The sequence below is a fragment of the Geodermatophilus sp. SYSU D01186 genome (assembly GCF_054050215.1).
In genome coordinates this window covers 1-57,114 of the sequence record NZ_JBJGYW010000020.1, presented here as the reverse complement: position 1 = coordinate 57,114, position 57,114 = coordinate 1, and the positions used below count along the sequence as shown (strand labels likewise).

Here is a 57,114-nt window from a genome sequence, read left to right as displayed (position 1 = left end):
GAGCTCGTGGGCAACCAGCTCGCCTCCGGTCTGCTCAACGCCGGCAGCTACGAGGCCGAGCGCAGCCGGGCGGAGTCGCTGGCCGAGCTCGACCGCGCCAAGACCGACTTCTTCAGCAACGTCAGCCACGAGTTCCGCACCCCGCTGACGCTCATCGCCGGGCCGGTCGCCGAGCTGCGGGGCAACCCGGCGGCCCAGGCCGACCCCCGCATCCGCGAGGAGCTCGAGGTCATCGAGCGCAACGCGCTGCGGCTGGGCCGGCTGGTCAACACCCTGCTGGACTTCTCCCGCATCCAGGCCGGGCGCATCGACGCCCGCTTCGAGCCGGTCGACCTCGCCGTCGCGACCGCCGAGCTGGCCAGCGTGTTCCGCTCGGCGGTCACCCGCGCCGGGCTGGAGTTCACCGTCGACTGCCCGCCCCTGCAGGAACCGGTGCACGTCGACCGGGACATGTGGGAGAAGGTCGTCCTCAACCTCCTCTCCAACGCGCTGAAGTTCACCTTCACCGGCGGCATCGCCGTGCGGGTCCGGCGCGACGGCGGGGCGGTGCGGCTCACCGTGAGCGACACCGGCACCGGCATCCCGCCCGAGGAGCTGCCCCGGCTCTTCGAGCGTTTCCACCGCGTCGCGGACGCCCGCGGCCGCTCGGGTGAGGGCAGCGGCATCGGCCTGGCCATGGTCCGCGAGCTGGTGGCGCTGCACGGCGGCAGCATCGACGTCGACAGCACCCCGGGCGTCGGGACGACGTTCACCGTGACGATGCCGTTCGGCACCGCGCACCTGCCCACCGACCGCCTGGCCGACCCGGCGCCCGAGGCCCCCGCGGGGTCGCCGGCCGCCGCACCGTTCGTCACCGAGGCCCTGCGCTGGCTGCCCGACGAGGACGACGAGACGGCGCCGGAGCCGGCCCGGACCGCGGCCGGCCGCGTGCTGGTCGCCGACGACAACGCCGACATGCGCGCCTACGTGGTGCGGCTGCTGGCCCCGCGCTACGCCGTCCGGGCGGTCGGCGACGGCCGTCAGGCGCTGGAGGCGGCCCTCGCCGACCCGCCGGACCTCGTCGTCAGCGACGTGATGATGCCGGAGCTGGACGGCGTCGGGCTGCTGGCCGCCCTGCGCGCCGACCCCCGGACGGCGCGGGTGCCGGTGGTCCTGCTGTCCGCACGGGCCGGGGAGGAGGCGGCGGTCGAGGGGCTGGCCGCCGGCGCCGACGACTACCTGGTCAAGCCGTTCTCCGCGCAGGAGCTGGTCGCCCGCGTCGACGCCCACCTGCACCTGGGTCAGGCCCGCCGGGCCGCCGAGGAGCGGTTCACCGCGATGGCCGACCTCGCCCCGGCCCTGATCTGGCTGGCCGACGCGGAGGGACGGCGGACGTTCGTCAACCGCGGCTGGACGCAGTTCACCGGCCGGCCGGCGCGGGAGGAGCTGGGCGAGGGCTGGACCGACCGGCTGCACCCGGAGGACCGCGACCGGTACGCCGCCGCCGTGGCCGAGGCCCGCGAGCGCCGGGAGGGCTGGGAGGTGGAGTTCCGGCTCCGGCGGGCCGACGGCGCCTACCACTGGCTGCTGGAGCGGGCGGCGCCGATCGGCACCGGCGACACCCCCGCGGGCCACGTCGGCAGCTGCACCGACGTCAACGCGCGCATCCGGGAGACCGAGCGCCAGACGCTGCTGGCCGACGTCGGGGCCGCCATGGACCGGGAGACCACGGTCGACGGGCAGGTCGCCGCGCTGGCCCGGCTGGTCGTGACCAGCCGGCTGGCCGACCTGTGCACCGTGCGGCTGGTCGGCGAGGACGGCCGGCTGCGCTGGGCCGGCATCGCCGGCTTGGACGCCACCACCGAGGCCGCGCTGGCCGAGCTGGACCCCGACGTCGGCGTCGGGCCGGAGGTCGCGCGGCTCGGGCGGTCGGTCGTGCACGCGGCCCTGGCCGGCGCCACCGACCTGGGCGAGGACCACCCGGCGGTCGCGCCGCCGCTCGCGGTCGCCTCGGTGCTCGCGCTCCCCCTCACGGTGCGCGGCCGCGTCCTCGCCGTCCTCGCGCTGGGCCGGCGGGGCGACGCGCCGGCCTACACCGAGGACGACCGGGCGCTGCTGGAGGAGATCGCCGCCCGCGCCGCCCTCGCCGTGGACAACGCCATGCTGCTGGCCGACGAGCGCGCCGCCGCGCACCGGCTGGCGCTGCTGCACCGGGCCACCGCGGAGCTGTCGGCGGCGACCACGCCCGTCGAGGTCGCCACGGCCGCCGCCGGCCACGTGCGGGCCCTCACCGGCCCGGACAGCCGGGTCGCCGTCTACGAGCTCGACGGTTCCCACCGCGGGCTGTCGGCGCTGGCGATCAGCGGCGGCAGCGAGGAGGGGCGCCGCCGGTGGAGCAGCCTGCCGCTGTCGGCCCCGCTGGTCGCCACCGCCGCGGTCACCGAGCGCCGCTCCATCTGGATCGAGGACGTCGCCGTCCTGCCCGCGGCGGGCCGCGCGCTGCCGCCGGAGCTCGCGGAGTCGTTGCAGGCCTACGGGCTGGCCGCGAACGTGGGCATCCCGCTGGTCGTCGCCGGCCGGGTGGTCGGCGTCCTCGCCGTCGCCTGGCCCACCGTGCAGCGCTTCTCCCCGGTCGACCGCGCCATGCTGCTGGCCGTCGCCGAGCAGTGCGCCCAGGCGCTGGACCGCGCCCGGCTGTTCCGTGCCGAGCGGGGCATCGCCGAGACGCTGCAGCTGAGCCTCCTGCCGGCCGAGCTGCCGCGGCTGGACCGGCTGGCGCTGGCGGCGCACTACCTCCCCGGCGCCGAGGGGGCCCAGGCCGGCGGCGACTGGTACGACGTCGTCGAGCTGCCGGACGGGCGCGTGGCGATCGCGGTCGGCGACGTCGTCGGCCAGGGGCCGGCCGCGGCGGCCGTCATGGGACAGCTGCGCAGCGCGCTGTCGACCGCCCTGCTCCAGGGCTGCACGCCGGCCGAGGCGCTGGAGCTGCTGGACCGCTTCGCCGCCCGCCTGCCGGGCGCGCTGGCCTCGACCGCGGCCTGCCTGGTCGTCGACCCCGCCGCCGGCACGGTCCGGTGGGCCCGGGCCGGCCACCTGCCGCCCCTGCTGCTGACCCCCGGCGGCAGCCGGTTCCTGGACGGCGCCGGGTCCGGCGCGGTGCTCGGCGCCCCGGGCCGCCCGCCCTACCGCGAGGGCACCACGGAGGTCCCGCCCGGCGCGACGCTGCTGCTCTACACCGACGGGCTGGTGGAGCGGCGGGGCGAGGTGCTGGACGAGGGCCTGGACCGGGTCCGCGCCGCCGCCGCCCGGCACGCCGCGGCGGACCCGGTGCGGCTGACCACCCGGCTGCTGGACGACGTCCTGGCCGACACCGACCAGCCCGACGACGTCGCCGTGATCGCCGCCCGCGTGCTGCCCCCGCCGTTGGCGGCGCGGCTGCCGGCCGACCCGGCGCGGCTGGCGGGCGTCCGGCGGGCCGTCGCGGCGTGGACGGCGACCGCGGGGGTGCCCGAGGAGATCGCCGAGGACCTGCAGCTGGCGCTGGGCGAGGCCCTGGCCAACGCCGTCGAGCACGCGTACACGACGGCCGGCGACGGGGCGGGGGAGTGCTCCTACCGGCTCGCCCGGGACGCTGACGGCGGTATCCGGGTGGAGGTCCACGACTCCGGCGCGTGGCGGCCGCCGCCGGCGGACAAGGGCTACCGCGGGCGCGGGTTGGACCTCATCCACGCCCTCGGCACCGACGTCGAGATCGGCCACGGCCCCTCCGGCACCACCGTCCGGTTCCGGGTCGCCTCCGCCGGCGTGGGCGGGTTCGTCCCCCGCCAGCGGTCCCACCCGCCCGAGGACGGCGGCGTCGCGCAGCTGCGGGTCCACGACGGCGCGGCCGAGGTGCGCCTGGAGGTGCTGGGCGAGCTCGACCTCGCCACCACCGGTCCGGTGCGCGAGGAGCTGCTGCGCTGCGTCGACCGGCTGCCACCCGGCTCCTCGGCGGTCCTCGACCTGGGGCCCACCACCTACCTCGCCAGCGCGGGGGTGGGCATGGTGCTGGAGGCCCTCGCCCGTGCGGGTGATGCGGGCGTCGGGCTCCGCGTCCGGACGAGCGAGGGCACCGCCCCGGCCCGCATACTCGAGCTGGCCGGGGTGGGGGTACAGACCACCGGAACAGCCGTGCCGCCGTCCTCGTGACGGCGCGCACAGCCCTCCCCGGTGGCGGGGACCCGGCCCGCGTGTACCAGGATGTCGGAGCTGTCGGCCGGAGTTCCCCGGCCAGGGAGAGGTCGGGGACCGTGCACCGAGGGGTAGACGAGGGGGCCGCGCTGCCCGCGGCCGACGTCGCCCCCGCCACCGGTCTCCGCCACGCGGCCGCGATCGTGGACGGCCCGGCCGACCTGCTCGCCACCGCGCTGCCCTTCCTGGACGACGGGCTGCGCGCCGGTGACCTGGTCGGGCTGGCCTGCCCACCGGAGACGGCGGCCCTGGTCTGCGGGGCGCTGGGGGAGCGCGGGCTGGCCCTGGACAACGACCCCGGGCTGACCCTGCTCGGCGCGCGCGCTCCCGATGCCATCAGCCTGCTCCGCAGCCAGGCGGCGCGGGCGGCGGCACACCGGACGGGCCGGCTGCGGGTGCTCTCGGAGGTCGACTTCGGGGAGGATCCGGCCGGCTGGCGCGAGGGGCAGCGGTTCGAGTCGGCGGCCAACCGGATCCTGGCCGACAGCGCGCTCACCTCGGTGTGCCTGTACGACCGGCGACGGCTGCCGCCCCAGGTGGTCGACAGCGCCACGGCCACCCACGACACGCTCGTCCGTGGGGGGACCTGGGCACCCAACCCCGCCTTCCAGGACCCGGCGGCCTACATCGCGGGCCTCCCCGCGCCGCACGAGCCTGTCGAGGACACCCCGCCGCTGCTCGTCGTCGACGACGCCCCCACCCTCGCCGGGTTGCGCCACCGGATCGGCGACGTGCTGGCCGTCGCGGTCCCCGACGTCGAGCAGCGGGAGGACCTCCACCTGGCCACCAGCGAGGTCGCCGCCAACGCGTTCCGCCACGGCCGGCGGCCGGTGTCCGCGCGGATCTGGAGCGACGGCCGCCGCATCGTGTGCGCCATCACCGACGCCGGGAAGACCTTCGACGACCCGCTGGCCGGCTTCCAGCCCGCCCACGGGGACGACCTCGGCCGCGGCGGCATGGGGCTGTGGCTGGCGCGCAAGCTGTGGGACGGCGTCGACCTGCTGCCCGGTCCCACCGGCTTCACCGTCCGCCTCAGCACCCGGCTGCACTGAGGGTGCACCGGTCTTGACGCCGCGATACCTCACTGCTGAGGTACCGGTGTGATCGTGGTGACGGCGGCGGGCGGGCAGACCGGCACCGCCGTGGTCCGCGCCCTCCGCGAGCGCGGCGAGCAGGTGCGCGCGGTCGTCTCCGGGCCCCGCCCCCGCCCCGAACTCGACGCCCTCGGGGCCGAGGTGGTCGTCGCCGAGCTCACCCAGCCGCTGCCGTGGGCCGACGTCCTGGCCGGGGCCGACGCGTTCTACCTGATCTGGCCCAACTTCGACCCCGACGAGGCCGAGGGGGCCCGGGCGCTGTTCGGCGAGGCGCGGCGGGCCGGCGTCCCCCGCGTGGTCTACCACTCGGTGCTGCGGCCGCAGGCGCGCACGATGCCCCACCACGCCGCCAAGGACCGCGCCGAGCAGGCCCTCGACACCGCCGGCCTGGCCTGGCGGGTGCTGCAGCCGTGCGCCTACGCGCAGAACCTCGACGAGCAGGTGGCCGAGGCGGCCCGCACCGGCCGGCTGCGCAGCACCTGGGGCCTGCGCACCGGGCAGTCGCTGGTCGACCTCGCCGACGTCGCCCAGGCCGCCGCCGTGCTGCTCACCGAGGACGGCCTGGACGGCGGCACCTTCGAGGCGGCCGGGCCCGAGCCCCTCACCGCGCCCCGGATTGCCGAGCTCGTGGGGGAGTGGCTCGGCCGCGAGGTGGTCGCCGACGACGTCGTCCCCCGGGGCGAGGTGCCGGAGGCCTACGCCGGGCGTTGCCGGCGCCTGATGTTCGACCACTACCGGGCGCACGGCTTCGCCGGCAGCCCCCGGGTGCTGACCGCGCTGCTGGGCCGCCCGCCACGCGGCTACGCCGACCACCTGGCCGACGTGGCGCTGCCGGCATGAGCGGCGGCGCGCGCCCGGCGCAGGACGCCGTCGACCTGATCCTCACCCAGTGGGCCCGCGAGCGCCCCGACCTCGACTGCGCGCCGATGGGCGTGATCGGCCGGATCACCCAGCTGCAGCGGGAGGTGTTCCTCGCGCAGCGGGCCACCTTCGCCCGCCACGGCCTCGACGCGCCGTCCTTCGACGTGCTGGCCGCCCTGCGCCGCGCCGGCGAGCCGTACCAGCTGACGCCGACCGCGCTGATGCGCACGGCCCTGGTCACCTCCGGGGCGATCACGCAGCGGCTGGACCGGCTGGAGGAGAAGGGGCTGATCACCCGGGAGCGCAGCGAGGCCGACGGGCGGGCCGTCGTCGTCACGCTGACCGAAGCCGGCCGCGCCGCGCTGGACGCCGCCCTGCCCGACCACCTGGAGACCGAGCGCCGGCTGCTCGAGGGGCTCTCCGGCGCCGACCGCGAGCTGCTGGCCGACCTGCTGCGCCGCCTCCTGGTGGCGCTGGGCCGCACGCCCCAGCAGCCCTGAGGCGGGTCAGATCCCGGGGACGTCCCCGGGCAGCAGGTCCGCGCGGACCCGCACGTAGCGCAGCGGGTGGCGGAAGACGCCGGCCTGCAGCGCGGCGTCCGCGCTGACCTCCACGACGACGTCGGGCTCCACCCGGGTGAGTGGCACCGACAGCCGGCCGCCGCCGAAGCGGCCGGTGCCGATCCGGTCCGGCCAGGGGTGGTCGTCGCCGGCGGGGCGCAGGACGGCGGCCAGCTCGGCTGCGTGCGCGGGGGACAGCGGGCTGGTGCGCCCCACCACGACCAGCTCGCCGTCGCGGTAGCGGCCGGCCACGAGCTGGCTGGGCCGCTCGAGGGGGCCGATGACGCCACCGGCCAGCACCTCGGTCGTCTCCCAGGACTTGACCTTGACCCACTCGCGGCGGCCGGGCGCGTACCGGGTGCCGGCGCCCTTGGCGACCAGCCCCTCGACGCCGGCCGGGCGCCAGTCGGTGGACCACTGCCGGGCCTCGGCGGGGTCGGTGGTGACGGGGGAGAGCTGCATCGGCGGCGCCCAGCGCGCCGCGAGCTCCTCCAGCGCGGCCCGCCGCTCGCGCAGGCGGCGCGCCCGCAGGTCCGCGCCGCCGAGGGCGAGCAGGTCGAAGGCGACGTAGGAGGCGGGAGCGGTCGCGACGAGGGCGCCGATGCGGCCCGGTGGGGTGACCAGGCGGCGTTGCAGCAGCCCGAAGTCCAGCCGGGTGCCGTTCCAGACGACGACCTCGCCGTCGACGACCGTGCCCGGCGGCACCTGGGCGACGGCGGCGGACACGACGTCGGGAAAGCGGTCGGTGAGGTCTCGGCCCTGCTTCGACCACACCCGGGTGGTGCCGCCCGTGCGGACGACGACCAGCCGGTAGCCGTCCCACTTGGGCTCGTAGAGGACGCCGCCGGGAAGCGCGTCGGGCCGCGGGAGGTCCCGGACGGGCTTGGCCAGCTCCACCGCGACCGGGCCGGCGAGCTCGGGTGGCACGTCGGGCAACCCGGGCACGGACAGCGGCACGTCGGCCAGCCTGGGGCGTCCGGGGCCGTCCCGCAGCGCGCTGAGCTGCCGCTTCACCCCTTCGTGGCAGGTCGCCACCCTCCGCGAGGGACCGGGCAGGACGCACGATCCCGGCCGCGGGGTCAAGTCACGATCGGGTCACCGCCGGCCAGCACGCAGGCGTCCTCGCCCTGTCGCTCGGCGGTGTACATCGTCGTGCCGGCGCGGTGCAGCGGTGCATCGAGGACGAGGTGACCGGTCGTTCCGCCCGGGTGGACCATGGGGGCGATGACCGAGCGCAAGCCGACCGGGATGTCGTTCGAGTCCTGGGTGGAGTCGCAGATCAGCCGCGGCCTGGCCCGCGGTGACTTCGAGGGCCTCGCCGGTGCCGGCAAGCCGCTGCCCCGCCGGGACCGCGAGGAGACCGCCTACGACTGGGCGGTGGCCAAGGCCCGCCGTGAGGGCGTGGACACCGGCGCGATGCTGCCGCCGGGGCTGGCGCTGCGCCGGGAGCGGGACGAGCTGCCGGCCCGGGCGCGAGGCCTGGAGTCGGAGAGCGCCGTCCGGGCCCTGGCCGAGGACTACAACGCCCGGGTCGAGGCCTTCTGGCGCCGTCCGCAGGAGAGCCGGTGGGCGCCGGTCCCGGGGCTCGCCGACGTCGACGCGCTGGTCGAGCACTGGCGGGCCACCCGCCCCCCGCCCGCGCCGCCGCCGGAGCCGGCACCCTCGCCGGAGCGCCGGCGCCGCTGGTGGCGGCGACGCGGGGCCGCCTGACCGGCCAGGACCTCTACGACAGCGCCCACACCGCGGTGGGCAGCTCCCGGGGTGGAGCCTCGACGAGATCGGCGATCTCGTGGCTTCCCGGGGTGGGAACCCGACGAGACCGCCGATCTCGGGGGGCGGTCAACCGATGGTCGGCCGACTGGTGGGTGGTCAGACCGCGACCGGTCAGACCGCGGCGGGGACCCGGTCGAGGAAGCCCAGCACCGTCGCGATCCGGCCGTCGCCGTCGGTCACCGCGACGTCGAACCCGGCGATCGGGGCGTCCTGCCCCTCGGGCCCGAGGATCCACGTGAAACGCAGCTGGTCGTGGTGGGCGTCGACCGGGCCGGCGAGGCGGAACTCGAAGCCGGGGAACTGCTGCTGGACGGCGGCGATGGTCGCCTCGATGGCGTCCCGCCCGGTGACGTCGGCCAGCGGGTCGGTGTAGCGGGCGTCCTCGGTGAACACCTCGGCGACCGCGGCGCGGCGGGCGGCGGGGTCGGTGGTGTTCCAGGCGGCGAGGTAGCGCTCGGCGAGCTGCGGGGTGGCGGTCATGGTCGTCGTCCTCTCGATCGGTCGGTTGCGGAACGACGTCCACGCTGGCCCCGGTCGCGCGGCCGGTCGATTACCTGCGAGGTAAGCGACGCGGAGGGGCTCGGTCGCTAGCGTCGGGACCGTGACCGCCGTCGAGACCCGGGCTCCCGTGGGGGCGCTGCTGCGCGACTGGCGGCAGCGGCGCCGGCTCAGCCAGCTGGATCTGGCCAGTGACGCCGGGGTCTCCACCCGGCACCTGAGCTTCGTCGAGACCGGCCGGGCGCGGCCGAGCCGGGAGATGGTCCTGCACCTGGCCGAGCAGCTGGAGGTGCCGCTGCGGGAGCGCAACGAGCTGCTGTTGGCCGCCGGGTACGCACCGGTCTACGGGCGCCGGCGGCTGGAGGACCCCGACATGGCCGCCGTCCGGACGGCGCTGGACCACGTGCTGGCCGCCTACGAGCCGTACCCCGCCGTGGTCGTGGACCGGGCCTGGCAGCTGGTGGCCGGCAACCGCAGCCTGGCGCTCCTCACCGCGGGCGCCGACCCGGCGCTGCTCGAGCCGCCGGTGAACGTGCTCCGGCTGGGCCTGCACCCGCGCGGGCTGGCGCCGCGGATCCTCAACCTGCCGCAGTGGCGCACCGCCCTGCTCACCCGGCTGGCCCGCGAGGCGCACCTCACCGCCGACCCGGGGCTGGCTGCGCTGCACCGGGAGCTGGCGGCGCTGCCCGGCGGGTCCGACCGGCGGCCGCCGGACGGGATCGCCGTCCCGCTGCGGATCCGGCACGGGGACGACGTGCTGTCGTTCCTGAGCACCGTGACCACGTTCGGCACCGCGGTCGACCTCACCGCGGCCGAGCTGTCGGTCGAGGCGTTCCTGCCCGCCGACGCGCACACCGCCGAGGTGCTGCACCGATCCCGAGACGAACATGGCGCGGGAACCGTCCCGGACGACCGGGGAGTGGTTCCCGCGCCGTGATCGCGCGGCCCCGTCCAGAGGCTCGCCGCGAGCGTGCGAGCGGTGAGGAGGACGGGGTCCTTTCTCTACAGGACGTCGAACTCGTTGAACGCCGCGCCGCCGGAGAGGGTGGCGTAGCCGGGGCCGCGGTCGAAGAAGGGCTCCTCGCCGGTGCGGGCGGCCCGCAGCTGCTCGCGCAGCGCCGACGTCGCGGCCAGGTCGGCCTCACCGGACTCCAGGACGACCACGCCGTAGTCCTCCCGTGCCCCGGTCACCGACACCTTCCGCCAGGCGATGTCCCGCAGGACCTCGTCCACCGGCCGGTCCAGCGGGTCGCCCCAGCCGCCGCCGCCCGTCGTCCGGATGCGGACGACGGTGCCGGCCTTCAGCGGCTCGGCGTCGGCCAGCGCGTCGACGTCGTGCTCGTCGGGGCCGCCCGGGTCGACGGTGATCTGGAACGGCCGGCCGGCCTTGCCGCCCTTGACGCCCCAGCAGGCGAGGATCGAGCGGTCGGCGATCGACATGAAGTGCGCGTCGCGCAGCACCCGGATGTGCTTCTCGTACCCGCAGCCACCGCGGTAGCGGCCGGGGCCGCCGGAGTCCATCGCCAGCCCGAGCCGCTCGACCCGCAGCGGGAAGCGGCCCTCGGTGAACTCCGTGGGCAGGTTCCGCGAGTCCGGGACGACGTGGATGGTGTCCTCGCCGTCGGCGTAGTACCGCCCGCCCGAGCCGCCGCCCAGCACCTCGCGCATCAGGTAGGGCTGGCCCTCGTGGTCGGTGCCGTAGACGCCGGTGTAGCGGATCGTCTCCTGGTCGGCGGGCATCCGGCCGCCGGTCGCCTTGGCCAGCACGCCGGCGAGGACGCCGAGCAGCCGCAGGATGACGAAGGTCCGGGCGTTGGTCGGCGCCGGGAAGATCGGGGTGAGCAGCGTGCCCTTCTCGGGGAACCGCATCTCGATCAGCGGGACGACGCCCTCGTTGACGTCCAGCTCGGCCATGCGCTCGGGCGTCTCGGCCAGGTTGCGCAGGATCGGCGCGAGCCACTTCTTGAGGAAGTTGCCGTCGGCGTAGTCGCCGCAGTGGTTGATCGGCCCCTTCGCCTGCGGGCCGGTGCCGGTGAAGTCGATGACCAGCGGGGTCTCCTTCGAGGAGTCCATGGTCAGCGTGATCCGCTGGCGGTGCAGCTGCGGTTCCTCCACGCCGTCGTGCTCGGCGTAGTCCTCCCAGACGTAGGTGCCGTCGGGGATCTGGGAGAGGATCTCGCGCCGGTAGACCTCGGTGGAGTTGGCCAGGATCGCGTCGAAGCACGCCTCGACCGCCTCGACCCCGTACCGGTCGAACAGCTCACCGAGCCGGCGGGCACCGGCCAGGCAGGCGGAGCACTCGGCGTCGAGGTCGGCGGCCAGCGAGTCGGGCATCCGCGAGTTGCGGGTCATGATCTTCAGCGCCGACTCGTTGGGCACGCCGCGGTCCCACAGCTTGATCGGGGGGACCATCAGGCCCTCCTCGTACACGCTGGTCGCCGCCGACGGCATGGAGCCGGGCACCGCGCCGCCGATGTCGTCGTGGTGGCCGAACGCCTGGATGAAGGCGACCACCTGCGCGCGGCCCTCCACCTCGGCGAAGACCGGCACGGTGACGCACAGGTCGGGCAGGTGGCCGATCCCGCCTTCGGACAGGTAGACGTCGTTGTGGAAGAAGACGTCGCCGACGTTCATCTCGTCGATCGGGTAGTCGCGCACCACCGGGTGCACCAGCGCCGAGTACGAGCGGCCGGTGAGCTTGCGCAGCTGGCGGTCGTGGATGCCGGCGCGGAAGTCGTGGGCGTCGCGGATCATCGGCGAGCGGGAGGTGCGGCCGATGGAGGTCTCGACCTCCTTCTCGATCGCGGCCAGCGTGCCGGCCACGATCTCGACGAGCACGGGGTCCGCGGCGACCTTGCCGTCCGTGAGCGTCCCGTCAGGGCCAAAATGGCCATTTTGGCCCTTCATCGCACGTCCTCCTTGGTGAGCAGCAGGTTGCCGTGGGCGTCCACGGTGGCGAGGAAGCCCGGGTGCACCGGCACCGTCGAGCCGAACTCCTCGATGATCGCCGGGCCCGTCACGACGTCCCCGGGGCCGAGGTCGGGCCGGTTGTAGGTCGGGGTGTCCACCCAGTCGTCGAAGAACACCCGCCGCGAGCCCGTGACGGCCCGGTCCGTCCCGCCGTCCTTCGGGGCGAGCTCCACCATGTCCGGACGGCGGATCGGCCCGATCCCGCTCACCCGCAGGTTGACCCACTCGACGGCCTGGCGGGGGTCGTCGGCGAAGTCGTAGCCGTAGAGCTGCCGGTGGGCGGCGTGGAAGGCCTGGGCGACCGCCTCGGCGGCGTCGGCGTCCAGCTCGCCGTCGGCCACCGGCACCCGCACCTCGAACGCCTGCCCGACGTAGCGCAGGTCGGCGGTGCGCTGCATCCGCTGCTGGTCGCGGCCGAAGCCCTCGCCGTCCAGCGCCACCTGGGCCTGGCCCTCGAGGTCGGCGTAGACGCCCTGCACGCGGGCGAGGTCGAGGTCGGCGTGCCGGCTGACCACCGTCTGCACGTAGTCGTTGCGGACGTCCACGGTGAGCAGCCCGAACGCGCTGACGTTGCCCGGGTTCGGCGGCACGAGGGTGCGCGGCAGGTTGAGGATGTCCATGAGCCGGCAGGCCAGCAGCGAGCCGGAGCCGCCGAACGTGGTCAGCGTGAAGTCGCGGACGTCGAGGCCGCGGGCGACGGTGACCTGGCGCAGCGCGTTGGCCTGGTTCCACGCGGAGATCTCGAGGATGCCGGTGGCCGTCTTCTCGAGTGACAGGTCCAGCTTCGCGCCGAGCTGCTCCAGCCCGTCGCGGGCGGCGTCCACCGACAGCGGGATCTCGCCGCCCAGCAGGTGCGGGGGGATCCGGCCGAGCGTGACGTGCGCGTCGGTGACGGTGGGCTGGTCGCCGCCGTTCGGGTAGCACATGGGGCCGGGGTCCGCGCCGGCCGACTTGGGGCCGACCTTGAGCGTGCCCTCGGGCGAGAGCCAGGCGATCGAGCCGCCGCCCGCGCCGACGGTGACGACGTCGATCATCGGGATCTTCGACGGGTACTCGCCGACCGAGCCCTCGGTGGTCAGCGTCGGCTCGCCGTCGATGACCACGGTGACGTCGGTGGAGGTGCCACCGCCGTCGCAGGTGAGCACCCGGTCGAACCCGGCGGTGCCGGCGATGAGCGCCGCACCCAGGGCGCCGGCCGCGGGGCCGGACAGCATCGTGGTGATCGGCTGGTGCACGACCTCGGCGGCGCTGAGCACGCCGCCGTTGCTCTTCATCACGTAGAACGGCACGCCGGGGGCGATCTCGTCCAGGCGGGTGCGGATGTTGGTGACGTACGCACCGACCTTGGGCTTCACGGCGGCGTCGACCAGCGTGGTGACCGAGCGCTCGTACTCGCGGTACTCGCGCAGCACCTCGCTCGACAGCGAGACGACGGCGCCGGGGTGCTCCTCGCGGATGACCTCGAGCATGCGGCGCTCGTGGGCGTCGTTGGCATAGGCGTGCAGGAAGCAGACGCCGAGGGTGGTGATGCCGGCGTCCTTGAAGAAGCGGGCCGCGGCGCGGGCGTCGTCCTCGTCGAACGGGCGGACCTCCTCGCCCGTGTGGTCGAGGCGGCCGCGGACGGTCCGCACCAGGTCGGCCGGCACGATCCGCGGCGGCTTGACCCAGAAGTAGCTGTTGCCGTACCCGTCGGGCACCGACTGCCGGGCGATCTCCAGCACCGACTCGTAGCCCTCGGTGGTGACGAACCCGATCCGGTCGAGCTTGCCCTCGAGCAGCTGGTTCGTGGCGACCGTCGTGCCGTGGCTGACGGCGGTGACCGCCTCGCCGGACAGGTCCATCAGGTCCAGCACCTTGCGGACGCCGTTGAGGAAGCCCTCGGCGGGGTCGGCGGGCGTGGACGGCGTCTTGGTGGTGGTGGTCTGACCGGTCTCCTCGTCCACCGCGACGACGTCGGTGAACGTCCCCCCGGTGTCGATGCCGATGCGGACCCGGCGGGGTGGCGCACTCATGGCAGATACCTTAGCGCTGAGATACCGCCTGGCGGAAGGTCCGGCTGCCACTTCACGATCTGTGCACGCATCGTGGCCCCGAGGCGGCCGGCACGACGGTGTGTGCACACAGCGTGGACGGCGGTCAGTCCAGCGTGACCTCCTTCAGGACGACCTGCCGGAACGCGGCGAGCCGCTCGGCGGCCGCGTGGACCGACGCCCGCAGCGCCGGCGTCGGGTCGTGCCAGAGCTCGACCGCCACGGTCAGCGAGCGGCCCGACTTCCGCGGCCGCCACGCGCCCGCGACCTCCCCGTCGGCGAGCACCGCGCCGGGCCGGCCCAGCACCGGCCAGAGGGCCTTGGCGCGGGCAGGGTCGGGGGCCAGCAGGTCGCGGTCGCGTGCCTGCAGAAACAGGTCGAACGGGCCGAGCAGCGCCGTCCCCGACGCCGGCGGGACGTCGTCGAGCCGGTCGGCGTCCGCGGTGAGCAGCCAGCGGCGCTCGCCGTCCAGGTCGACCTCCACGGCGTCCTCCGGCCACCGCGCCTGCACCTCCCTGACCGGGGCGTCGAGGTACCCGGCGACGAGCTTCGGCGTCGTCGGGCCGAGCAGCCGCAGGCAGCCGCGGATCACGTCGAAGCGCGGCGGGACGGTGGCGCTCGGCGTCAGCCCCGGCACCGGGCGCAGCACCGGCGGCGACGTGCCCGGCTCCAGTTCCAGCCCGGCCCGCAGCGCGGCCAGCCGGAACGGCTGCTCCCAGGGGTGGGTGGCGTCGCACGGGCGGCAGTACCGCAGGTGGGGCTCGTCGAGCACCTGGGCCAGCCGGCCGGACACCTCGCCCTTGACCATCGGCGAGGTGACCAGCGAGCGCATGGCCCCGGCGATCGTGTCGAGCGCGGTCAGCACCGGGATGCCGGCGGCCTTGAGCGGCTTGGCCGCGTCGTAGACGCGCTTGCCCGCGTCGGCGTCGGAGAACGGGGCGGTGGCCGCGGCGACGTCGGGCAGGTCCGCCCGGCGGTACAGGTGCGGGGCGCCGCGGATGGTCCAGACCGTGGCCAGCGCGTCCTCGGGCAGGGCCGCCACGTCGACGCCGCGCAGCGCCAGCGCCCACAGCCCGCCGTCGGGGCCGGTGTCCTGGACGCCGAGGTCGAGGACGGCGGTGTCGTCGGGGCCGCCGGCCGCCCGGTCGAGCTGCTGCGCGTGCACCCGCAGGTCGAGCGCCTGCCGGCGGGTCAGGGAGCGGGTCACGCCCGCACGCTAGCGGCGGGGGCCGGCGCCGCGGGGCACGGTGGCGTCCCGACTGTGATCGTGGTCTCATGCGGGATCGCGCGGGGGGCGCGCGACGAGGAGGCGGCCGCGTGGAGTGCTCCCTCTCCGAGGCGTTCATCGCGGCCACCGGCGTGCTGCTGACCGTGGTGGCCGCCGACGGCCGGATCCTGCTCGCCAATCCGGCGGTGCAGCGGTTCACCGGCCGGTCGCCCGAGCAGTTGCTGGGCCGGTTCTTCTGGGACGTCTGGGTGCTGCCCGAGCACGTCGAGCTCGCGAAGGACGCCGTCGCCCGGTCCATGGCCAGCGGTGTCGCGCCCCCGCAGGAGGCTGAGTGGATCAGCGGGGACGGCGGTCGGCGGCGGGTCGCCATGTACAACGACGTGCTGCTCGACCGTGACGGCCGGCCGTTCGCGATCGCCTGCGTGGGCGTCGACGTGACCGACCAGCGGCAGCGGGAGGCCCGGCTGCACGAGCGGGCCGAGACCGACCGGCTGACCGGCATCCCGCACCGCGGCGCGCTCTTCGACAGCCTCCGCCGGCACCTGGACCCGGTCGACGGTGCCGGCTGCACGGTGCTCTTCTGCGACCTGGACCGGTTCAAGCTGGTCAACGACGACCACGGGCACGGGGTCGGCGACCGCCTGCTCAGCGAGGTCGCCGCCCGGCTGGCGGGGCTGCTGTGCCCGGGCGAGCTCGTGGCCCGGTTCGGCGGGGACGAGTTCGTCCTCCTCGTGCCCGGGGACGACCCGGAACGGGTGTCGACCCTGGCCGGGCACGTGGCCACCGCGCTGGCCACGCCGTTCGAGACGGCGTGCGGATCTCTGTCGATCGGGGTCAGCGTCGGTGCGGCGGTGGGCCGGCCCGGCGACCCGCCCGACGACCTCATCGCCCGCGCGGACCGCGCCATGTACGGCAGCAAGACCCACCGGCGGCGGCGCACGGCCGGCGACCGCGCCGCTCAGCGCTGAGGCCGGCCGATGCCCACGCCGTAGAGCACCGCGAGGACGGCCCCGGGCGGACCGGCCACCCACAGCCACCACGGGTACGCGAACTCCGCGGTGGTGAGCGAGACCAGGCCCCACACCACCAGGTTCACCGCCACGACGCTGGCCCAGACGATGGTCAGCACCCGCATGGCCACGCCGCCGGCGTCGTCGCTGAACACCCGGCCCAGCGGCGGCGGTGGCGGCGGCGGTGGCGGCGGCTCGGGCAGGTCGCGGGTGACCCGGGCGAGGTCGCCACGGGTCCGTGCCGCCCACACCGTCTGCACCCGCGTGTCGAACTCGTGCAGGTCCAGCTGGCCGGCGGCCACCGCCCGGCGCAGCCGCTCCTGGACGGCGGCCCGCTCGGGGTCGGAGACGCGCATGTCGTCCGGGCGCACGGGCTCGTCCACGGCCCGATCGTGGCACCCGCCGCCGCGCGGTCGGGCTGCACCGGCGCTCCCCGGCGCGTCGGCGCGTCGATCCCCGCGCACCGATGAGTCCGGGCCGGCGCGACGGTCGAACCGTCGTGATCATCGTGGCGGGGACCCTGACCGTGCGGCCGGAGGACCGGCCGGACTACCTCGCCGGCTGCCGCACCGTGGTCGAGCAGGCGCGTTCCGCTCCCGGCTGCCTGGACTTCGCGATCTCCGCGGACCTGCTCGAGCCGGGGCGGATCGACGTGTTCGAGCGGTGGCGGACCCGGGCCGAGCTGGAGGCGTTCCGCGGGGCGGGTCCGTCCGACGGGCAGGCCGCCGTCCTGCTGCGGGCCGACGTCGCGGAGTACGAGGTGGCCCAGGCGCACGCGGGGACGCCGCTGCCGTTGCCGACGTCCATCGGTGCGCCGGCCGCCAGCGCCCTCCTGCAGCGGGGCCTCCGGGATCTCCGCGATCTCACGTCGCTGAGCGAGCGGGAGCTCCTGTCCTGGCACGGGGTGGGCCCGAAGGCGGTGTCCCGGCTCCGTGAGGCCCTGGCCGGGCAGGGCCTGGCCTTCGCCGACTGACGGCCGCGCCTCAGCGGCGGTACCGGGCCGGGCTCTCCTCGACGTAGGGCGAGGCGGTCCGGTCGCCGTCCGGGTGCGCCGCGGTGTCCCACCCCTGCTCGGCGACGGCGAGCGCGGCCGGGCTCCAGGCGGTCCCGCCGGCGGCCACCTCCCGGACGTGCGCCGGTATCTCCCCCGGGTCGCCCTCCTTGAGCAGGTAGCCGGCCGCGCCCAGGGCGTGCGCCTCGCGCGCCGTGGCGGGGGTGAGGGCGCCGGTGAGGATGACGACCCGGACGCCGGGGTGGGCGCGGAGGACCTGCCGGGTGGCCTCGATGCCGTCCACGCACGGCATCTTCAGGTCCATCAGCACCACGTCGGGCCGGGTGCGGCTCACCGCGTCGAGGACCTGGCTGCCGTCGGAGCACTCCGCGACGACCTCGATGTCGCCGGTTCCGGAGAACAGGTCGACGAGCGCGTCGCGGATGAGCGCGTGGTCGTCGGCGATGAGCACTCTGATCGACATCGATCTCCCCGGTTCGTCCCCCCGCTGGTGGGCCGCCAGCGCGCGAGCAGAGCCTGCGCGCCGGCGCACGGGACCGGCAGCCCCGTCATGGGGTGGTGTTCCCCCGGATCCAGGGGGTTGCACCACCCGTGCCGTGGTCGCCCCCTGCCGCTCCGTCACCACGAGAGGGCATCCGTACTGCTCACACGGTCATTCCGCGTCGGCCTGCCAGAGGTCGGGGCCGAAGACCTCGTACTGGATGTCGCGGGGGGCCACGCCGCGGTCGATGAGCGCGCTGCGGACGGCCTTCATGAACGGCAGCGGACCGCAGAGGTAGTAGACGGCGTCGTCGGCGAGGTCGACCTCGGTGAGGTCCATCATCCCCTCGTGCACGCCGTCCACCGGCAGGCTGCACTGCGCGCCGCGCTCGAACCACACGTGCAGCTTCCCGTCGGCCAGTCCCTTGACGTCGTCGACGAGCTGCCGGCGCAGCGGCCAGGAGGACTCGTCGAGGTCGGCGTGCAGCAGCGTGACGTCGAGGTGCGAGCCGGCCGCGACCAGGTGGGAGATCATCCCGGCCATCGGGGTGACGCCGATGCCGGCGCTGGCGAACACGGCCGGCCGGGAGTCGTCGAGCACGACGTCACCGAACGGCAGGGACGTGGTGATCGTGTCGCCGACGTCGACGCTGTCGTGCAGCAGGTTCGAGACCTCGCCGTCGGGCTTGCCGTTGCCGTGCACCCGCTTGACGGCGAAGGAGCGGTGCTCGCCGTCGTCGGCGCGGGTGAGGCTGTACTGCCGGGGCTGCTGCACGCCGTCGGGCATCGGCATCCGCACGGTGACGTACTGGCCGGGCAGCGAGGTCTTCACCAGGCGGTCGTCGATGCGCTTGACGGTGAAGACGACGACGTCGTCGGTCTCCCGGCGCTTCTCCACGACCTCCCAGTCGCGCCACACCGTCTCCGGGCGGACCCCCCGGGCGCTGTAGAGCCCGCGCTCCTGGTTGATCAGCGCCCAGGCCATCAGCCAGTAGACCTCTGTCCAGGCCGCCGCGACCTCGGGGGTGACGGCGTCGCCGAGGACGTCGGCGATCGCCCAGAAGAGGTTGTCGTACACCACCTGGTACTGCGCGGGCTGGATGCCGAGCGAGGCGTGCTTGTGCGCGACCCGGCTGAGCAGCTGCTCGGGCAGCCGGTCGGGGTGGTTGACCAGCGCGCTGGCGAACATCGCGACCGAGCCGGCCAGCGCCTGCTGCTGGGTGCCCTCGGCCTGGTTCCCGCGGTTGAAGATGCCGTCGAGCAGCTGTGGGTGCTCGCCGAAGAGGTGCTGGTAGAAGCGCTCGGCGATCTTCCCGATGTTCTCGCCGACCACGGGCAGGGTGGCCTCGATGACGGGCCGCGACTTGTCGGACAGCACGACGGCAACCTCTCCCTCTGCTGGCTCGTGACGGGTCCGTCACCTCCGGACCCCCGTAACCCCCCGTGGCGGGTGCTACGCATGGATCGGCCACCTGATCCGGCGGCGTCCGCTCAGTCGTCGGTCAGGCTGCGCAGGATCCGCGCCAGGGCGGCCCGGTCGGCCGGGTCGAGCCGGGCGAACAGGTCGCGGCTGTCGGCCGCCCGCGCCGCGGCCACCTCGCGCTGCACCTGCCGGCCGGCGGTGGTGGGTGTCAGGACGACGGCCCGCCGGTCGGCCGGGTCGGGGCCGCGCTCGACCAGCCCGCGGGCCTGCAGCGCGTCGGCGACCTCGGTGGCCGAGCGGGGCGCGATGGACAGCGCCTCGGCGAGGTCGGAGAGCCGGACGCCGTCCCGCTCGCAGACCACCCGCAGCGCCCGGGCGTGGTGGGGGAGCAGCTCCCACGGGGCCAGCGTCTCCCGCCAGCGCCGCCGCTGGGTGCGGGCGGCCCGCATGAGCAGCTCGCCGAGGGAGGCGTTGTCGTCCGGCACGCGGGAATCGTACCCAGTGTCGTACGGTTACCTCATCGTGAGGCAACCTCAGCAATCCGCCGGGGGCCTGGGGCGATGGAGGTGGTCGTCGTCGACGACGGGATGAGAGGGGCGGGCGGCGGAGGCGGGCGCTCGGGGCGAACCGTCGACCCCGCCGACCGGGCCCAGCTGGAGCGCTCCCCGGTGCCGCTGCGCCGGGTCGCCGCGCTGTTCGCGCCGCACCGCTGGCAGGTGGCCACGGTGGTGGTGCTGATCGTGGCCGCGTCGGTCGTGGCGCTGGCCTCGCCGTTCCTGGTCCGCCTGGTGATCGACGAGGCGCTGCCGCAGCAGGACGTGCGCCTGCTGGCCTGGGCGGTGGCCGGGATGGTGACGGTCGCCGCCACCACCGCCGTCCTGGGGGTGGTGCAGACGTGGCTGTCCACGAGCGTCGGGCAGCGGGTCATGCACGACCTGCGGACGGCGGTCTTCACCCACCTGCAGCGGCAGTCGCTGGGGTTCTTCACCCGCACCCGCGGCGGGGAGGTGCAGTCCCGGCTGACCAACGACATCGCCGGCATGCAGTCGGTGGTGACCTCGACCGCCACCTCGCTGGCCTCCAACGCGACCACCGTCGTCGGCACGGTGATCGCGATGGTCGCGCTGTCGTGGCGGCTGTCGCTGCTGTCCCTGGTCGTCCTGCCGCCGGCGGTGCTGCTCACCCGCCGGGTGGCGCGGATGCGCCGGCGGGTCACCGCGCAGCGGCAGCGGCGCCTGGCCGACCTGCACGCGCAGGTGGAGGAGGGCCTGTCGGTCAGCGGCGTTCTGCTCGGCAAGACCCTCGGCGCCGGGCCGGCCCAGTCCCGGCGGTTCGCCGACACCTCCGAGGACCTCGTCGGCCTCGAGGTGCGCTCGCAGCTGGCCGGGCGCTGGCGCATGGCCACGATGAGCATCGTCTTCGCGGGCATCCCGGCGGTGATCTACCTGGCCGCGGGGCTCCCGGCGACGTCCGGGGGGATGACGATCGGCACGCTGGTCGCCTTCACCACCCTGCAGACGGCGCTGTTCCGCCCGCTCATGCAGCTGCTGGACGTCGGGGTGTCGGTGACCAGCTCGATGGCGCTGTTCAGCCGCGTCTTCGAGTACCTGGACCTGCCGGTGGAGATCGACGACCCGGTCCACCCCGTGCCGCTGGACCCGGCCGCCGTCCGCGGCGAGGTGCGCTTCGAGGGCGTCTCCCACACCTACCCCGACGGGCACCGGCCGGCGCTGGACGGCGTCGACCTCGCCGTGCCCGCGGGCTCGTCACTGGCGCTGGTCGGCCAGACCGGGTCGGGCAAGAGCACCCTGGCCTCGCTGGTCGCGCGGCTGGCCGACCCGACCGCGGGGCGGGTGACGATCGACGGCGTCGACGTCCGGGACCTGTCGCTGGCCACGCTCGCGCAGGTCGTCGGCGTCGTCGCCCAGGAGACCTACCTGCTGCACACCACGGTGCGGGAGAACCTGCGGCACGCCCGTCCCGGTGCCACGGACGACGAGATCGTGGACGCCGCCCGCCGCGCGCAGGTGCACGACGTGATCGCCGCGCTGCCGGAGGGCTACGACACCGTCGTCGGCGCGCGCGGGCACCGGTTCTCCGGCGGGGAGAAGCAGCGGCTGGCGATCGCCCGCACCCTGCTGCGGGACCCGCGGGTGCTGGTGCTCGACGAGGCGACCAGCGCGCTGGACACCGCGACCGAGCGGGCCGTGCAGGCGGCGCTCGACGAGGCCAGCCGCGGCCGGACGACGATCACCATCGCGCACCGGCTGTCCACGATCCGGGACGCCGACCGCATCGCCGTCCTCGCCGCGGGCCGCCTGGTGGAGTCCGGCACCCACGAGCAGCTGCTGGCCGCCGGCGGGCGCTACGCCGAGCTGGTCGCGGCCGCCGACCGGGACGTCGCCCTGGCCGCCTGACCGGCGGTCACACGTCGGTGATCGCGTAGCTCCGGATCTTCCGGTAGAGGGAGCTGCGGGCCATTCCCAGCGACGCCGCCGCATGCACCCGGTTGCCTCCGCACCGCTGCAGCGCCCGGACGATCGTGTCGCGCTCCGCCGCCTCGATCGCGGTCAGCGTGCGGCCGCCGGCGGTGCGGCAGTAGCCGGGCAGGTCCTCCGGCCGGATCTCCCCCACCGGGCGGGCCCGCAACGCCACCTCGAGTGCCTCCCGCAGCTGGGTGAGGTTGCCCGGCCAGGCGTAGCGGCCGATGAGCCGGCTCGCCTCCGGGTGCAGCCGGACCCTCCGGTCGGGCGCGAGCTCGGCGAGCAAGTGGGCGACGAGGACTGGCAGGTCCTCACCGCGGAAGCGCAGCGGCGGCACCGTCACCGCCTGGTCGAACTGCCCGAGCAGCGCCCGGAACGGCAGGTCGGCGCTGACGCTCTCCTCCGCCAGCGTCGCCGCGACGAGGACCCGGCCGCGGTCGACGGTGGGGAGGGACGCACCCACGCGGCCGACCGCCGCGGCGTCGAGCCGGTCGACGTCCTCCAGGACGACGAGCGCCGGGAGACCGGGCAGCCCGCCGGGCTCCAGGCCCGCCGGCCCGGTCACGACGACCCCCGCGGGGTGGAGCCGGCGGAACACCTCGGTGACCAGCGTGCGCCGGCCGGTGCCCGGCTCACCCATGACCAGCACGTGGTCGCCGCGGTCGAGACCGGTCGCGAGCTGCGTGCGCGCGGTCACCCACCCTGGGGAGCAGCCGCCGAGGGCGGGGTCCTCCGGGCGCCGTCCGGGCGGGGCGCTGCGGGGTGCCGGCACCGACGGGTGACCGGGGTCCTCGTCGAGCAGCAGGACGATGCCGGCGACCTCGTCGCCGACGACGACCCGCCGCGCACGCATCCGCACCCGGCGGCCGGAGTCGAGGGTGACCGTCTCACGCACCCGGTCGCGGGAGCCCATCAGGAACAGCGCGTGCTGGTGGATCACGGATTGCTCGGCGGCGGTGAACAGTTGCTGGGCGCGCTGGTTGACCATCAGCGACCCGCCCACCGCCATGACCGCCTGCCGGGGGCGGGCGTCGGCCCGGGCGAAGACCTCGAACAGGGCCCGCTTGGCGTGCCCGCGGTCGAGCAGCAGGCTCTCACCGATGTCGGCGGCGGCCCGCCGCACGAGCGTGTGCATCAGGGGTGTCCAGCTCTCGGCCAGCGAGCTGACGTCGAGGACGCCCTCCACCCGGCCGGTGACCGGGTCGAGCACCGGGGCGCCGGTGCAGGCGAACTTCACCAGGGCCTCGGTGAAGTGCTCGGCCCCCACGACGGCGACCGACGACCCCGCCTCGAAGACGGTCCCGATCCCGTTGGTGCCGACGCCGCCTTCGGCGAAGCTGAACCCGGCCGTGAAGTCGACGCGGTCCAGCAGCCGGCCGACCGACGTCGAGCAGTCCAGCCGGTGCACGATGCGGGCCCGTGCGTCGGACAGGGCGATGGCGATCGGGACGTCGACCATCTCCTCGGCCAGCCGCTCGATGACCGGCCTGGCGCACCGGACGAGCCGGGAGTCCAGGTCGACGTCCTCGTGGAAGGTGATCCGGTACTCGTCGGCGTCGACGCCGGCCGTCCAGCTGCGCTGCCAGGACGCCGCCACGAGGTCGCGCACACCCGCTGCTCCGGCGCCGCGCTCGAGGAAGTCGGCGCGGGCCGCCGCCACGCGCAGCCGGTCCTCCGATCCCTGGTGCATCACCACCTCCACGCCGGGCCCCGCCCGTCGCCGGGAGCCCGTCCAGCGGGGACGCCGGGGGCGGCGTCCCCCGTCACCGGTCCGCGGTGCCCGCAGCAGCGGCCGCGCCTGGCCGAACTGTCCCAACTTGGGACGCCTCGACCAGGTGGGACGCCGCTGGGATGGCGACAGTGACCCGGACCACATCGAGGAAGGTAGATGAGAGATGAGCGTCGATACAGCGACGACGGCCCAGGTCGATGACGCCTCCGGGGTCCAGCAGCTCGACGCCCTGGTCATCGGCGCCGGGGTGGCCGGGCTCTACCAGCTCCACCAGCTGCGCGGGCTCGGCCTGCGGGTGCGCGCCTTCGACGCCGGGGCCGACGTGGGCGGGACCTGGTTCTGGAACCGCTACCCGGGGGCGCGGTTCGACTCCGAGGCCTACATCTACCAGTACCTGTTCGACGAGGACCTCTACAAGGACTGGAGCTGGAGCCAGCGGTTCCCCGACCAGCCGGAGATCGAGCGGTGGATGCACTACGTCGCCGACCGGCTCGACCTGCGCCGGGACATCCAGTTCTCCACGACGGTCACTGCCGCCCGCTTCGACGAGGAGCGGGGGCGCTGGACGGTCGAGACCGACCGCGGCGACACCGTCGACACCCAGTTCCTCGTCACCTGCGCCGGCATGCTGTCCGCGCCGATGGCCGACATCTTCCCGGGGCAGGCCGACTTCCGCGGCACGATCGTGCACACCTCGCGCTACCCCGCGGAGGGCCTGGAGCTCGCGGGCAAGCGGGTCGGCGTGGTCGGCATCGGCGCCACCGGCATCCAGGTGATCCAGACCGTCGCCGACCGGGTCGGGCACCTGACCGTCTTCGCCCGCACGCCGCAGTACGCCCTGCCGATGAAGAACCCGCACTACGGGCCGGAGGACGTCGCCGCGTACAAGGCGCGCTTCGCCGACCTGCGCACGACCCTCCCCCGCACGTTCACCGGCTTCGAGTACGACTTCGAGCACTCCTACGGCGACCTCACGCCGGAGCAGCGACGTGAGCTCCTCGAGGAGATCTACGAGAACGGCTCGCTGAAGCTGTGGCTGGCCTCGTTCCCGGAGATCTTCTTCGACGAGGCGGCCAGCGAGGAGGTCTCGGAGTTCGTCCGGGAGAAGATGCGGGCCCGCCTGCGCCACGACCGGCACCTGTGCGACGTGCTGGTCCCGACCGACTACGGCTTCGGCACCCACCGCGTACCGCTGGAGATGGACTACCTGGAGGTCTACCTGCGGCCGAACGTCGAGCTGGTCGGCGTCCGCGACAACCCGATCGTGCGCGTCGTCCCCCAGGGGCTGCAGTTGGAGGACGGCACCGTCCACGAGCTGGACGTGATCGTCCTGGCGACCGGCTTCGACGCCGGCACCGGCGCGCTCACCCGCATCGACATCCGCGGCCGCGACGGGCGGTCGCTCACCGAGGACTGGGGCCGCGACATCCGCACCACGATGGGCCTGATGGTGCACGGCTACCCCAACCTGCTCACCACCGCCGTGCCGCTGGCCCCGTCGGCCGCCCTGTGCAACATGACGACCTGCCTCCAGCAGCAGACCGAGTGGATCACCGACCTCCTCCGGTCGATGCGGGAGCGGGGCGCGACGGTCATCGAGCCGACCGCGGACGCCGAGGACGCGTGGGTGGCCCACCACGACGAGACGGCGTCGGCCAACCTCATCTCGAGGACGACGTCCTGGTACGTCGGCTCCAACGTGCCGGGCAAGCCCCGGCGGGTGCTGTCCTACACCGGCGGTGTCGGCACCTACCGGCAGAAGTGCGACGAGGTGGCCGCCGCGGGCTACCCGGGATTCGCGATCCGCTGACACCCTCTGCGGTGCGCCGGAGCGGCGGCGCACCGTCCCACCGAGCCACCGGAGGACTGCGATGACGCAGACGACGCAGCGCTTCACGCAGGCGGCGGACGAGATCCTCGCCCGAGCCGTCGAGGCCGACGCCCCCGTCGCGGGCGTGGTGGCCATGGCCACCGACCGGGAGGCCGACGTCTACGAGGGGGCGGCGGGTGCCCGGCGCCTCGGCGGGGACGTCGCCATGACCACCGACACGGTCTTCGCCCTCTTCTCGACCACGAAGGCCATCACCGCGACGGCGGCGCTCCAGCTGGTCGAGGAGGAGCGGCTCGACCTCGACGCTCCCGCCAGCACCTACGCTCCGGCGATCGGAGAGCTGCAGGTGCTCGACGGCTTCGGCGACGACGGCCGACCCCGCACCCGTGCCCCGAAGCGGGAGATCACCACCAGGCACCTGCTCACCCACACGGCCGGCTTCGGTTACGACTTCTTCAACGAGCACTACAACAGGCTGGCCACCGAGCACGGGCAGCCCAGCGTCATCACGGCGACCAAGGCCTGCCTGCAGACCCCGCTGCTGTTCGACCCGGGGGAGCGGTGGGAGTACGGCAGCAACATCGACTGGGCCGGCCAGGTGGTGGAGGGCATCACCGGCGAGCGCCTCGGCGACGTCTTCGCCGCCCGCATCTTCCAGCCGCTCGGCATGACCGACACGTCCTTCGAGCTCGACGACCGGCTGCGGGAGCGGCGGGCGACGGTGCACGCCCGCGGGAACGACGGGTCGCTCACGCCGATGGACGACTTCGAGCTGCCCCAGCCGCCCGAGGCGCACATGGGCGGTCACGGGCTCTACGGCACGGTCGGGGACTACATGCGCTTCATCCGCATGTGGCTCAACGACGGCCGGGGCGAGGGCGGAGCCGTCCTGAGGCCCGAGACGGTGCGGATGGCGGTGCAGAACCACCTCGGCGACCTCAAGGTGACGATGCTCCCGGGGGTCATCCCGTCGCTGTCCAACGACGCGGAGTTCTTCCCCGGGCTGTCGAAGTCGTGGTCGCTGCCGTTCATGGTCAACGACGAGCCGGCCCCCACCGGCCGGCCGGCCGGTGCACTCGGCTGGGCCGGGCTGGCCAACCTCTTCTACTGGGTCGACCGGGAGAACGGGTACGGCGGCTTCTGGGCCACCCAGGTGCTGCCCTTCGGGGACGCCACCTCCTTCGGCGGCTACCTGGAGTTCGAGACGGCCCTGTACTCGTCGCTGCAGCGCTGACGCGGAACGCAGCGGGGCGGGACCGGACGGTCCCGCTCCGCCCCGCTCGCGCGCGGCGTTCAGAGCGTCGGCGTCCACAGCTCCACGTGGGACGAGACCGCGGGGAAGACCACGAACAGCAGCAGCGCCGCCACCGCCAGGACCAGGAGCAGCGCGGTGACGGCGCGGGTCCCGGTGCTGCCGGGCAGGTGGCGCCAGATCCAGGAGTACACGCTCAGACCTCCTCGAGTGCCGCCGGCCCGTCCGGCGACTCGGCCTTGGACACCGTGCTGTCCAGCACCCCGTGCACGACCAGCCGCTGCTTGGTGGAGAACTTGGGGTGGCAGGTCGTCATGGTGAGCACCGCGCCGGTCGCCTCCCCGTTCATGGGGCCGCCCGGTGTGGGCGCGACGACGCTGCTCTCGCTCGGGTCGACGACGGTCGTCGTGGTCACCCGGTAGACGTGCCAGGCGTCGGCCGTCTCCACCACGACGGGGTCCCCCGGCTCCAGGACGTCGAGGGCGATGAACGGGCTGCCCCGGCCGACGCGGTGGCCGGCCATGGCGAAGTTCCCCTGCTCGCCGGGCATCGCGGAGCCCACGTAGTGCCCCGGACCGTCCTCGAGCTCGTCGGGGTCGGTGCCCTCGACGACGGCCCGCTCCCAGTCCGCCCCGAAGCGCGGGATGTGCACGAAGGCGAAGGCCTCGCCGAAGTCGGGCTCGGTCTCCGGGGCCGGCGTGGACCAGTCCTCGCGGAGGTCCTCGGCCACCTGCTCCTGCGCCTGGTCACTGAACAGGTCGGTGATCCAGATCTCGTAGGCGACGTAGAGCAGCATCACGGCCCCGACCGTGATGGCGAGCTGGCACAGCCCGCTGAAGAACGTGCGGATCATCGGTCCCCCTGATGTCCCGATGGGTGCGTCCCGCCCGCCGGGTGCCGGCGGGCGGGACGCGGGTGCTGGCGGTCAGGAGGCCGAGTTGGCCTTGCGGCGACGGCTCACGACCAGGCCGGCGCCACCACCGGCGAGGACCAGACCACCGATGGCGGCCATGCCCAGCACGTCGGCACCGGTGTTCGGCAGCGGGGTGTCGTACTCGGTGGGCTCGGCCGGGTCGGTCGGGTCGCCCCCGCCGTTGCCCGGGACGGTGACCGTGACCTGCTGCGAGAAGGAACCCGTCGCGCCCGCGTCGTCGGTGACGGTCAGGGAAACGGTGTACGTGCCGGAGGCGGCGTACGTGTGGCTCGCCGTGGCCCCGGTGCCGGTGGCCCCGTCGCCGAAGTCCCACGCGTAGGTGGCGATCGTGCCGTCCGCGTCGGACGAGGCGTTGGCGTCGACGGCGACGTCCGCACCCGTGGCGGTGGCGGTGAAGGCCGCGATCGGAGCCACGTTCTGCGGGTCCGTCTCGGGGCCCGAGCTGAACACGAAGTCGTTGCAGCCGAAGGTCATGCCGTGCACGACGGCGTCGGCGTCGGGCGAGTAGACGATCTGGAAGCCCATCGTCTCGATCGTCGCGTCGGGGTAGGCGGCGCTGATGTCGACGAGCGTGGCCTCGTCGGTGGCCTCGGACGCCTCCGGGTCGACCTCGGTCAGCGCCGTCTCGCTCCACCAGACGCCCTCCGGGTCACCCGTGGCGGGCTGGTAGTACACCAGCCACGAGGGGAGCTCGCCCTCCGGCCCGTCGAGGTCGACCCACATCTCGTAGGTCGGGTGGTTCGCGAGGGGCTGGCCCGCGGCCTGGGTGACGTCGAGGGCGTAGTTCGACGGCGCGGTCGCGTCGGCCAGCGGGATGCCGAGGCCGTCCATGAAGTAGCCGACCCAGGCGTTCTCCGACGCGTCGGTCGTCATGTGCAGGCCGTCGGGTCGCATCTCGGCGTTGCCGCCGTCGCCGAAGCCGGAGAGCGAGCCGTTGAAGGCCGCCTGGAGGCCGGCCATGTCGAGCGTCGTGACGCCACAGCCGTTGGCCGAGGCGATGCTCGGCGCGACCGCGCTGACGAGTGCGAACGTGCCGAGCCCCATGGCGCCGGCGGTGAACAGGCTGGTGGTGCGCTTCATCGATGGACCCCCGTGATCAGATGGACGGATTCCCCTGGAGCGGATCGCCGCTCCTTCCGTGCTCCCAATCTCGGGCGTGCGGAGTCGGGGGGACACCCCCCGTTCCGTCCCCTACGCCACCCCATCCTGTGGGGACGTTCGGACGTGTCGTCACGCCTCGTGAGCAGGCATGTCGCTCACTGCGACGAATCGGTCTCCCGCGGACGGATCCGCGGGACGGCGATGAGCCACAGCCGGCCGCGGCGTCCTAGGAGCAGAGGGTGGCCCACCCGGCCACCCCGGACCCCCGGGAGGCACCCGTGCGACCGCTCGTCGTCACCACGTTCCTGACCATGGACGGCGTCATGCAGGCCCCCGGCGGGCCGGGCGAGGACCCCTCCGGCGGCTTCGTCCACGAGGGCTGGGTCGTGCCCCACTTCGACGACGACCTCGGCGCCCAGATCGAGGAGTGGTTCACCGGCGCCCAGGACTTCCTGCTCGGCCGCGGGACCTACGAGATCTTCCACGCCTCGTGGCCGCAGATGCGCGATGAGGACAGCGCGGTCGCCACGGGCCTCAACGACAAGACCAAGTACGTCGCCTCCCGCACCCTTCCCTCGGTCGAGTGGGAGACCGCCCGGCTGATCGAGGGGCCGGTGCCGGACGCCGTCCGTACGCTCAAGGCCGCCGACGGCGGGGAGCTGCAGGTGCACGGCTCACCGGGGCTGGTGCAGACCCTGCTGCGGGAGGACCTCGTCGACGAGCTCCGGCTGGTGGTGTTCCCGGTGACGCTTGGGCAAGGCAAGCGGCTGTTCGGCGAGGGGACCATCCCGCGGGCCTGGCGGCTGACCGCCTCGCGGGTCACCGCCTCCGGCGTGCTGGTCGCCTCCTACCAGCGGGCCGGCGAGGTGGAGACCGGGTCCATGGGGCCGGAGTACGAGGGGGCGGTCAGCGGCTGAGCGGGCTCGGGGAAGGGTCGGGGGCGGGCGACGGTTGCTCAGGGCAACACCACCTGAGAGGCCTGTACATGAGCATCCCGCTGTCCATCCTCGACCTCGCGCCGATCGCCCGTGGGACGACCGCGGCGGACAGCATCGCCGCGAGCGTCGCGCTCGCCCGGCGCGCGGAGGAGACCGGCTACCGCCGGGTCTGGTACGCCGAGCACCACAACATGCCGACGATCGCCTCGTCGGCGACCAGCGTGCTCATCGCGCACGTCGGCGCGCAGACGTCGTCCATCCGGCTCGGCGCCGGCGGCGTCATGCTGCCCAACCACTCGCCGCTGACGATCGCCGAGCAGTTCGGCACCCTCGACGCGATGTACCCGGGCCGGATCGACCTGGGCCTGGGCCGCGCCCCCGGCTCGGACCAGAACACGATGTACGCCCTGCGCCGCGACCCGCGCTCGGCCGACCGCTTCCCGCAGGACGTCCTCGAGCTGCAGGCCTACCTGGCCGGCTCGACGCGGGTGCCGGGTGTCGACGCGATCCCGGGCAAGGGGTCGAACGTCCCGCTGTACCTCCTGGGCTCGTCGATGTTCGGCGCCTCCCTGGCCGCCGCCCTCGGCCTGCCGTACGCGTTCGCCTCGCACTTCGCCCCGGCGATGCTCGAGCCCGCGGTGGCGGCCTACCGGCGCGAGTTCAAGCCGTCCGAGCAGCTCGACGCCCCGTACGTGATCGCCGGGGTCAACGCGGTCGCCGCCGACACCCGCGCCGAGGCCGAGGCCGCGCTCGCCGCCGTCCGCCGCACCCTCGCCGTCGGTCTGTTCCGCCGCGGCCGGTCGCTGTCGGACGACGAGGCCCAGCTGCTGCTCGACGGCGGCGCGGGCCTGCACGTCGACACGATGCTCACCCACACCGCCGTCGGCACCCCCGCCGAGGTGCGCGAGTACCTCACCGGCTTCGCCCGCTCGGTCGAGGCCGACGAGCTGATCGTCGCCCACCAGTTCCCGGGCACCGAGGGCCGGCTGCGCTCGGTCGAGCTCACCGCCGAGGCGATGTCCCTCGTCGCCGCCTGAGCCGGACACTCCGGCTGACCCCGTACCCACCAGCACCGCTTCGCCGGGCGCCGCCCTCTGCGGCAGCTCGTGCTCTGCCCACGATGGTGGGCAGAGCACGAGCGTGCGTGGAGGTGCCCCTCCGGCGGGCGCAGGGCCGGAGTGTCCGAGGAGGGCGGCTCCCCGGAGCGCCAGGAGCCAGGGTCTCATCGCTCCCCACATCCCATGTCGATCTCGTGCGGGCTGTCGGCATGCAGGCACGGGGAGTCGAGCGCCTTCTCGCCGTGATGCCCGTCGCGTTCCGGAATGGGCTGCCCGGCACAGGTCCTTGGAACCCTCCGTGGACCTGTTCTCCCCTGTGACCCTGGGCGACCTCGAGCTCGCCAACCGCGTCGTCATGGCCCCGTTGACCCGCATGCGCTCCGGTGCGTCCGGCGTCCCCGGTGACCTCGTCGTCGAGCACTACCGGCAGCGCGCCGGCCTCGGCCTGATCATCACCGAGGGCACGTACCCGAACCACGAGTCGCAGGCGTTCGTCGGCCAGCCCGGCATCGTCACCGACGAGCAGGTCGAGGGCTGGCGCCGGGTCGCCGAGGCGGTGCACGCCCGCGGAGGCCGCATCGTCATGCAGGTCATGCACGGCGGCCGGGTCACCCACCCCGACGTCAACGGCGGACGCCGCGTCGTCGCCCCGAGCGCCGTCGCGATCAACGGCGAGGGCCACACCGAGAAGGGCAAGCAGGCCTATCCGGTGCCGCACGCGCTGACGGTCGAGGAGGCCCGCGCGACGGTGCAGGACTTCGTCTCCGCCTCCCGCCGCGCCGTCGAGGCCGGGCTGGACGGCGTGGAGATCCACGGCGCCAACGGCTACCTGCTGCACGAGTTCCTCTCGCCCGCGTCCAACGAGCGCACCGACGAGTACGGCGGCTCCCCGGAGAACCGCGCGCGCTTCGTCGTCCAGGTGGTGACGGCGGTGGCCGCGGCGATCGGCGCCGGCAAGGTGGGGCTGCGCATCTCCCCGGAGCACGACATCCAGGACGCGTTCGAGACCGACCGCGCCGACGTCCTCGCCACCTACGGCGCGCTCCTCGACCAGCTGGCGCCGCTGGGCCTGGCCTACCTGAGCGTGCTGCACCGGGAGCCCGCCGGTGACCTGGTGCAGGAGCTGCGCCGGCGCTTCGGTGGCCCGCTGATCGCCAACAGCGGCTTCGGGTCGGTCACCACCCGCGAGGAGGCGGTCGCCCTCATCGAGGCCGCGCACGCCGAGGCCGTCGCCGTCGGCCGGCCCGTGATCGCCAACCCCGACCTGGTCGAGCGCTGGGCCGGCGAGCACCCGGAGAACGAGCCGAAGCAGCACCTCTTCTACGCCGCCGGCGCCGAGGGCTACACCGACTACCCGACGCTCAAGGTCGGCTGACCCGCACCTGCCGCACACGCGCCGAGGGCTGCCTCCCCACCGGGGAGGCAGCCCTCGGTGCTCCGTCGGCGGTCGTGGGTCTCTGAGTGCCCTCGCACTCAGAGACCCACGACGCGCGGGTGGACCCTCGTCCCGGCCGCCCTCCCGGCGGACACTGCCCGCATGACCGACGAGGCAGGGCTCCGCGAGTTCGTGGCGGCGTTCAACGCGCACGACCTCGACCGGATCATGGACTTCTTCTCCGACGACTGCGTGCTGGAGACCCCGCGCGGCCCCGACCCGTGGGGGACGCGCTACAGCGGCCGGGCGGCCGTGCGGGAGGGGCTCACGGCGCGGTTCACCGGCATCCCCGACGTCCACTACGGCGAGGACGAGCACTGGACGTGCGGGGACCACGCGGTCTCCCGCTGGCTCCTGACGGGCACGACCACCGAGGGCGAGAAGGTGCGCGTCCGCGGCTGCGACCTGCTCGACCTCGCGCCGGACGGTCGCATCCGGCGCAAGGACTCCTACTGGAAGATCGTGGCCTGACGGCCAGGTGGGTACCGGGAGTGCGTGTGCGGTCCCGGCCGGGGGCGGCGCCGGACGAGCCGGGCTGGGTGAAGGCGGCGATGGACTTCCGGCTGACGCCGTGCCGCGGCGGCACGGAGCTGAGCTCGGAGACCCGCGTGGTGGCCACCGATCCGGCCACGCGGCGGCGCTTCGCCCGCTACTGGCAGGTCATCCGGCCGGGCAGCTCCGCGATCCGCTGGGAGCTGCTGGCCGCGGTGCAGCTGCGCGCGGAGGCCCGCGCCTCGTGACGGACACACGCCGAGGGCCCCCTCGACCCGATCGAGGGGGCCCTCGCCGTGTGTCCGGTGAGCGTCAGCCCCGGCGGCGGCCCAGCAGCCAGCCGACGAGGACACCGAGCAGGGTCAGCCCGGCGCCGCCGAGCGCCCCGGTCACGAGCGCGCGGACGTCGGAGGCGGCCGGAGCCGCAGCCGCGGCCCGGCCCGCGAAGACGGTGGGTGCGGCGGCCGGAGCCGCGGCAGCGACGGCGGGCACCCCGGCAGCGGGAGCGGGCGCCTCAGCGGCAGGAGCGGCAGCCGCCGGCGCGGGAGCGGCCACCCCGGTCAGCTCGTCGTCGATCGCCTTGAAGAACTGCCCGGCCATCCGCTTGGCGACGCCGCTGATCATCCGCTGGCCCACGCCCGCCACCGGCCCGCCGATCACGGCGTCCGCGGAGTAGGTGAGCGTCGTCGTCCCGGAGTCGGCGGGCTCGAGGTTGATCGTCACCGTCGCCCGCGCGTTGCCGGGCGCCCCCGCGCCGGACGCGTGCATCACGTACGACGTCGGCCGCTGCTGGTCGGAGAGGCGCACCTCGCCGGCGTAGGTGCCCTTGATCGCCCCGACGCCGACCGAGACGTTCATCCGGTACTCGTCGTCCCCGGTGCGCTCCAGCGACTCGCACCCCGGGATCGTGCGCGCCAGCACCGCCGGGTCGGTGATGACCGACCACACCTTCTCCGGGTCGGCGTGCAGCACCGCAGAGCCGTCGAGGTTCACGCAGACACTCCTGTCCTCGCCCGGCGCGCGGCCGCAGCGGTCTTCTCCGAATCGGGGGATCGCATCAGGTCGTACAGCTGGGTGGGCGAGATCGGCATCGCCGCGATGCGGCGTCCGGTCGCGTCCTCGATGGCCGAGGCGATGGCCGCCGTCCCTGGGATGACGCCGGCCTCGCCGGCGCCCTTGAGGCCCAGCGGGTTCAGCGGTGAGGGCGTCTGCTGGTGGTCGATCACCACGTCCGGGATCTCGGACGCGTACGGCATCAGGAAGTCCATGAACGAGGCGTTCTGCAGCTGCCCGGAGTCGTCGTAGGCCATCCGCTCGTACAGCGCGCCGCCGATGCCCTGCGCGACGCCGCCGTGCACCTGGCCCTCGACGATCATCGGATTGACGATGTTGCCGCAGTCGTGGACCACCGCGTACTTCACGACGTCGATCTCCCACGTCGTCGGGTCGATCTCCACGATCGCGGCGTGCGCGCCGGAGGCGAAGGTCGACCGGATCGGCGAGTAGTAGTCGCGGTGCTCCAGGCCCGGGGCGTCGCCCTCGGCCACCGGCGGCTTCGTGTCGTCGTGCGTGGCGAACTGGGTGGCCTGCTTGGCGGCCTCGTCGAACGCGTAGCGCAGTGGGTTGGACAGGACGGCGACCGTCCGCAGCGGGATGGACGCCCCGGGGGTGCCGCGCACCTGGACGACGCCGTCCTCGATCTCCAGGTCGCCGGGGTCGGCCTCCAGGACGTCGGCGGCGATCCGCAGCGCCTTCTCGCGGACGCCGCGCGCGGCCAGGGCGATCGCGTTGCCGCTCATCACCGCCGCCCGCGAGGCGAACGTGCCGACGGCGTAGCCGAAGCGCCGGGTGTCGCCGGTGGTCACCTCGACGTCCTCGATCGGCACCCCGAGCTCGGACGCGACGATCTGCGCGAACGCGGTCTCGTGGCCCTGTCCCTGCGAGGTCAGCCCGGTCGAGACCAGCACCTTGCCGCTGCCGAGCACCTGCACGTGCCCGCCTTCGTACGGGCCGGGCCCGGTGCCCTCGACGTACAGCGCCATGCCGACGCCGAGCAGCCGGCCGCGGGCCTCGGCGTCCGCCCGCAGCGACTCCGCCTCCGACCAGCCCACGAGCGTGCGCAGCTTGTCCAGCAGACCCGGGTAGTCGCCGGAGTCGTAGATGACCGGCCGGCCGTCCTGGAACGTCAGCTTGTGGTCGTACGGGAACTGCGAGGGCTGGATGAGGTTCCGCTCCCGCACGAGCGCGCGGTCCAGGCCGAGCGCGTCGGCGATGCGGTCCATCGTCCGCTCCATCGCGTAGCAGCCCTGCGGCCGCCCGGCGCCGCGGTACGGCGTCACGATGACGGTGTTGGTGAAGACGCTCTCCACGATCACCCGGTACACCGGGATCACGTACGGGCCCACCAACTGGGTCGCCGTCACGATCGGCACGATGATCCCGTAGGGCGTGTACGCGCCGTTGTCGTGCCAGATGTGGACGTCGAGGGCGGTGATCCGGCCGTCGTCGTCGTACCCGACGGTGATCTCCTGCCGCTGCTGGCGCTCGTGCGCGCTGGAGATGAAGTGCTCGCGCCGGTCCTCGGCCCACTTCACCTCCTGGCCCAGCGCGATCGCGGCCATCGGCACCAGCAGCTCCTCCGGCCACGGGTGCACGATCTTCACGCCGAAGCCGCCGCCCACGTCGGGCGCGACGACCTCGACCTTGTCCAGCGGCAGCTGCAGTTTGGCCGCGATCGCCGCGCGCACCGACGTCGAGGCCTGGGTGCTGGTGTAGACCCGCAGCGAGCGGTCGGCGGCGTCCCACCGCGCGTGCACGCCCTTGCCCTCCATCGGCATGCAGGCGCTGCGCTCGATGTACTGCGTGAACGACAGCGTGTGCGGGGCCTTCGCCAGGGCCGGCTCGACGTCCCCGGTCTCCTGGTGGTGGCGTGCGGCCACGTTGTCCGGGACGTCGGCGTGGACGGCGACCCTCGCCTCGCGGGCGGCGTCCACCCCGACGACGACCGGCAGCTCCTCGTAGGTGACGACGATCCGCTCGGCAGCGTCCTCGGCCACGTACCGGTCGGTGGCCACCACCATGACCACCGGCTCGCCCACGTGGTTCACCACGCCGTTGGCCAGCGGGTAGCCGGTGCGCGGGGCGGTCAGCTGCGGGTGGGGGATCAGCACCGGCAGCGGCTCGGCGAGTGGGCCGGAGAGGTCCTCGTAGGTGTAGATCGCGACCAGGCCCTCGACGTCCAGGGCCACCTCGACGTCGATGTCGACGACGCGGGCGTGCGCGTGCGGACTGCGCACGAAGGCGGCGGCCAGGGCGGTGTGCCCGATGTCGTCGAGGTAGCGGCCCCTGCCGGTGATCAGGCGGGCGTCCTCGCGCCGGCGGACCGGCTCGCCGAACAGCTTCGTCGTCACCGGTCACCCTCCATGGCCGCGGCGGCGTGGCGGACGGCCTTCTTGATGTTGGCGTAGCCGGTGCACCGGCAGAGGTTGCCGCCGACCATGTCGTCGACCTCCTCCTCGGTGAGCTCGGCCGACGCGTCCCGGTTCTCCAGCCCCGCCTTGATCGTCATGAGGAAGCCAGGCGTGCAGAAGCCGCACTGCAGCGCGTGGCACTCGCGGAAGGCCTCCTGCACCGGGTGCAGCACCTGCCCGCCCTGGTGGTCCTCGCGGGCCAGCCCCTCGACGGTCTCCACCTCGGCGCCGTCGACCTGGACGGCGAGCACCAGGCAGGAGCGCACCGGGGCGCCGTCCACCAGCACCGTGCACGCCCCGCAGACGCCGTGCTCGCAGCCGACGTGGGTGCCGGTCAGCCCGAGGTCGTGGCGCAGCGCGTCGGACAGCAGTCGGCGCACCGGCACGGTCGCCTTCCGCGGCACCCCGTTGACGGTGATCGTGACGGTCCGCTCGGTGTCGACGGAGACGGTCATGCGTCGGTCCTCTCGGCTGCCTCGGCCGCGGCCTGGCCCAGGGTTCGTTCGGTCAGCACGCCGACCAGCAGGCGTCGGTACTCCGCGCTGGCGTGCAGGTCGCCGTCCGGCTCGACCAGCGTGCGGGCCAGCTCGCCGGCCGCGGACCAGTCGGCCTTCTCCACCGGCTGGCCGGCGACGGCGTCGGTCAGGTCGTGCACCTCGGGCACCAGCCCGACGGAGATGTAGGCCGCGCGGGCGGCCGACACGCGACGGGAGCCGTCGAGCGTGACGACGACGCCGGCGCCGCAGACCGCGTAGTCGCCCTTGCGGCGGGCGACCTCGGCGAAGGCGGTGCCCGAGCGCTCGGGCAGCGCCGGGAAGAAGGCGGAGGTGACCAGGGACGGCCCGGACAGCGAGGTCTCCAGCGGTCCGACGAACAGGTCGCGCCACGGCACGGTCTCGACACCGCCGGGCGTGGCCACGGTGACCGAGCCGTCGGTGAGGGCGAGGACGGACGTCATCTCGCCGGAGGGGTCGGCGTGCGCGATCGAGCCGACCGTCGTCCCGCGGTTGCGGACCGCGGGGTGGGCCACGTTCGCGGTGGCGCGGGCCAGCAGCGGCTGGACGCCGGCGGCCGCGTGGTCGTGCAGGATGGTGGCGTGCCGGACCAGGGCGCCCACCCGGACGCCGTCCCCGGTGACCTCGACGGCGTCGAGGCCGGGCACCCGGTTGATGTCCACCAGCGTGGCCGGCGCCGCCAGCCGCATCGACAGCAGCGGCAGCAGCGACTGGCCGCCGGCGAGGACCTTGGCGCCGTCCTCCGTGGCGAGGACCTCGAGGACCTCCTCCAGCGTGCGCGGGTCGGCGTACCGGAACGGGGCGGGCTTCACCGGGCGCCGATTCCCTGACCGCGACCGCGGTGCGACGTCTGGTGCAACGCCACGAGTGCCTCCTCTGTCGTACGGGTCCGGGTGGAGGTGCCGCTCAGGAGCGGTGCTGGCCGGAGATCCGAATGTTTCACGTGGTCAGCCGGGACGGAAGTACCTCAGCGCTAAATTGTCTTGCCTCCGGTGAGGAGCCCGCGAACGAGGAGGGGACCCCGCCGGCAACCGGCGAGGTCCCCTCCGTCGAGCGGTGGCGCCCGGTGCTCAGGACCCGGCGCCGGCGGTCACTTCTCGATCCGGTTCTCGCCCGGGGTGCGCGAGCCCGGGATCCCGGGGCGGCCGACCTCGTCCACCGACGACGGGTCGGGGGTGACCTCGTCGCCGTGCACGTGTCCGAAGGTGGAGGCGGCAGCCGGGTGGACACCCTCCCGGAGCAGCGCCTCCTTCATCTCGGCCGGTGCGATCGCGCGGGCGATGTGCCAGCCGGCCACGGCGACGATGGTGCCGAGGGCGATCCCGCCGAGTGAGAAGTTGTCGCTGAAGACCATCGTGACGTTGCCGATCGCGATGATGATCCCGGCGGCCAGCGGCACGAGGTTGATCGGGTTGGCGAAGTCGACCCGGTTCTCCTTCCAGATCTTCGCGCCGAGCAGGCCGATCATCCCGTAGAGGACGACGGTGATGCCGCCGAGCACGCCACCGGGGATGGCGTTGATCAGGGCGCCGAACTTCGGGCAGAGGCCGAGCAGGATCGCCACGATCGCGGCCACGTAGTACGCCGCGGTCGAGTAGACGCGGGTGGCCGCCATGACGCCGATGTTCTCGGCGTAGGTCGTCGTCGGCGAACCCCCGACCGCCGAGGCGACGACGGTGCCCACACCGTCCGCGGCGATGGCGCGGCCCATGACCGGGTCGAGGTCCCGCTTGGTCATCGCGGCGACCGCCTTGACGTGACCGGTGTTCTCGGCGACCAGCGCGATGACGGCGGGCAGCACCAGCAGGCTGAAGTTCAGCGAGAAGCTGGGTGCGGTGAAGTCGGGCAGCCCGATCCACGGCGCGTCACCGACCGCGGCGATGTTCACGAGGCGGTCGTGGGTGGTCGCCTCCGTCGCGCCACCGAGCACCGAGGTGATCGGACCGGCCGTGACGTCGAGCAGCCACGAGAGCAGGTAGCCGAAGATCAGGCCCAGCAGGATGGAGATGCGGGCCCAGAAGCCGCGCAGTGCCAGCGAGGCGACGATGACGAAGGCCATCGTGGCCAGCGCGACCCACTGGTCCTGCGGCCAGTAGATGCCCGCGACGACCGGCGCCAGGTTGAAGCCGATCAGCAGCACCACGGCGCCGGTGACGGCAGGCGGCAGGATCGCGTGCAGGAACCGCACGCCGGCGAAGTGGATGAGCACGCCGATGAGGGCCAGGATGACGCCGGAGACCAGGATCGCGCCCACGACGTCGCTGGAGTCGCCCCCGGCCGCGCGTACCGCGACGACGCCGCCCACGAACGAGGCGCTGGTGCCGAGGTAGCTCGGCACCTTCCCGCTGACCATGAGCAGGAAGATGATCGTCGCGACGCCGCTCATCATGATCGCGAGGTTCGCGTCCAGCCCCATGACGAGCGGGAAGACGAAGGTCGCACCGAACATCGCGACGACGTGCTGCGCGCCGATGCCGATGGTGAGCGGCCACGACAGCCGCTCGTCTGGGGCGACGGCCTCCCCCAGTGGCGGGGTCTTGCCGTCCCCGTAGAGCTTCCAGCTGAACGCCATGAGTGCCTCCTCGATGTGCACCACAGACCGGGCCGGCAACCGGATGATGGCGTGCCCCGGCACCAGATTGGGCGCCAATGTGTCACCGCAGGTCAGCCGGCGGAAGTACCTCAGTGCTAAATCGTTATTGCACGAGATGTCTTAACGCTGAGGCAACATGCGGGTACGGTTCGCGGGGTGACCGCCCCATCCGACGCCGGAGCCCGGCACGTCTCCCTCCGCAGCGGCGTCTACGCCGACTCGGTCAAGTTGATGCAGGTCAGCCGTGACATCGGCGCCCGCGACGGCGTCTCCGCCGTCCTGGTCGCGATGGCCACCCCGCTGAACCTGGAGCTGGCCCGGAACATGGGCCTCGCACCGGAGGGCGACGTCTCGCCCGACCAGCTCCTCATCGCGATCACCGCCGTGGACGACGACGTGCTCGGCGCCGCGGTCGCCGCCGTCGATGCCGCCCTCACCGCGCGCGAGCGGGCCGGCACCACCGCCGACGCCATCCCGGCGCGCACCATCGGCGCGGGCCTCGACGCCCTGTCCACCGACGGGTCGGCGCTGGCCATCGTCAGCGTGCCCGGGCAGTACGCCGTCGCCGAGGCCGCCGACGCGATCGCCGCCGGCCGCAGCGTGCTGGTCTTCTCCGACGGCGTGCCCGTCGAGCACGAGGTGGCGCTCAAGCGGGCCGCGCACGACGCCGGCGTCCTGGTCATGGGCCCCGACTGCGGCACGGCGATCGTCTCCGGGGTCGCCCTGGGCTTCGCCAACGTCGTCCGCCCCGGGCCGGTCGGGCTCGTGGCCGCCAGCGGCACCGGCGCCCAGCAGGTCTCCTGCCTGCTGGACATGGCCGGGATCGGGGTCAGTCACGTGCTCGGCGTCGGCGGCCGCGACCTCTCCGAGGCCGTCGGCGGCCTGGCCACGCTCGACGCGCTCGCCGCCCTGGACGCCGACCCGGCCACCGAGCGGGTGCTGCTGGTCTCCAAGCCCCCGGCGCCGTCGGTGGCCGCCGCGGTGTCGGAGGCGGCGGCGCAGCTGTCGGTCCCGGTCCGCTCCGCCGCCCTCTCCGCGGAGACCCCCGACCTCACCGCCGCCGTCGAGGCGCTGCTCGCCGACATGGGCGTCGCGGTGCCGGAGTGGCCGTCGCGCCCCGGCGACGGCGTCGCCGCCGCCCCGGGCGCGGTGCTCAAGGGCCTCTACTCCGGCGGCACCCTCGCCGACGAGGCGATGCTGCTGGCCGCGCCCGTACTCGGCGACATCCGCTCCAACACCCCGCTGCGCCCGGAGCTCGATCTCGGTACGGACCTGTCCGCCCCGGGCCACGTCGTCGTCGACTTCGGGGACGACGCGCTGACCGTGGGCCGCGCCCACCCGATGATCGACCCGACGCTGCGCCTGGAGGCCCTCGCCGGGGTGGCCGCCGCCGACGAGCCCGCCGTCCTCCTGCTGGACGTCGTCCTGGGCTACGGGGCGGACAGCGACCCCGCCGCCTCCCTCGTGCCGGCGCTGACCGCCGCCCGCGAGGCCTCGGCCACCCCGCTGCCGGTCGTGGTCGCGCTGGTCGGCACCGAGGGCGACCCGCAGGGCTGGGCCCGGCAGGCCGACGCCCTCTCCGCCGCCGGCGCCGCCGTCTTCGCCTCCAACGCCGCGGCGACGCGGCACGCCCTCGACCTGCTGGGAGCTGCATCATGAGCGAGCTTGCGATCTCATCAATCGACGGAGCAGCCTGGCTCTCTCGTCCGACGAGCGCCAGCGAGGAGGACGCGTGAGCCTCGCCGACCTGCTCTCCGCCCCGCCGGTGATCGTCGCGGCCGGCGTCGACGTCTTCTCCGACGCGCTGCGCGCCCAGGGCGCCGAGGTGCACGACGTCGACTGGCGCCCGCCGGGCTTCGGCGACCCCGCCGACCTCGCCGCGCTCGCCCTCGACCGCCGCCGGGCCGCCGCCAACCGGACCGCCGTGGAGCGGGTCATGGCCGCGGGCTCCCAGCTGGTCGACGTCCGCCCGGCCCGTGAGGTGCTCGGCCTGCCCGACCGCATGCTGCTGCACGCCGGCCCGCCGATCGGCTGGGCCGACGCCAGCGGGCCGCTGCGCGGCGCGCTGATCGGCGCCTGCCTGTTCGAGGGCTGGGCCGACACCGTCGAGGAGGCCGAGCGGATCCTCGCCGCGGGCGAGATCGCCCTCGACCCGTGCCACCACCACCGCGCCGTCGGGCCGATGGCCGGGGTGACCAGCCCGTCGATGTGGATGTGGTGCCTGCAGGACCCGGTCCACGGCGGCCAGGCGTTCTCCAACCTCAACGAGGGCCTCGGCAAGGTGCTGCGGATGGGCGCCTACAACGACGAGGTCATCACCCGGCTGCGCTGGATGCGCGACGTGCTGGGCCCGGTGCTGCAGAAGGCGGTGCGGTCGATGGCCGAGCCGCTGGACGTCAAGGCGATCCTCGCGCAGATGCTGCAGATGGGCGACGAGGGGCACAACCGCAACCGCGCCGGCTCGCTCATGACCCTCCGCGAGCTCTCCCCGGCCATCGTCGCGGTGGAGGGCGTGCCGTCGTCCGACATCGCCGCGGTGCTCACGTTCGCCGGCGGCAACGAGCACTTCTTCCTCAACCTCGGCATGCCGACGGCGAAGCTGGCCATGGACGCCGCCCGCGACATCCCCGGCTCGTCGATGGTCACCGTGATGGCCCGGAACGGGACGGAGTTCGGCATCCAGACCGCCGGCACCGGCGACCGCTGGTTCACCGGCCCCGCCAACACCCCGGTGGGCCTGTTCCTCGGCGACTACGGCCCCGAGGACGCCAACCCCGACATCGGCGACTCCGCGATCATGGAGACCTACGGCGTCGGCGGCTTCACGATGGCCGCGGCGCCGGCGATCGTCCGGTTCGTCGGCGGCACCGTGCCCGACGCGCTGGCCACCACCGAGCGGATGTACCAGCTGACCCTGGCGGAGAACCCCGCGATGCAGGTGCCGATCCTCGGCTTCCGCGGCTCGCCGACCGGCATCGACGTGCTCAAGGTGGCGCGCTCGGGCTGGCTGCCGCAGATCAACACCGGCATGGCCGGCCGGGTGGCCGGCACCGGCCAGGTCGGCGCCGGGCTGGTCCAGCCGCCGCAGCAGTGCTTCGAGCAGGCGCTGCGGGCGCTGGCCGAGGAGACCCGCACCGCGGCCTGACGCACCCGCCCCCTCCTCGAGATCGGCGGTCTCGTGGCGATCGACCGCTGATCGCCACGAGGCCGCCGGTCTCGCGCGTGCTCATGCCCGGGCGCAGGCCAGCAGGCGGTCGACGGCGGCGGCGAACTCGCCGGGGCCGGCCAGCGGCGCGGGGAACGGCGTCCGCAGGTCGTGGCAGCCGCGCCGGTGCTCCACGCGGAACACGACGCCGAAGCGGTCCACGCCGAGCAGGTGGACGTCGTCGTCGCCGGTCCACGCCCGCACCCGGGCGCACAGCTCGGCCAGGGGGCCGGCCGAGTCGGCGAGCAGGTCGGACTCCACCGTCCCGAGCGGGTCGGGGCGGGCCGCGGCGTACTCCTCCGGCGTGATCTCGGTGCAGCCGCCGCCCTCGTGCAGCAGGACCTCGGCGAGGTCCAGGCGCAGGAGCGTCGCGGTGAGGCCGACGTCGAGCAGCACGTCGGTGGGCTGCGCGGCGGCGAAGGCCAGCACCCGCTCGGGCTCGTCGCGGGCCGGCACCGGGGTGAGCCAGCCGGCCAGCTCCAGCCGTGCCCGCAGCGGGTTGCGCAGGGGGAGCGACGAACGGGACGTGACCGTGACCCGCGCGGGCAGGTCGCCCTCGGGCGAGGCGGTGACGGCGGCGGCCAGCCCGCCCGAGCGCGGGACGACGACGAGCACGTCCCCGTCGTCGGTGGTCGTGGTGGCCAGGAGCCGGCTGGTGCCGAGGCCGAGCGCGGTGAGGGAGGCGGCCGGCCTGGTGGCGACCGTGCGGGCCCGCTCGGCGGCGTCGGACGCGGGGGTGGAGCCGGCGTCGGCGGGCGTCCGAGGGACGGGACGGGGACCAGCGGTCATGGCTTCCTCGGGGTGGACGTCGGCGAATCGAGCGGGAGTAAGGTGAGCCTAACCAAACCAGGAGGTCCCGTGAACACCCCGCGTCCGAAGATCCGGATCAGTCGCGCGCTCGGCATCCCGCTCACGCCGAAGGCCGTCCAGTACTTCGAGCGGCGTCCCTACCCGCCGGGTGAGCACGGCCGCAAGCGCCGCAAGGACAGCGACTACTCCACCCGGCTCAAGGAGAAGCAGCGGCTGCGGGCGCAGTACGACATCAGCGAGACCCAGCTGCGGGCGGCCTTCGACCGGGCCAGGCGCGCCGGCGGCAAGACCGGCGAGGCGCTGATCCAGGACCTCGAGTCACGGCTGGACGCCACGGTGCTGCGGGCCGGCTTCGCGCGCACCATCTACCAGGCCCGCCAGTTCGTCACCCACCGGCACGTGCTGGTCAACGGCCGGCGGGTGGACCGGCCCTCGTACCGGCTGCGGCCGGGGGACGTCGTGCAGATCGCCGAGAAGTCGCGCACCAAGGACCCGTTCGTCGTCGCGGCGTCCGGCGGGCACGCCACCGCGCCGGCCTACCTGGAGGTCCGGCTGGCCGACCTGGTCGCCCGCTACGAGCGGACGCCGGGCCGGGACGAGGTCCCGGTGGTCTGCGAGGAGCAGCTGGTCGTGGAGTACTACTCCCGCTGACCCCGGGGCGCGCGACCCCGGGCGCGAGATCGGCGATCTGGTGGCCGTCAGCCGCTGACCGCCACCAGATCGCCGATCTCGCGCAGGGTCGAGCGGCTCAGGCCAGGTGGCCGCGCAGCGCGGCGTTCACCGTCTCCGGGTCGGTGGCGTTGGGCAGGTGGCCCGCACCCGTGACGACGAGGAACCGGGCGCCGCCGATGCCGTCGGCGATCAGCCGCACCATGTCCGGCGGCGTGGCGGGGTCCTCCTCGCCGGCCACGACCAGCGTCGGCGCGGTGATCTCGCCCAGCCGGTCACGGACGTCGAAGGCGCCGATCGCCTCGCAGCAGGCGGCGTAGCCCTCGTCGGGGGTGTCGCGCAGCATCTGCAGCAGCCGCAGCGCCTCGTCGGGGTTCTTCTCCGCCCAGGCCGCGGTGAACCAGGTGCCGGTGCGGGAGCCGACCAGCGTCTCGGTGCCGTGCTCGCGCACCTGCTTGGCGCGCACCGCCCAGGACGGCGGGTCGGCGAACTGCGCCGCCGAGGCGATGATCGCCAGCTTCTCCAGCCGCTCGGGCACGGTCAGGGCCAGCTGCTGGCCGATCGCCCCACCGATGGAGACCCCGGCGTAGGAGAAGCGGTCGACCCCGAGCCGGTCGAGCAGGGCCACCACGTCGCCGGCGAGGTCGGCCATCGTGCACGGGCCCGGGACGACCTCCGAGCCGCCGTGCCCGCGCAGGTCGTAACGGACCACGCGGAAGTCGCCGGCGAACGCGGTGGCCTGGGCGTCGAACAGTCCGGTGTCGGTGCCCAGCGACGGGCCGAGCACGAGGACGGGGGCGTCGTCCGGGCCGTCGACGACGGCGGACAGCTGTGCGGTCATGGGTGGACTCCCCTGGGGACGGCGGCGGCGCGAGCCGCCTCGAGGCTGAACCGGTGCTGGTCCCATCCAACCGTCAGCGGTGCCCAGTAGGAGAACCGGACCTGCTTGACCCGGTAGCGCCACCCCTCGCCGGTGCGCACCAGCTCGTCGCGGTACCGCCCGGCCGCCACGTGCGGGACGCCGTCGACGACGCACGGCTGCCACAGCAGGGAGCGCACCGTGGCCGCGTCGCCGGCCACCTCGACCTCCAGGTTGGAGACGTGGTGCCAGAAGGCGGTCAGCCCGCCGTCGGCCAGCCCGGAGAAGAAGGCCAGCAGGTCGGCCCGGCCGCTCACCCGGGACAGCCCGTCGAACACGCCGTCCTCGGTGAACAGCGCGACCAGGGCCGGCCAGTCGCCGTCGTCCAGCAGCCGGCAGTAGACCGCGTCGAGCCGGCGGATCTCCTCGACGTCCTCAAGCCGTCGCAGCCGCTCCTCGACGGAGCTCACGGGTTGGCGGAGAGGGCCGAGGGGTGCTCGGTCAGCGGCGTCACCGCGATCGTCATGAAGGGGAACAGCGGCAGGTTCCACAGGATGTCGTGCAGCTCGTCGGTGCCCTCCACGTCGAAGACGCTGACGTTGCTGTACGCGCCGACCACCCGCCACAGGTGCACCCACTTGCCGCTGCGCTGCAGGTCCAGTGCGCGGGCCTTCTCGGTGGTCACCAGCCGGGTGCGTTCCTCGGGGTCGAGGTCCCGGGGGATGGCGACGTCCATGCGCACGTGGAAGAGCATGCGGGGGCTCCTTTGCTGGGGTCGAGGGACGGACCCGGGCCGTGCGGGGAACCCGCACGGCCCGGGTGGTGCGATCAGGCGGCCGCGGACCGCTGCTCGGGCTCCAGCACGAAGTCGTAGGTGACCGCACGGGTGCCGTCGCCGGTGTCCTGCGGGTCGAGGACGAGCTCGGGCTTGGTCGCCTCGGCGACGTCGCTGTCGAGCCACTCGCCGCCGGCGAAGTACAGCTGCGTGGTGATCGTGCGGTGCCCGGGCGCGCGCACCAGCAGGTGCAGGTGGGCCGGGCGCCACGGGTGCCAGCCGGCGGCGGTGATGAGCTTGCCGGTCGGCCCGTCGGTCGGGATCTGGTACGGCGCGGGCTGGATGGTGCGGATCTCGAACCCCCCGTCCCCGTCGGTGACGACGACGCCGCGCAGGTTGCCGTCGGGGATGCCGGGGGCGAACCCGGAGTAGTAGCCGAGGTGGTCGGCCTGCCAGATGTCGACCTCGGCGCCGGCCAGGGGCGTGCCGTCGACGTCGCGGACCTGGCCGGAGAGCACCAGCGGCGTGCCCTGCTCGTCGTCGCGCATCGGCAGGGTGGCCCGTGCCGGCAGGCGCTTCTGGCCGGGGAGGTAGTAGGGGCCGAGGATGCTGCCCTTGGTGCCGGTCTGGGTGCGGGCGGCGACCTCCTCGACGACGTGCTCGACGAAGACGTCGAGGAACAGCGGCCACTCGCCGCCCTCGCCGACCTCGATCATCCAGGCCTTGGCGGCCTGGAACTCCGGATAGGTGACGTCGTGGTCGCGGATCGCCTGGTGCACACCGGCCAGGACGGCGGAGACGACGGCGCTGACCCGCTCGGGGGACACCGCCGCCGACCCCGAGTGGTACTGCTCGGTGGTCCGGAAGGAGGCGGTGGCGCTGGCGCCCGAGCCGGCCGCGGTCGGCGACGCCTGCTCGGTGGTGGCCCGGGCCGCGGGGATGCCGGCCTGCTGGGCGCTGGGGTCGGTCGTGGTCATGACACGTGCTCCTCGAGGTGTGTGGGGGTCGCGGTCAACGGGAACGGGAGAAGAAGGAGACGTCGTCGTTGCCGATGAGGTCCGGCACCGTCCAGCCGTCGAGGTCGTACTCGGCCAGGCAGGCCTCGGCCAGCCCCTTCATCGCGGTGGTCGTGCCCTGGGCCTCGGCGGCGAAGAGCAGCTCGGCCTTCACGTTCTCGTGGTTGCCGGAGTAGTTGCGCTCGTACAGCTCGTGCCGGCCGCCGAACTCGGTGCCGACCGAGTCCCACAGCGCCTTCATGACCTTGACCCGGTCGACGGCGTCGATGCCGTTGGAGCCGCGGACGTACTTGTCGAGGTAGGGCCGCACCTCGGGGGTCTTGAAGTCGACGGAGTGCGAGTTGAGATAGATCAGCCCGCTGGCGACGTCGGACTCGATGATCTCCTTGACCCGCGGATAGCCGTGGATCATGAACATGCGGTAGGTCAGCCCGTAGTCGAGCTTGGGCAGCAGCGTGCCGCCGACCCACTCGTCGGGGGTGTGGACCATCGCGTCGGTCAGCGCCCAGAAGACGTTGCGCCAGCCGATGACCTCACCGACGCGGGTCTGCACGCCGCGGAAGTCCTTGCTGCCGGTGGCCTCCAGGGCCTTCATGAGCAGGCCGGCGATGAAGTCGAGCTTGACCGCCAGGCGCGTGCAGCCGTGCAGCGTGAACCGGGGGAGGAACCCGGACACCGGGAAGAAGCCGTTGGTCTTCTCGGGGTCGCCGTAGAGGAAGACGTTCTCCCACGGCACCAGCACCTTGTCGAAGACGAAGATCGTGTCGTTCTCGTCCATGCGGCTGGACAGGGGGTAGTCGAACGGGCTGCCCATGACGGCGGCCTGCTGCGTGTAGCTGGAGCGGCAGATCAGCTTCACGCCCGGTGCGTCCATCGGCACCGTGCAGATGAGGGAGAACTCCTTCTTCTTGATCGGCAGGCCGTAGTGGGCGATGAAGTTGTAGTTGGTGATCGCCGACCCGGTGGCCACCACCTTGGCGCCGGAGACGATCAGCCCGGCGTCGGTCTCCTTCTCCACCTTCATGAAGACGTCGCCGACCTCGTCGGGCGGGAGGTTGCGGTCGACCGGCGGGTTGATGATCGCGTGGTTCCAGTAGAGGACCTTCTCCTGCGACTCCTTGTACCAGCGCTTCGCGTTGGCCTCGTAGGGGTCGTAGAACTGGCTGTTGGCGCCGAGCGTGCCGAGGAAGGCGGCCTTGTAGTCGGGGGCGCGCCCCATCCAGCCGTAGGTCATGCGCGCCCACGTCGCGATCGCGTCCCGGTCGCGGACCATGTCCTCCACCGAGTGCGGGGCGCGGAAGAACGGGTGGGTGAAGCCGCCGGAGCCGGTGTCGGTGGGCGTGGTGAGGACGTCCCGGTGGGCGGGGTCGTGCAGGGAGTCGTAGAGGCGGGCGGTCATCCGGACCGGGTTGCGGAAGGCCGGGTGCGTCGTCACGTCGGCGACGCGCTCGCCGTAGATCCACACCTCGCGGTCGTCGCGCAGGCTCTCGATGTACTCGTCGCCGGTCATCGGCCGCGTCGCCGTCGGCGTCCCGGCGTCGGGGGCGCCACCCTCGGCACCGCGGGGGCGGGGGACTTCGCGTTCTTGCTCGAGCGTCACAGGGGACCCTCCTTCGTCGGTGGAGCAGGGGACTGCGGCCGTGCGGTGGAACGGAGAGGGGGTGCGGAGGCGGCCGGGCGCGCGTCAGGACGCCGCGCGGTGCGGGCGCAGGGTGGTGAAGGACGAGCCGGCGTCGAACCAGCCCAGCTCCGGGCAGTCGAGGGAGCCGCTCCAGTGCACGCCGGTGGCCGGGGCGGCCAGCTCGCGGAACCGGCCGCCGAAGAACAGCAGCGGGTCGCTGTCGGTGACGTCGAGGTCGACGACCTCGCCGATGACGATCAGGTGGTCGCCTCCGTCGTAGGCGCGCCACGGCCGGCAGGAGATCGTGGCGGCGTTGCCGACCAGGACCGGCGCGGTGGGGCCCTCCGCCCACGCCGGCTCGGGGTCCTGCGGGCGGCCGGCGAAGTGCCACGCGGTGTCGAGCTGGCCGCTGGCCAGCACGTTGACCGCGAACGGGGCGCCCTCGAGGTACCTGCACGCCTTCGACTGGCGGGTGAGCGTCACCTGGCACAGCGCGGGTTCGAGGGAGACGGCGGTGAAGGCGTTGACGGTGGCGCCGTGCGGCACGCCGTCGTCCTTGGCGCAGGTGACGACGGTGACGCCCGTGGCGAACCGTCCGAAGGCGTTGCGGACCGTGCGTGAGTCGAGCATCCGTGCTCCTCCCCGCGGGATGGTGTACGCACTGCGTACGTGCTGTCCGCTCAGCGTTCAGGGAGTGTGCTCCGGGTCACGAACGACCGTCAACCCCCTCGTGCAGGAAGATGGGGGGTGATGGCGATGACCGGCGAGGGTGGCGACTCCACGAACGGGGACCGTGACGTCGTGCAGAGCCTCGAGCGCGGCTTCGCCGTCCTCCTGGCCTTCGACGCCGACCACCCCGAGCCGACCCTCGCCGAGCTCGCGCAGCTGACCGGCCTGTCCCGGCCGGCGGTGCGGCGCTTCCTGATCACCCTCGAGCGGATGGGGTACGTGCGCGGCGCGGGCGGGCGCTGGTCGCTCACGCCGCGGGTGCTCAGCATCGGCCAGCACTACACGGCGTCCAACGCGCTCATCGACCTCGCCCAGCCGCACCTGCTCAAGCTGGCCGAGGAGACCCACGAGTCCGCCTCGCTGGCGAACCTGGACGGCGACGAGGTGGTCTACGTGGCCCGGGTACCGGTGCGCCGGATCATGAGCATCAACGTCTCCGTGGGCACCCGGGTGCCGGCGTACGCCACCTCCATGGGGCGGGTGCTCCTGGCGTGGGCGCCGACGGAGGTCGTGGACTCGGCGCTCAACAGCCGGCCGCTGCGCGCGATCACGCGCCGCACGGTGACCGACCCGTCCGCGCTGAGGGCGGAGCTGGCCCGGGTGCGCGAGCGGGGCTGGTCGATCGTCGACGAGGAACTGGAGGCCGGCCTGCTGTCGGCGTCCGCGCCGGTCCGGGACCGCTCCGGGCAGGTGGTGGCCGCGCTGGCGTCGTCCACCTCCGCGGGCCGGTCGACGGTCGCCCGGCTGGAGCGGGAGGTGGTCCCGCTGCTGGTGGAGACGGCCGACCGGATCAGCGCCGACCTGAGCGCCCGGAGCTGACCGGCGGGCGTCCCGGCCGCCGGAACACCGGCCTGCGCGGCCGCCTTGGAAGCGGCATGCGCATCGACCTCGGCGGCCGCACGGCCGTCGTCACCGGCTCCTCCCAGGGCATCGGGCTGGCCATCGCCACCGGCCTGGCGCGCGCCGGCGCCTCCGTCGTCCTCACCGGCCGGGACGCCGCCAGGCTCGACGCCGCGGCGGCCGGGGTGCGCAGCGGCGTCGACGGCGCGCGGGTGCGCACCGTGGCCGGCGACGTCACCACCGACGAGGGCACCGCCGCGCTGCTGGACGCCGTGCCGGACGTCGACGTCCTGGTCAACAACCTCGGGGTCTTCGGCGCGCAGCCGGTGCTGGAGATCCCGGACGACGAGTGGCGGCGCTACTTCGAGACCAACGTGCTGACCGCCGTCCGGCTGACCCGCGCCTACCTGCCCGGCATGCGGGAGCGCGGCTGGGGGCGGGTGCAGTACATCGCCAGCGACTCGGCGGTCGTCGTCCCGGCCGAGATGGTGCACTACGGCGTCACGAAGACGGCGCTGCTGGCGGTGTCCCGCGGCTTCGCCAAGGAGGCTGCCGGCTCCGGCGTGACGGTGAACTCGGTGATCGCCGGGCCGACGCACACCGGCGGGGTCGAGGACTTCGTCTACTCGCTGGTCGACCGCGCCCTGCCGTGGGAGGAGGCGCAGCGGGAGTTCATGCGGCTGCACCGCCCGCAGTCCCTGCTGCAGCGGCTGATCGAGCCCGAGGAGATCGCCCACATGTGCGTCTACCTGGCCTCGCCGCTGGCCTCGGCCACCACCGGCGGCGCGGTGCGGGTCGACGGCGGCTACGTGGACGCGATCCTGCCCTGACCCGTCCGGACGGCGCTCGACGCCATCGTCGCCCTGCCCGTGGAGGGCCTGCTCGACGTGCGGGTGGGGGCTGGACGCGGGGCTGCGCCCGGGTCCAGTTCGAGGCGTGAGCCGGGTTGCCGTCACTCGCGCGGGGAGATGACGGCGTCGTGGCGCTGGCGCCCGGTCTGTGCGCTGGGGCTCCGGTCTGTGCACACATCGTGGTCTCAGGGCCGCCGCGTCCACCGAGAGTGCACGCAACGGTGCCCCGGCCGCCCCCGTCGCGTGGGATCTCCGGTGCGCGGCTCGGGGACACGGTCGCGTCGATCACGGGGTCGGTGCCACCGGCGGCACCGACCCCATGATCAACTGCGAGAGGGCGTCAGGCCTTGCCCGTCTGCCTGACTCCGCGCCGCGGTCCGCTCCTCGCTCGCAGAGCTCGCTGCGATGCTCCCGCGGCTGTCGTCACGCCTTGACGATCGCGGCCACCGGGCCACCGCCCGACGGGCCCTGGTGCACGGCGGCGACCGACACGAACACGGCCGGGTCTCCGGTGACCGACGCCGTCACGCCGCCCACGCAGGCCTTGATCTGGCGGTGCCACGAGACGTCGGAGTCGTCCAGCATGGCGTTGCGGCGGCCGCGGACCTTGCCGTCGGGGGAGGCCTCGCACTTGAGGAACACGTTGACCAGCCGGTCGCCGAGGTCGGTGTGGTGCGGACGCTCGGGCAGGTCGAGGCCGGCGTCGCGGATCGCGGCCCAGATGCCGTCCTGGTCGAGGGCGTCCTTCATCACCGAGTGGCCGACGCGGTAGTTGCCGCCGTGCCCGCGGGCGTTGCCGACGACGACGATCTGCGCCTGGTCCAGCTCCACGCCCGACGAGCAGGACGCCACGGAGGAGTACAGGGAGAGGTCGCGCATGATCTGCTCCTGCGTCGGCATCTCGATCTCGCCGAGCGCCACCGCGATGCCCAGCGCCGTCGTGCCGTTGGAGATGTCCATCGAGCCGTGCGGCTCTTCCAGGATGGTCGTCTGGCCACGCTCGTGGGCGTCGCGGATGGTGTCGATGGTCAGCAGCGGCGTCTTGGTCTGCACGTAGTGCACGTCGGCCGGGTCGGTGATGCCCGCCTCGGCCATCGCCTGCTTCACGCCGGCGGCCACCTTCTCCACCATCGCGACGCGGCCGATGTCCTCGGGCAGCAGGACCTCGCTCATCGCGAAGCCGACGGTCAGCCGGGGCTCGTCGGTCTTCTCGACGGCGTCCTCGGGGAGGGTGGCGAAGACCGTCGCGTGCGGGCTGATGACACCGTCGGTGCCACCGGACCACACGATCGGGACCTGCTTGACCTCCTCCAGCGGCCGGGTGCCCTTCTCCACGAGCACCTCGCGGAAGGCGCGGTCGGCGATGATCCGGGTGTAGTCGTTGATGCCGCCGTTGCCCTCGGTCTTGCCGATGACGGCGATGACCCGGTCGGCGTCGATGACGCCGTCGTCGATGAGCTTGGCCAGCTCGGAGGCGTCACTGACGTTGTGCAGCGGGACCTTGCGGACCTCGATCGGTGCGGGCACGGCGTTCCTCTCGGTCGGTGCGGACGGGTCAGGCGGTCAAGACGGTGCCGACGGCGTCCCCGCGGACGGCGTCGGAGATGTGCTCCAGGCTGGTGATGACGGCGCGCCGGTCCGCGCCGCCCTCGACGAAGCGCAGCGCGGCGTCGACCTTGGGGCCCATGCTGCCGCGGGCGAACTGCCCGGCATGGGCGTGCGCACGCAGTTCCGCGGCGGTCACGGCGCTCAGCGGCCGGGCCGACGGCGTGCCGAAGTCGACCATCACGTTCGGGACGTCGGTGGCGATCACCAGGGTGTCGGCGCCGAGCTCCGCGGCCAGCAGCGCGGCGGTGAGGTCCTTGTCGATGACCGCCTCGACGCCGCGCAGGGCGCCGCCGTCGCCGTCGTCCACCACCGGGATGCCACCGCCGCCCGCGCAGGCGACGACGAAGCCGGCGCCGGCCAGCGCCGAGATCGCCGGGACGTCGACCACCGAGCGGGGCTCCGGTGAGGCGACGACGCGGCGCCAGCCGCGCGGCCCGCGGTCCTCCCAGATCTGGCCGTGCGCGATGAACGTCTCCGCCTTCTCCCGGGAGAGGAAGCGCCCCACCGGCTTCGACGGCTCGCGGAAGTTCGGGTCGTCGGGGTCGACCAGGGTGCGGGTGACCAGGCTGGCGGTGCGCTGCGCGAGCCCCCGCGCGGCGAGGGCGGCGTCCAGCTCGTCGGCGAGCGTGAAGCCGATCGTCGCCTGCGTCTGGGCCACGCACCAGTCCAGCGGGACCGGTGGCACCTCGTGCGCGGCGAGCTCGTTCTTGACCAGCAGGTTGCCCACCTGCGGGCCGTTGCCGTGGGTCAGGACCACCTCGACCCCGGTGGCCACGACCGCCGCCACGTGCGCGCAGGCGCTCGCGATCGCGGCCTGCTGGGCGCTGGGGGTGGCCGACCCGTCGGGGCCGGTCATCGCGTTGCCGCCCAGGGCGATCACGACGCGGCGGGTGGAGGTCACCGGCTGACCCTAACCGCAAACTCCCTTAGCGGTGAAGCACTTGTTCCGGGCGGAATCGGTCACCGGCGCCAGAAGTCGAACGCGTCCCGGCCGGGGCGGAACCCCGCCGCCTCGACGACGTCCACGGCCAGGTCGAAGTACTGGCCGACGGCGGCCGGCTGGTGGGCGTCGCTGCCGAAGCTGATCGCCTCGCCGCCCTCCTCGAAGAACCAGCGCACCTGGTCGACCGAGGCCAGCGGGCTGGAGGTGTTGACCTCCAGCGCCCGCCCGGTGCCGGCCAGGGCCCGGAACACCGCCCGGTACTCCTCCTCGTAGTCCTTCTCGGCGTACCGGTCGCTGCCGCCGGGCCAGTAGCGGCGCGGGAAGTCGACGTGGGCGAGCACCTGGAAGACGTCGCTGCTCTCCACCATGTCGACGACCTCGGCGAGGTAGCGCCGCATCGTGGAGTCGGGGTCCGGGTAGAGCAGCCGGCCCACGCCGTAGAGGCGGCCGTCCTGGCTGAGCGAGTGCAGCGACCCCAGCACCCGGTCCACCGGGGCGTCGCTCAGGTGGCGGGCGACGCTGGCGGCGAACAGGTGCGGCTCCCCGGTCTCCACGCCCGACCAGATCCGCAGCTCGGGGAAGCGCTCGCGGCACTCCTCCAGCTCGGCGAAGTAGCCCTCGACGTCGATCGGCAGGTGCCGGGAGGCGTGCCGGTCGACCAGGCCGTCGGCGGTCGCGCGGTCGTCCGGCGACCACGTCGTGAAGTCGAGGTGCTCGGTGAAGGCGATGGCCGGCAGACCGCGGGCGACCGCCCGCTCGCAGGCGCGCGCCATCGTCGAGGTCTCGGAGGTGTCCCAGGACCACCTGGTGTGCACGTGGTTGTCCGGCGGTCGCATCGTCTGTGGATTGTCCTCCTCCCTCCCCAGCTCGCGCGCGGCGGCCGGGACCGTCGTCCGGCGGCCCTACTGTCGGGACCCATGAGCACCGCCGCGCCGCCGTCCCTGACCTCCGAGGCCATGGAGGTCCTCCGGGAGCTGACCGGCCGCCCCGACGCCGAGTTCCGCGAGGGGCAGGACGCCGCCGTCGCCGCGCTGGTCGAGCGCTCCGAGCGGGCCCTCGTCGTGCAGCGCACCGGCTGGGGCAAGTCGGCGGTCTACTTCGTCTCCACCGCGCTCCTGCGCCGCCGCGGCGCCGGTCCCACGCTGCTGGTCAGCCCGCTGCTGGCGCTGATGCGCGACCAGGTCGCCGCCGCGTCCCGCGCCGGCATCCGGGCGGTGGAGATCTCCAGCGCCAACGCCACCGAGTGGGACGACGTCGCCGCCCGGCTCGCCGCCGACGACGTCGACGTCCTGCTGGTCTCGCCCGAGCGGCTGACCAACCCGCGGTTCCGCGAGGAGCAGCTGCCGGGGCTGGTCGCCCGCTGTGGCCTGCTCGTGGTCGACGAGGCGCACTGCGTCTCCGACTGGGGGCACGACTTCCGCCCCGACTACCGGCGCATCCGCGACCTGCTCGGCACGCTTCCGGCCGGCACCCCGGTGCTGGCCACCACGGCGACGGCGAACGAGCGGGTGGTCGCCGACGTCGCCGAGCAGCTGGGCGCGGGCGGTGTCTCGGTGACCACGGTCCGCGGTCCGCTGGCCCGCGACTCGCTGCGCCTGGGCGTGCTGCGCCTGCCCACCGACCGCGCGCGGCTGGCCTGGCTCGCCTCGCACCTCGGCGACCTCCCGGGCAGCGGCATCGTCTACACCCTCACCGTGGCCGCGGCCGAGGAGACCGCCGCGCTGCTGCGCGACGCCGGCCACGAGGTGCGCGCCTACACCGGCCGGCTGGACGACGCCGACCGCAAGGACGCCGAGGAGGCGCTGCGCGAGAACCGGGTGAAGGCGCTGGTCGCCACCTCCGCCCTGGGCATGGGCTTCGACAAGCCCGACCTCGGCTTCGTCGTCCACCTGGGCGCCCCGTCCTCGCCGGTCAGCTACTACCAGCAGGTCGGCCGGGCCGGCCGTGCCGTCGAGCACGCCGACGTCCTGCTCCTCCCCGGCCCGGAGGACCTCGCCATCTGGCAGTGGTTCGCCACCTCCTCCATGCCCCGGGAGGACCACGCCGCGGCGGTCCTCTCCGCCATGGCCGACGGGAAGGCCTGGTCGGTGGCGCGCCTGGAGACGGTGGCGGACGTCCGCCGCTCCCGGCTGGAGCTGCTGCTCAAGGTGCTGGCCGTCGACGGCGCGGTGGAGCGGGTGCAGGGCGGCTGGCGGTCCACCGGGCGGCCGTGGGTCTACGACGCCGACCGCTACGCCCGCGTGACACGGACGCGGGAGGCCGAGCAGCGGGCGATGATCGCCTACGCGCGCCCGGTCGACGAGGCCGAGTGCCGCATGGCGTTCCTGCAGGAGGCGCTGGACGACCCGACCGCCGCGCCCTGCGGCCGCTGCGACGTCTGCGCCGGGCCCTGGTACTCGACGGAGGTCCCCGCGGCGGCGGCCGAGGCCGCGTCGGCGGTGCTGGACCGTCCCGGTGTGGAACTCGCGCCGCGCGCGCAGTGGCCCACCGGTGCGGACCGGCTCGGGGTGTCGGTGAAGGGCAAGATCGCCGCGGGCGAGCAACTGGACCCGGGCCGCGCCGTCGCCCGCCTGACCGACCTCGGCTGGGGGCAGCGGCTGCGCACGCTCCTGGGGGACGACGGCGTCGGCGGCACGGTCACCCTCGACCTCGAGGCGCCCGGCCTCGAGGAGGACCCGGACGCCGCGTTCGACGTCCCCGTGCGGCGGTCGGTCTCCGACGTCCCCCCGGACGACGACCTCCTCCGCGCGTGCGCGCGCGTACTGGGCGCCTGGGACTGGGCCGAGCGGCCGGCGGCCGTGGTCTCGGTGCCCTCCCGGCGCCGCCCGCGGCTGGTCGCCGGCCTGGCGCAGGGACTGGCGAGCCTCGGCCGGCTGCCCTACCTCGGCGAGCTCTCCCTGGCGCACGGCGGACCGACCGGCCAGCCCGGCGGCAACAGCGCCTTCCGCCTGGCCGGGGTGTGGCAGCGCATCGTGGTGGGGCCGGAGCTGTCCGGGCGGCTGGCGGAACTGGGGCCGGTGCCGGTCCTGCTCGTCGACGACCTCGCCGACTCGCGCTGGACGATGACCGTCGCCGGGCGGGAGCTGCGGCTGGCCGGCGCCTCCCGCGTCCTGCCCTTCGCCCTGGCCCTCACGGCGTAGGGAGTCGTACACACGTTCGATCCGGCGTAGCCTGCGCCCATGTCGCTCGCGCACCAGCCGTCGATGTGGGACCTCGCCGAGGAGCCGACGCTCGGGCCGCTCGGGGCCACGCGGCACCACCTCAGCCGTGGGGCCTGGGTGGACCACCTCCCGGGCTGGGTCGCCGGCTCGGACGCCGTGCTCGAGGTGCTCCTCGGCGACATCGGTTGGCGGGCCGACCGGCGCCAGATGTACGAGCGGGAGGTCGCCGTCCCGCGACTGCTCAGGTGGTACGCGGGCGACGAGACGCTGCCGCACCCGCTGCTCGCCGAGGCCCGCAGCGCGCTCAACGCCCACTACGGCCCCGAGCTGGGGGAACCGTTCGTGAGCGCCGGCATGTGCCTGTACCGGGACGGTCGCGACAGCGTGGCCTGGCACGGCGATCGCATCGGCCGAGGGCGCAGCGCCGACACGATGGTCGCGATCGTCTCCTTCGGGTCACCGCGTCCCCTCGTGCTGCGGCCGGTGGGCGGCGGGGAGAGCCTGCGCTTCCCGCTGGGCCACGGTGACCTCGTGGTGATGGGTGGCTCCTGCCAGCGCACGTGGGAGCACTGCATCCCCAAGACGGCCAAGGCGGTCGGGCCGCGGGTGAGCGTGCAGTACCGGCCGCGCGGCGTCGCCTGAGGGGACCCCGGGCGCGGGACGTTCCCCTGCTCCTCCAGACCCCGTTCCACGGGCGCAGGACCGGCCCGGACGCCTCCGCCGGGGCCCTGTGAGCACCCCCACGGGACCCCCGCGTGCAGACCGCCCAGAGGCCGTGTAATGTTCTCTGTGCACCGAGCGAGAACGGACCGGGCCGCCAGCCTGGTCAACCGCCAGACAAACCCCCGCGGTTTGACTGCTGCGGAGCGCGGTGTACAGTGGAGACACCGCCGAGAACGAAGGCCCAAAAGGCTGGAGTTCCTGCGCGTCCGCTCCTTGAGAACTCAACAGCGTGCCGAAAGTCAGTGCCAAGTAACAAATCCCCCGCACTGCACGTTTTCGTGTGGTGAGGGATTCCTTTGGTTGATGGATCATCGAGAGTGCT

Annotated in this window: 52 protein-coding genes (1 of these 52 only partly in view); 23 read left to right on the top strand and 29 right to left on the bottom strand. The window is 74.2% G+C overall.

Features of this window, described 5'->3' with window-relative positions:
- The 4 genes from ACI784_RS15705 to ACI784_RS15690 form a co-directional block, all read left to right on the top strand.
- Window positions 1-4,167 carry the 3' portion of a SpoIIE family protein phosphatase gene (locus tag ACI784_RS15705; protein WP_457014077.1) on the top strand. Its footprint begins 939 nt before the window's first position, so only the last 4,167 of its 5,106 coding nucleotides appear in the window; its start codon lies off the left edge, out of view; the stop codon is at window positions 4,165-4,167.
- Between the two features lie 101 nt (window positions 4,168-4,268).
- A complete protein-coding gene (locus tag ACI784_RS15700; protein WP_457014076.1) occupies window positions 4,269-5,261 on the top strand; it encodes an anti-sigma factor RsbA family regulatory protein in 993 nt (330 codons plus the stop codon).
- A 48-nt stretch (window positions 5,262-5,309) separates the two neighbouring features.
- Complete coding sequence (locus tag ACI784_RS15695) at window positions 5,310-6,143, top strand: SDR family oxidoreductase (RefSeq protein ID WP_457014075.1); 834 nt, start codon at window positions 5,310-5,312, stop codon at window positions 6,141-6,143.
- On the top strand, window positions 6,140-6,664 hold the full coding sequence (locus ACI784_RS15690; RefSeq protein ID WP_456924221.1) for a MarR family winged helix-turn-helix transcriptional regulator: 525 nt from the start codon (window positions 6,140-6,142) through the stop codon (window positions 6,662-6,664). The genes ACI784_RS15695 and ACI784_RS15690 overlap by 4 nt, the downstream gene beginning before the upstream one ends.
- A gap of 6 nt (window positions 6,665-6,670) precedes the next feature.
- On the opposite strand, the gene ACI784_RS15685 is transcribed toward ACI784_RS15690, so the two are convergent.
- On the bottom strand, window positions 6,671-7,681 hold the full coding sequence (locus ACI784_RS15685; protein WP_456924220.1) for an ATP-dependent DNA ligase: 1,011 nt from the start codon (window positions 7,679-7,681) through the stop codon (window positions 6,671-6,673).
- Window positions 7,682-7,803: 122 nt separating this feature from the next.
- Window positions 7,804-7,941 carry a hypothetical protein gene (locus tag ACI784_RS15680; protein WP_457014074.1) on the bottom strand — a complete coding sequence of 46 codons (138 nt, stop codon included), beginning with the start codon at window positions 7,939-7,941 and terminating at the stop codon, window positions 7,804-7,806.
- Window positions 7,942-7,948: 7 nt separating this feature from the next.
- Between ACI784_RS15680 and ACI784_RS15675 the strand changes: the two genes are divergently transcribed.
- Entirely contained in the window at window positions 7,949-8,434 is a 486-nt protein-coding gene (locus ACI784_RS15675; protein WP_457014072.1) for a DnaJ family domain-containing protein, read from the top strand.
- A 174-nt stretch (window positions 8,435-8,608) separates the two neighbouring features.
- Here ACI784_RS15675 and ACI784_RS15670 read toward each other — a convergent pair whose 3' ends face one another.
- Window positions 8,609-8,977 carry a nuclear transport factor 2 family protein gene (locus ACI784_RS15670; protein ID WP_457014070.1) on the bottom strand — a complete coding sequence of 123 codons (369 nt, stop codon included), beginning with the start codon at window positions 8,975-8,977 and terminating at the stop codon, window positions 8,609-8,611.
- A gap of 121 nt (window positions 8,978-9,098) precedes the next feature.
- Between ACI784_RS15670 and ACI784_RS15665 the strand changes: the two genes are divergently transcribed.
- A complete protein-coding gene (locus ACI784_RS15665; protein WP_456924217.1) occupies window positions 9,099-9,932 on the top strand; it encodes a helix-turn-helix domain-containing protein in 834 nt (277 codons plus the stop codon).
- A gap of 65 nt (window positions 9,933-9,997) precedes the next feature.
- On the opposite strand, the gene ACI784_RS15660 is transcribed toward ACI784_RS15665, so the two are convergent.
- The 3 genes from ACI784_RS15660 to ACI784_RS15650 form a co-directional block, all read right to left on the bottom strand.
- A complete protein-coding gene (locus tag ACI784_RS15660) occupies window positions 9,998-11,902 on the bottom strand; it encodes a hydantoinase B/oxoprolinase family protein (protein ID WP_457014069.1) in 1,905 nt (634 codons plus the stop codon).
- Complete coding sequence (locus tag ACI784_RS15655; RefSeq protein ID WP_457014068.1) at window positions 11,899-13,977, bottom strand: hydantoinase/oxoprolinase family protein; 2,079 nt, start codon at window positions 13,975-13,977, stop codon at window positions 11,899-11,901. Before ACI784_RS15655 ends, ACI784_RS15660 begins: the two co-directional genes overlap by 4 nt.
- A gap of 124 nt (window positions 13,978-14,101) precedes the next feature.
- Window positions 14,102-15,202, bottom strand: coding sequence for a DNA glycosylase AlkZ-like family protein (locus ACI784_RS15650; protein WP_457014067.1), 1,101 nt, complete (start codon window positions 15,200-15,202; stop codon window positions 14,102-14,104).
- Window positions 15,203-15,312: 110 nt separating this feature from the next.
- Between ACI784_RS15650 and ACI784_RS15645 the strand changes: the two genes are divergently transcribed.
- Window positions 15,313-16,191, top strand: coding sequence for a GGDEF domain-containing protein (locus tag ACI784_RS15645; RefSeq protein ID WP_457014066.1), 879 nt, complete (start codon window positions 15,313-15,315; stop codon window positions 16,189-16,191).
- Here the strand turns inward: ACI784_RS15645 and ACI784_RS15640 are convergent.
- Window positions 16,182-16,616 (bottom strand): DUF1707 SHOCT-like domain-containing protein, encoded by a 435-nt coding sequence (locus tag ACI784_RS15640; RefSeq protein WP_456924212.1) that lies wholly within the window; start codon window positions 16,614-16,616, stop codon window positions 16,182-16,184. The genes ACI784_RS15645 and ACI784_RS15640 overlap by 10 nt on opposite strands.
- Window positions 16,617-16,732: 116 nt before the next feature.
- Here ACI784_RS15640 and ACI784_RS15635 point away from each other — a divergent pair, with 116 nt between their 5' ends.
- Window positions 16,733-17,206: an antibiotic biosynthesis monooxygenase gene (locus tag ACI784_RS15635; protein WP_456924211.1), complete on the top strand. Its 474-nt coding sequence runs from the start codon at window positions 16,733-16,735 to the stop codon at window positions 17,204-17,206.
- 10 nt (window positions 17,207-17,216) lie between these two features.
- Here the strand turns inward: ACI784_RS15635 and ACI784_RS15630 are convergent, their stop codons facing one another.
- The 3 genes from ACI784_RS15630 to ACI784_RS15620 form a co-directional block, all read right to left on the bottom strand.
- Window positions 17,217-17,708, bottom strand: a complete 492-nt coding sequence (locus tag ACI784_RS15630) for a response regulator (RefSeq protein ID WP_456924210.1) — start codon at window positions 17,706-17,708, stop codon at window positions 17,217-17,219.
- A gap of 189 nt (window positions 17,709-17,897) precedes the next feature.
- Window positions 17,898-19,103, bottom strand: coding sequence for a globin domain-containing protein (locus tag ACI784_RS15625; protein WP_457014065.1), 1,206 nt, complete (start codon window positions 19,101-19,103; stop codon window positions 17,898-17,900).
- Between the two features lie 113 nt (window positions 19,104-19,216).
- Window positions 19,217-19,633, bottom strand: a complete 417-nt coding sequence (locus tag ACI784_RS15620; RefSeq protein WP_457014064.1) for a MarR family winged helix-turn-helix transcriptional regulator — start codon at window positions 19,631-19,633, stop codon at window positions 19,217-19,219.
- A 75-nt stretch (window positions 19,634-19,708) separates the two neighbouring features.
- Here ACI784_RS15620 and ACI784_RS15615 point away from each other — a divergent pair, with 75 nt between their 5' ends.
- The gene (locus ACI784_RS15615; RefSeq protein ID WP_457014063.1) at window positions 19,709-21,565 is read left to right on the top strand and encodes an ABC transporter ATP-binding protein; all 1,857 of its coding nucleotides are present in this window, start codon (window positions 19,709-19,711) and stop codon (window positions 21,563-21,565) included.
- A 7-nt stretch (window positions 21,566-21,572) separates the two neighbouring features.
- On the opposite strand, the gene ACI784_RS15610 is transcribed toward ACI784_RS15615, so the two are convergent.
- Window positions 21,573-23,321 (bottom strand): sigma-54-dependent Fis family transcriptional regulator, encoded by a 1,749-nt coding sequence (locus tag ACI784_RS15610; RefSeq protein ID WP_457014062.1) that lies wholly within the window; start codon window positions 23,319-23,321, stop codon window positions 21,573-21,575.
- Between the two features lie 205 nt (window positions 23,322-23,526).
- Between ACI784_RS15610 and ACI784_RS15605 the strand changes: the two genes are divergently transcribed.
- The gene (locus ACI784_RS15605) at window positions 23,527-25,173 is read left to right on the top strand and encodes a flavin-containing monooxygenase (RefSeq protein WP_457014061.1); all 1,647 of its coding nucleotides are present in this window, start codon (window positions 23,527-23,529) and stop codon (window positions 25,171-25,173) included.
- Between the two features lie 61 nt (window positions 25,174-25,234).
- Window positions 25,235-26,428, top strand: coding sequence for a serine hydrolase domain-containing protein (locus tag ACI784_RS15600; RefSeq protein WP_456924204.1), 1,194 nt, complete (start codon window positions 25,235-25,237; stop codon window positions 26,426-26,428).
- 59 nt (window positions 26,429-26,487) lie between these two features.
- On the opposite strand, the gene ACI784_RS15595 is transcribed toward ACI784_RS15600, so the two are convergent.
- The 3 genes from ACI784_RS15595 to ACI784_RS15585 all read right to left on the bottom strand — a co-directional run bounded on the left by ACI784_RS15595 (window position 26,488) and on the right by ACI784_RS15585 (window position 28,460).
- A complete protein-coding gene (locus ACI784_RS15595) occupies window positions 26,488-26,640 on the bottom strand; it encodes a hypothetical protein (RefSeq protein ID WP_456924203.1) in 153 nt (50 codons plus the stop codon).
- A 2-nt stretch (window positions 26,641-26,642) separates the two neighbouring features.
- A complete protein-coding gene (locus ACI784_RS15590) occupies window positions 26,643-27,299 on the bottom strand; it encodes a class E sortase (protein ID WP_456924202.1) in 657 nt (218 codons plus the stop codon).
- Between the two features lie 72 nt (window positions 27,300-27,371).
- Window positions 27,372-28,460, bottom strand: coding sequence for a PKD domain-containing protein (locus ACI784_RS15585; RefSeq protein ID WP_457014060.1), 1,089 nt, complete (start codon window positions 28,458-28,460; stop codon window positions 27,372-27,374).
- Window positions 28,461-28,759: 299 nt separating this feature from the next.
- Here ACI784_RS15585 and ACI784_RS15580 point away from each other — a divergent pair, with 299 nt between their 5' ends.
- From ACI784_RS15580 to ACI784_RS15560, 5 genes are all read left to right on the top strand, one after another.
- Window positions 28,760-29,398: a dihydrofolate reductase family protein gene (locus tag ACI784_RS15580; protein WP_457014059.1), complete on the top strand. Its 639-nt coding sequence runs from the start codon at window positions 28,760-28,762 to the stop codon at window positions 29,396-29,398.
- 68 nt (window positions 29,399-29,466) lie between these two features.
- A complete protein-coding gene (locus ACI784_RS15575; protein WP_457014058.1) occupies window positions 29,467-30,456 on the top strand; it encodes an LLM class flavin-dependent oxidoreductase in 990 nt (329 codons plus the stop codon).
- A 319-nt stretch (window positions 30,457-30,775) separates the two neighbouring features.
- Window positions 30,776-31,852 (top strand): alkene reductase, encoded by a 1,077-nt coding sequence (locus tag ACI784_RS15570; RefSeq protein WP_457014057.1) that lies wholly within the window; start codon window positions 30,776-30,778, stop codon window positions 31,850-31,852.
- 162 nt (window positions 31,853-32,014) lie between these two features.
- Complete coding sequence (locus tag ACI784_RS15565) at window positions 32,015-32,383, top strand: nuclear transport factor 2 family protein (RefSeq protein WP_456924197.1); 369 nt, start codon at window positions 32,015-32,017, stop codon at window positions 32,381-32,383.
- Window positions 32,384-32,409: 26 nt separating this feature from the next.
- The gene (locus ACI784_RS15560) at window positions 32,410-32,652 is read left to right on the top strand and encodes a hypothetical protein (RefSeq protein WP_457014056.1); all 243 of its coding nucleotides are present in this window, start codon (window positions 32,410-32,412) and stop codon (window positions 32,650-32,652) included.
- Between the two features lie 64 nt (window positions 32,653-32,716).
- Here the strand turns inward: ACI784_RS15560 and ACI784_RS15555 are convergent, their stop codons facing one another.
- From ACI784_RS15555 to ACI784_RS15535, 5 genes are all read right to left on the bottom strand, one after another.
- The gene (locus ACI784_RS15555) at window positions 32,717-33,397 is read right to left on the bottom strand and encodes a CoxG family protein (RefSeq protein ID WP_457014055.1); all 681 of its coding nucleotides are present in this window, start codon (window positions 33,395-33,397) and stop codon (window positions 32,717-32,719) included.
- Window positions 33,394-35,814 (bottom strand): aerobic carbon-monoxide dehydrogenase large subunit, encoded by a 2,421-nt coding sequence (gene cutA / locus ACI784_RS15550; protein ID WP_457014054.1) that lies wholly within the window; start codon window positions 35,812-35,814, stop codon window positions 33,394-33,396. Before cutA ends, ACI784_RS15555 begins: the two co-directional genes overlap by 4 nt.
- The gene (locus tag ACI784_RS15545) at window positions 35,811-36,329 is read right to left on the bottom strand and encodes a (2Fe-2S)-binding protein (protein ID WP_457014053.1); all 519 of its coding nucleotides are present in this window, start codon (window positions 36,327-36,329) and stop codon (window positions 35,811-35,813) included. Before ACI784_RS15545 ends, cutA begins: the two co-directional genes overlap by 4 nt.
- A complete protein-coding gene (locus ACI784_RS15540) occupies window positions 36,326-37,201 on the bottom strand; it encodes an FAD binding domain-containing protein (RefSeq protein ID WP_457014052.1) in 876 nt (291 codons plus the stop codon). The genes ACI784_RS15545 and ACI784_RS15540 overlap by 4 nt, the downstream gene beginning before the upstream one ends.
- Window positions 37,202-37,479: 278 nt before the next feature.
- Complete coding sequence (locus ACI784_RS15535; RefSeq protein WP_456924190.1) at window positions 37,480-38,961, bottom strand: uracil-xanthine permease family protein; 1,482 nt, start codon at window positions 38,959-38,961, stop codon at window positions 37,480-37,482.
- 177 nt (window positions 38,962-39,138) lie between these two features.
- Between ACI784_RS15535 and ACI784_RS15530 the strand changes: the two genes are divergently transcribed.
- Entirely contained in the window at window positions 39,139-40,641 is a 1,503-nt protein-coding gene (locus tag ACI784_RS15530) for an FdrA family protein (protein ID WP_457014051.1), read from the top strand.
- 73 nt (window positions 40,642-40,714) lie between these two features.
- Window positions 40,715-42,127, top strand: coding sequence for a DUF1116 domain-containing protein (locus tag ACI784_RS15525; protein ID WP_457014050.1), 1,413 nt, complete (start codon window positions 40,715-40,717; stop codon window positions 42,125-42,127).
- Window positions 42,128-42,208: 81 nt separating this feature from the next.
- Here ACI784_RS15525 and ACI784_RS15520 read toward each other — a convergent pair whose 3' ends face one another.
- The gene (locus ACI784_RS15520; protein WP_457014049.1) at window positions 42,209-42,976 is read right to left on the bottom strand and encodes a DUF2470 domain-containing protein; all 768 of its coding nucleotides are present in this window, start codon (window positions 42,974-42,976) and stop codon (window positions 42,209-42,211) included.
- A gap of 69 nt (window positions 42,977-43,045) precedes the next feature.
- Between ACI784_RS15520 and rpsD the strand changes: the two genes are divergently transcribed.
- The gene (rpsD, locus tag ACI784_RS15515; RefSeq protein WP_456924186.1) at window positions 43,046-43,648 is read left to right on the top strand and encodes a 30S ribosomal protein S4; all 603 of its coding nucleotides are present in this window, start codon (window positions 43,046-43,048) and stop codon (window positions 43,646-43,648) included.
- 97 nt (window positions 43,649-43,745) lie between these two features.
- Here rpsD and pcaD read toward each other — a convergent pair whose 3' ends face one another.
- From pcaD to ACI784_RS15485, 6 genes are all read right to left on the bottom strand, one after another.
- Complete coding sequence (gene pcaD / locus ACI784_RS15510; protein ID WP_456924185.1) at window positions 43,746-44,507, bottom strand: 3-oxoadipate enol-lactonase; 762 nt, start codon at window positions 44,505-44,507, stop codon at window positions 43,746-43,748.
- Window positions 44,504-44,995, bottom strand: a complete 492-nt coding sequence (locus ACI784_RS15505) for a nuclear transport factor 2 family protein (protein WP_456924184.1) — start codon at window positions 44,993-44,995, stop codon at window positions 44,504-44,506. The genes pcaD and ACI784_RS15505 overlap by 4 nt, the downstream gene beginning before the upstream one ends.
- Entirely contained in the window at window positions 44,992-45,279 is a 288-nt protein-coding gene (gene catC / locus ACI784_RS15500; RefSeq protein WP_456924183.1) for a muconolactone Delta-isomerase, read from the bottom strand. Before catC ends, ACI784_RS15505 begins: the two co-directional genes overlap by 4 nt.
- A 74-nt stretch (window positions 45,280-45,353) precedes the next feature.
- Window positions 45,354-46,277 (bottom strand): catechol 1,2-dioxygenase, encoded by a 924-nt coding sequence (gene catA / locus ACI784_RS15495; protein ID WP_457014048.1) that lies wholly within the window; start codon window positions 46,275-46,277, stop codon window positions 45,354-45,356.
- A gap of 34 nt (window positions 46,278-46,311) precedes the next feature.
- Window positions 46,312-47,916, bottom strand: coding sequence for a 4-hydroxyphenylacetate 3-hydroxylase family protein (locus ACI784_RS15490; protein WP_456924181.1), 1,605 nt, complete (start codon window positions 47,914-47,916; stop codon window positions 46,312-46,314).
- Window positions 47,917-48,000: 84 nt separating this feature from the next.
- Window positions 48,001-48,567 (bottom strand): flavin reductase family protein, encoded by a 567-nt coding sequence (locus ACI784_RS15485; RefSeq protein ID WP_457014047.1) that lies wholly within the window; start codon window positions 48,565-48,567, stop codon window positions 48,001-48,003.
- A gap of 126 nt (window positions 48,568-48,693) precedes the next feature.
- Here ACI784_RS15485 and ACI784_RS15480 point away from each other — a divergent pair, with 126 nt between their 5' ends.
- Window positions 48,694-49,485 (top strand): IclR family transcriptional regulator domain-containing protein, encoded by a 792-nt coding sequence (locus ACI784_RS15480; protein ID WP_456924179.1) that lies wholly within the window; start codon window positions 48,694-48,696, stop codon window positions 49,483-49,485.
- Window positions 49,486-49,541: 56 nt separating this feature from the next.
- Window positions 49,542-50,336 carry an SDR family NAD(P)-dependent oxidoreductase gene (locus ACI784_RS15475; protein WP_456924178.1) on the top strand — a complete coding sequence of 265 codons (795 nt, stop codon included), beginning with the start codon at window positions 49,542-49,544 and terminating at the stop codon, window positions 50,334-50,336.
- 444 nt (window positions 50,337-50,780) lie between these two features.
- Here the strand turns inward: ACI784_RS15475 and bar are convergent, their stop codons facing one another.
- From bar to ACI784_RS15460, 3 genes are read right to left on the bottom strand one after another with little or no spacing between them, the layout of a single operon-like run.
- Entirely contained in the window at window positions 50,781-51,884 is a 1,104-nt protein-coding gene (bar, locus tag ACI784_RS15470; RefSeq protein ID WP_456925900.1) for a barbiturase, read from the bottom strand.
- A gap of 28 nt (window positions 51,885-51,912) precedes the next feature.
- The gene (locus tag ACI784_RS15465) at window positions 51,913-52,866 is read right to left on the bottom strand and encodes a carbamate kinase (protein WP_457014046.1); all 954 of its coding nucleotides are present in this window, start codon (window positions 52,864-52,866) and stop codon (window positions 51,913-51,915) included.
- A 59-nt stretch (window positions 52,867-52,925) separates the two neighbouring features.
- Complete coding sequence (locus ACI784_RS15460) at window positions 52,926-53,744, bottom strand: PHP domain-containing protein (RefSeq protein ID WP_457014045.1); 819 nt, start codon at window positions 53,742-53,744, stop codon at window positions 52,926-52,928.
- An 81-nt stretch (window positions 53,745-53,825) separates the two neighbouring features.
- Here ACI784_RS15460 and ACI784_RS15455 point away from each other — a divergent pair, with 81 nt between their 5' ends.
- Window positions 53,826-56,048 carry a DEAD/DEAH box helicase gene (locus ACI784_RS15455; protein WP_457014044.1) on the top strand — a complete coding sequence of 741 codons (2,223 nt, stop codon included), beginning with the start codon at window positions 53,826-53,828 and terminating at the stop codon, window positions 56,046-56,048.
- A 39-nt stretch (window positions 56,049-56,087) separates the two neighbouring features.
- A complete protein-coding gene (locus tag ACI784_RS15450; RefSeq protein WP_457014043.1) occupies window positions 56,088-56,711 on the top strand; it encodes an alpha-ketoglutarate-dependent dioxygenase AlkB in 624 nt (207 codons plus the stop codon).
- Window positions 56,712-57,114 lie beyond the last annotated feature (403 nt).

Coding starts and splice junctions, on each gene's coding strand:
- ACI784_RS15450 (WP_457014043.1), top strand. CDS start 56,088: ATGTCGCTCGCGCACCAGCCGTCGATGTGGGACCTCGCCGAGGAGCCG.
- ACI784_RS15605 (WP_457014061.1), top strand. CDS start 23,527: ATGAGCGTCGATACAGCGACGACGGCCCAGGTCGATGACGCCTCCGGG.
- catA (WP_457014048.1), bottom strand. CDS start 46,277: ATGACCACGACCGACCCCAGCGCCCAGCAGGCCGGCATCCCCGCGGCC.
- ACI784_RS15590 (WP_456924202.1), bottom strand. CDS start 27,299: ATGATCCGCACGTTCTTCAGCGGGCTGTGCCAGCTCGCCATCACGGTC.
- ACI784_RS15520 (WP_457014049.1), bottom strand. CDS start 42,976: ATGACCGCTGGTCCCCGTCCCGTCCCTCGGACGCCCGCCGACGCCGGC.
- ACI784_RS15545 (WP_457014053.1), bottom strand. CDS start 36,329: ATGACCGTCTCCGTCGACACCGAGCGGACCGTCACGATCACCGTCAAC.
- ACI784_RS15660 (WP_457014069.1), bottom strand. CDS start 11,902: ATGAAGGGCCAAAATGGCCATTTTGGCCCTGACGGGACGCTCACGGAC.
- ACI784_RS15475 (WP_456924178.1), top strand. CDS start 49,542: ATGCGCATCGACCTCGGCGGCCGCACGGCCGTCGTCACCGGCTCCTCC.
- ACI784_RS15535 (WP_456924190.1), bottom strand. CDS start 38,961: ATGGCGTTCAGCTGGAAGCTCTACGGGGACGGCAAGACCCCGCCACTG.
- ACI784_RS15630 (WP_456924210.1), bottom strand. CDS start 17,708: ATGTCGATCAGAGTGCTCATCGCCGACGACCACGCGCTCATCCGCGAC.
- ACI784_RS15575 (WP_457014058.1), top strand. CDS start 29,467: ATGAGCATCCCGCTGTCCATCCTCGACCTCGCGCCGATCGCCCGTGGG.
- ACI784_RS15460 (WP_457014045.1), bottom strand. CDS start 53,744: ATGCGACCGCCGGACAACCACGTGCACACCAGGTGGTCCTGGGACACC.
- pcaD (WP_456924185.1), bottom strand. CDS start 44,507: ATGACCGCACAGCTGTCCGCCGTCGTCGACGGCCCGGACGACGCCCCC.
- ACI784_RS15670 (WP_457014070.1), bottom strand. CDS start 8,977: ATGACCGCCACCCCGCAGCTCGCCGAGCGCTACCTCGCCGCCTGGAAC.
- ACI784_RS15480 (WP_456924179.1), top strand. CDS start 48,694: ATGACCGGCGAGGGTGGCGACTCCACGAACGGGGACCGTGACGTCGTG.
- ACI784_RS15455 (WP_457014044.1), top strand. CDS start 53,826: ATGAGCACCGCCGCGCCGCCGTCCCTGACCTCCGAGGCCATGGAGGTC.
- ACI784_RS15675 (WP_457014072.1), top strand. CDS start 7,949: ATGACCGAGCGCAAGCCGACCGGGATGTCGTTCGAGTCCTGGGTGGAG.
- ACI784_RS15690 (WP_456924221.1), top strand. CDS start 6,140: ATGAGCGGCGGCGCGCGCCCGGCGCAGGACGCCGTCGACCTGATCCTC.
- ACI784_RS15565 (WP_456924197.1), top strand. CDS start 32,015: ATGACCGACGAGGCAGGGCTCCGCGAGTTCGTGGCGGCGTTCAACGCG.
- ACI784_RS15680 (WP_457014074.1), bottom strand. CDS start 7,941: ATGGTCCACCCGGGCGGAACGACCGGTCACCTCGTCCTCGATGCACCG.
- ACI784_RS15600 (WP_456924204.1), top strand. CDS start 25,235: ATGACGCAGACGACGCAGCGCTTCACGCAGGCGGCGGACGAGATCCTC.
- ACI784_RS15585 (WP_457014060.1), bottom strand. CDS start 28,460: ATGAAGCGCACCACCAGCCTGTTCACCGCCGGCGCCATGGGGCTCGGC.
- ACI784_RS15485 (WP_457014047.1), bottom strand. CDS start 48,567: ATGCTCGACTCACGCACGGTCCGCAACGCCTTCGGACGGTTCGCCACG.
- ACI784_RS15655 (WP_457014068.1), bottom strand. CDS start 13,977: ATGAGTGCGCCACCCCGCCGGGTCCGCATCGGCATCGACACCGGGGGG.
- ACI784_RS15615 (WP_457014063.1), top strand. CDS start 19,709: ATGGAGGTGGTCGTCGTCGACGACGGGATGAGAGGGGCGGGCGGCGGA.
- ACI784_RS15610 (WP_457014062.1), bottom strand. CDS start 23,321: ATGCACCAGGGATCGGAGGACCGGCTGCGCGTGGCGGCGGCCCGCGCC.
- catC (WP_456924183.1), bottom strand. CDS start 45,279: ATGCTCTTCCACGTGCGCATGGACGTCGCCATCCCCCGGGACCTCGAC.